Below are 57,671 nucleotides of genomic sequence, written 5' to 3' on the forward strand. Positions count from 1 at the left end.
CCGCGGGCTGCCGCCGCCCGCGGGGTGCGCGCCCTGCGGGAGATCGCCGCCGGCCACCCCGGCGGCCGGGTCCTGGTCGTCGCCCACAACACGCTGCTGCGGCTGGTGCTGTGCACCCTGCTGTCGATCCCCTTGGCCGAGTACCGCCAAAGGCTCCCGCGGCTGCGCAACGCCGCGGTCAGCGAACTGCGCATGCAGCCCGACGGGACCGCCGGTCTGCTGTCCCTCAACGTGCCGTGCGAGCCGGACCCGGCGTAGCGGGCACGGGAAACCCCCGCGAGTCACGTCCTCGCGGGGGTCTCCTTCTTTCCGCCTGCCGTGCGTGAAGGGTGAGAAGACGATCACGAGGCAGGACGCTCGGCGGCCCTCAGGGGGCCAGCAGCAGCACGTCCGCCCGGGACTTGGCGGCCTCGTAGCGCCGGGCCACGTCCTGCCAGTTGACGACGGCCCACATGGCCTCGATGAAGTCGACCTTCTGGTTCTTGTACTGGAGGTAGAAGGCGTGCTCCCAGGCGTCGAAGACGAGGATCGGCGTCGAGCCCTGGCCGACGTTGCCCTGGTGGTCGTAGACCTGCTCGACGATCAGCCGGCCGCTGAGCGGCTCGTGGGCGAGCACGCCCCAGCCGGAGCCCTGGGTGGTGGCGGCCGCCTTGGTCAGCTGGGCCTTGAAGCCGGCGAAGGAGCCGAAGGACGCGGTGATGGCGTCGGCGAGTTCGCCCACGCCGTCCTGGGCCAGCGGCTCGCCGCCGCCGTCCTTCGGGCCGGTCATGTTCTGCCAGTAGATGCTGTGCAGGATGTGCCCCGACAGATGGAAGGCCAGGTTCTTCTCCAGCCCGTTGATCGAGCCCCAGGTCTCCTTGTCGCGCGCCTCCGCCAGCTGCTCCAGGGTGTCGTTGGCGCCCTTCACATAGGCCGCGTGGTGCTTGTCGTGGTGCAGCTCGATGATCTCGGGGCTGATCACCGGAGCGAGGGCCGAGTAGTCGTACGGGAGCTCGGGCAGCGTGTACACGGGCATGGGCGGGGATCCCCTCCGGACCTGTTATTGCAATCTTCTTGCAACTGCACGCTAGCAGCAACAGGGCGGGTGTGTGGGGTGCGGGCGCGCGAAAAGGCCCCCGCGGTGTCGCGGGGGCCTTCTCCGTACGGGAGTCCTAGCGCCGGGCGCGGGCCCGCTGCCAGGCGTAGCCGACGGCCGCGAGGACCAGGATCATGCCGCCCGTGGAGTACAACTGGACGCGCGTGTCCGGCTCGCGGGCCATCAGGACGAACACGGCCGCCATCCCGGCCAGGGCCACCCAGGTCAACCACGGGAACGCCCACATCCGCACGGCCAGCCGCTCCGGCGCCTCCCGCTCCAGCCGGCGGCGCAGCCGCAGCTGCGAGACGGCGATGAAGATCCACACGGCCAGGATGACCGCGCCGATCATGTTCAGCAGCCACGCGAACACGTCGTCGGGGCGCCAGTAGCTCAGCAGCACGCACAGGAAGCCGAAGACCGACGACGCCAGCACCGCGACACGCGGCACACCGCCCGAGACCCGGCCCAGCCCCCGGGGGCCCTGGCCGCGCTCCACGAGCGAGTAGGCGATGCGCGAGGCGCCGTAGACGTTGGCGTTCATCGCGGACAGCAGCGCCACGAGCACGACCACGTTCATCAACTGGCCGGCACCCGGGATGCCCAGTTCGTCGAGGGCGGCGACGTACGGGCCCTTCTCGACGACCTCCTTCGAGTCCCACGGCACGAGCGTGACGATGACCGCCATGGAACCGATGTAGAACAGCGCGATGCGCCACATCGCGGTGCGCACCGCGCGCGCCACGCCCTGGACGGGGTTCTCCGACTCGGCCGCCGCGATGGTGACCGTCTCCAGGCCGCCGTAGGCGAAGACCGAGGCGAGCAGGCCGATGACCAGGCCCTCGCCGCCGTTGGGCAGGAAGTCGGTGAGGTTGCCCGCGCCGGGCGAGTCGGTGCCCGGCAGGACGCCCAGGATCGCCAGCACGCCGAGCACCAGGAACAGGCTGATCGCGGCGACCTTCAGCGCCGCGAACCAGAACTCGAACTCGCCGAAGTTCTTCACGGCCGCGAGGTTGGTGCCGCAGAAGACGACCATGAACAGGGCCACCCACAGCCACTCCGGGGTGCCCGGCAGCCAGCCGCTGACGATCTTCGCGGCGCCGATGCCCTCCAGGCCGACCGCCGTGCACAGCAGCACCCAGAACGACCAGCCGGCGGTGAAACCGGCCCAGGGACCGATGGCCCGCTCGGCGTGCGCCGAGAACGAGCCCGAGGAGGGATGGGCGGCCGACATCTCGCCCAGCATCCGCATCACCAGCATCACGAGGAGGCCGGAGAGGGTGTAGGCGACGACGATCGACGGTCCGGCGGCGGCGATGCCGGCACCGGAGCCGACGAACAGGCCGGCGCCGATCACACCGCCGAGGGCGATCATCGACAGGTGGCGCTGCTTCAGGCCGTGGGAGAGGGAGACGCCGTCCGTGCCGGTCGGCGTCTCCTGGGTGGTGCTGCTGGGCATGGGCGCGGCTCGTCCAATGCGTGAGGGGCGTACGAGGGCAAAAACGCCGCCAGTCTCGGATGCCTCCCCGCCCCCGCGAAGAGGCATCCCACCATGTGGACGTGCCGGTCGCTCGGCGTGGTCAGGCGGCGACCGGGGTGTAGTGCGAGGCGTCGCCCTCGATCGCGTAGCTCTCCTTGCCCTCCACACCCACCGGGACGTCCCCGGCGACCGTGACACGGTGCAGCCGGCGCGGCAGGCCGTCGTAGTTGTCCACGGCGTAGTGCTGGGTGATGCGGTTGTCGAACAGCACGAGCTGGTTCGGCGACCAGCGGTGGCGCAGCACGTTCTCCGGCCGCGTCACGTACGCCTGGAGCAGGTCCAGGACCTTGCGGGACTCGCCCGCCGACAGGCCCACGATCCGCTGGGCGAAGCCGCCGATGAACAGGCCCCGCTCCCCGGTCAGCGGGTGGACCCGGACGACGGGGTGGACCGTGCGGTACGTGATCGACGTGAACTCGGCACGCCGGGCCGCCTGCTCCTCGTCGACGTCCTCCTCCGGTACGGCGTAGTCGTAGTCGTTGGTGTGCTCGGCCCACAGCGTGTCCGCCAGGCGCCGCAGGGAGTCGGGCAGGTTGCGGTAGGCGGCGGCCGAGCTGGCGATGAGCGTCTCGCCGCCGTAGGGCGGCACGGTGATGCTGCGCAGGCTCGTGGCCTGCGGCGGGTTCAGGACGAAGGTCACGTCGGTGTGCCAGTGGTTGGCCGCCCGGCCGCCCTCGCTGTCGACCGGCAGCACGTGCGGGGCGCCGTCGACCGCGGCCACCGTCGGATGGGCGGTGGTGATGTCCCCGAAGTGCCGTACGAAGGCCTGCTGGCCCGCGTCGTCCAGCCCCTCCGCGTCGAAGACGAGGGCCTTGTGCGCGTTGAGCGCCTCACGCAGGGCGGTGGAGGTGTCCCGGTCGAGGGGCCGGGTGAGGTCGACGCCCTCGACGCGGGCGCCGATGTGCGCGGTGACCTTGTGGATCTCGATGCTCATGGCGGATTTCCTTCCGGGTGGGTCAGACGAGTGCGGGGGAGAGGACGTGCTGGTTGGCGGGGCGCGGCAGGCCGTAGCGCCCCCGCAGGGTGGTGCGGGCGCCGTACTCGGTGCGCAGCAGTCCGCGGGCGCGCAGCAGGGGGACGACGTGGTCGACGAACGCCTCCAGACCGGACGGCAGCACCGCGGGCATGATGTTGAAGCCGTCGGCGGCGCCCGAGGTGAACCACAGCTCGATGGTGTCGGCGACCTGCTCGGGCGTGCCCGCGAAGGTGAGGTGCCCGCGGCCCCCGCCGAGCCGGCCGATCAGTTGCCGCACGGTCAGCCGGTCGCGCCGGGCCAGCTCGACGACGAGCGTGTACCGGCTCTTGGCGCCCTCGATGGCGCTCTCCGGCGGCAGGTCGGCGGGCAGGGGGCCGTCCAGGTCGAGGGTGCCCGGGTCCAGGCGCAGCAGCCGCTCCAGGTGCCGCACGCCGTGCGTGGGCACGATGTGGTCCTCCAGGACCCGCTCGTGCGCCCGGGCCTCGGCCTCGGTGGAGCCGAGCACCGGGACGATGCCCGGCAGCACCTTGAGGTGCCCGGCGTCCCGGCCGGCCGCGACGGTGCGGGCCTTGAGGTCGGCGTAGAAGGCCCGCGCGTCCTCGATCGTCTGCTGCGCGGTGAACACCGCCTCCGCGTAGCGGGCCGCGAACCGCTTGCCGTCCTCGGAGGAGCCGGCCTGCACGAGCAGCGGGTAACCCTGCGGCGAGCGGGGCACGTTGAGTGCCCCCTCGACGCTGAAGTACCGGCCCTGGTGCCGGGGCGGGTGGATCTTCGCGTCGTCGCCCCACACGCCCGCCGCCTTGTCGGCGACGACCGTGTCGTCCTCCCAGCTGTCCCACAGCTTCAGCGCCACGTCGAGGAACTCCGCGGCCCGCGCGTACCGTTCGGCGTGCGCCGGCTCGGCGTCCAGGCCGAAGTTGCGGGCCGCGTCCGCACCGGCGGTGGTGACGATGTTCCAGCCCGCCCGGCCGCCGCTGATGTGGTCGAGGGAGGCGAACTTGCGGGCCAGGTTGTAGGGCTCGTTGTACGAGGTGGACGCCGTGGCGATCAGGCCGATGTGCTCGGTGGCCGTCGCCAGCGCGGTCAGCAGCGTGATCGGCTCCAGCGCGCCCGCGGGCCGCTGCCCCACGCTGCTCCACAGCTGCGGGCCGTCGGCGAGGAACAGCGAGTCGAAGGTGCCCCGTTCGGCGATTTGCGCGAGCCGCACGTAGTGCGCCAGGTCGACGCTCGCGTACGGGTCGCTCTCCGGCAGCCGCCACGACGCCTCGTGGTGCCCGGTGTTCATCAGGAACGCGTTCAGATGCAGCTGTCCGCGGGTCATCGGTGGTCCTCCGTGACTCCGAGCGCGGCCAGCAGCCGCTCCCGGTACTCGCCGAGCAGGGGGTCGCGGTACGACCGCGGGTGCGGGCGGTCGATGGTCAGGTCGAGGCCGATGCGGCCCTTCTCCAGGACGAGCACCCGGTCGGCGAGCACGATCGCCTCGTCCACGTCGTGGGTGACCAGCAGCACCGAGGGCCGGTGGCGCTCCCACAGCTCCCTCAGCAGGCCGTGCATCCGGATCCGGGTCAGCGCGTCGAGCGCGCCGAACGGCTCGTCCGCCAGCAGCAGTTCCGGCTCCCGCACCAGAGAGCGGGCCAGGGCGGCACGCTGGGCCTCCCCGCCGGACAGTTCGCCCGGCCAGGCCCGCTCGCGGCCCTTCAGCCCGACCTCCTCCAGGGCGGCCCGGCCCCGGCGGCCGGCGTCCCTGCCCTCCGCGCCGAGCAGCACGTTGTCGAGGACCCGCCGCCAGGGCAGCAGCCGGGAGTCCTGGAAGACGACCGACACCCGCTCGGGCGCGGCCAGCTGCCCGGAGCCCGCGACGCCGTGGTCGAGCCCGGCGATGGCCCGCAGCAGCGTGCTCTTGCCCGAACCGCTGTGCCCGAGCAGGGCCGTGAGCTGCCCGGCGGGCAGGTCCAGATCGATGCCGTCCAGGACGGTGCGCCCCTCGAACGACCGGGTCAGGCCCCGCAGTCGCACGGCCGGACGGGTCAGCTGCTCAGTGTGCGGCGCCATGACAGCACCCTCCGTTCGATGATGCGGACCGCGCTGTCGGAGACCAGCCCGAAGACGCCGTAGACGACGAGGCCGACGAGGATCACGTCCGTCTGGCCGTAGTTCTGCGCCTGGAACATCAGGTAGCCGAGGCCGCTGGTGGCGTTGATCTGCTCCAGGACCACCAGGCCCAGCCAGGAGCCGGTCACGCCGAGCCGCAGCCCGACGAAGAACCCGGGCAGCGCCCCGGGGATCACGACCTGCCGGATGAACCGGTACTTCGACAGCCCCTGCACCTCGGCCAGTTCGACGAAGCGGCTGTCGATGCCGGACAGCGCCGCGTGCGTGTTGAGGTAGATCGGGATGTAGACGACGATCGCGATGATGGCGATCTTGAAGGTCTCGCCGATGCCCAGCCACAGGATGAACAGCGGGATCAGACCCAGGGTGGGGATGGCCCGGTTGAGGTTCACCGTCCCGTCGATCAGCGCCTCGCCGGTCCGGGTCAGCCCCGAGGCCAGCGCCAGCAGGATCCCCACGGTCAGGCCGATCGCGAACCCGCTCGCCGCGCGCCGCAGCGAGGTCAGGATGTCGTCGGGCAGCGTGCCCTCGGTCCACAGGCGGATGCCCGTCTCCAGCACCGTCCACGGCGCCGGTATCGCCCCGGTGTCGAGCAGCCCGGCGGCCGAGGCGCCGGTCCACAGGGCGAGGACGGCGACCGGCCCGGCCAGCCGGGCGGCGGGCAGCCGCCGGCCCGGGGCCAACCGCCGGCGCCTGCGCACCTGGCGCGCCTCCTCCACCGGCGCGAGCGGCGCGGCGGCGGCCGGCGTCGTGTGCGTCGTCGTGGTCATCGCGGTCACCTCCGGTACTCCGCCGGCACGGCCTGGGCCGCCAGGGACTCGAAGCGGTGGTCGAAGAGCCCGGACACGTCGAACTTCTTCACGAACCCGCCCTCGGCCAGCAGGTCCGCGGTCTCCTGCTCCCAGCGGATCGCCTCGTCCCAGCGCGGCGGGAACAGCGGCTTGTTGGCCAGCTCGGTCACCGCCTTCGCCTGGGCGAGGGTCAGGTTCTGCGTCCCGACGTAGAACCGCTCGTTCCACTCGTCGGGGTGCTCGTAGGTCCACACCTGGCTCTTCGCCCAGTGCGGGATGTAGGCGGCGACCGCGGCGGCCTTCGCCCGGTCGTTCAGCACCGCCACCGGCGCCCAGAGCAGACTGAGCAGGTCCACCACGTCGGTCGTGATGGTGCGGGCCGACGTGTACTTGCCCAGGTACGCCGGTGCCTGGGTGTTGGCCAGCGGCGCGATGTCCACCTGCCCGGACTGCAGGGCGGTGAGGAACTGGTTGCTGGTCAGCGGCACCAGCTCCACGTCGTCGTACGCCAGCCCCGCCTTCTTCAGGGCCCGCAGCAGGACGACGCCCTGCGCCTGGCCCTGCGAGAAGGCGAGCCGCCTGCCCCGGAAGTCCGCCACCGCGCGGATGTCGCTGCCGGGCTTGGTGGCGAACAGGTAGTTGGGCTTGCGGGTGATGTTGATCGCGACGATCTTCGCGTCGAAGCCCTGGTAGTGGGCCTGGATCGGCGGGATGCCCGCGTTGTTGGCGACGTCCAGGGACTTGGCGCGGAAGGCGTTGATGACATCGGGGCCGGCGCCGATGTTCAGCCAGTTCGTCACCTTGAAGGGCAGGTCGTCCAACCCGGCCAGCTTCAACTGGAGTTCCTGGGCGTTCTGGTACGACGCGATCTTCAGGCCGGTGCCCGCCGGGACCTTGGTGGCCAGCGGGGCGTCGGAGGCCGGTTCGCCGGCCGCGGCACTGCTGTCCGCGCAGCCGCTGAGCCCGGCCGCGGCGGCCGTCACGCCGAGCAGCGAGGTCAGGAACAGACGCCGGTCGACACCGGGAACGGGGGGCGAGGGCATGGGAGGGCTCCCTGGGTATGAAGGCGGCACAGCACGCGGAATTCCGGGCCGGGAAAAGGCGGCCGGGAATTCACGGGAATGTCACAAAGGAAGGAGAAGGCGCTCCGCGAAGGGGCGCCGGGGGCGCGTCAACGGGTCAGCAACAGAGGGTGCGACAGCTCGTGAGCGGGCTCATGAACAGGATGTTCCTGGTCAGCGGCCCGGCCTGTCAACATTCCGAGTTTCTGAATTAAATAGCCTCAGGTGGCGTGCCCAGCGGATCCCGGTAGAGAACGTCGAGCGCCACCGAACCGCCCGCGACGGCCGGCACGGAATCCGTGAAACCGATCGGCGCCACGGTGTCCGCGCGCTCGGCTCCGACCTCCGCACGCAGGGCGGCGAGGCAGTCCTCGCGGTGCATGGCACCGATCTCCGTCACCACCACCCGCTCGGGGTTGAGCACGTCGAGCAGCAGCCCCACCGCGCGCCCCACCCGGCGTGAGCGCTCCCGCAGCAACCCGGCCGCCACGGTGTCACCGGCGGCGGCCGCCGCAACCACGTGCATCGGGTTCACCCCGTCCGCGACTCCCGCCTCCCGGGCCCGCCGGCACAGCGTCCGCTCGCTCAACTCGGCCTGGAGGCAGCCGGATCGGCCGCAGTCGCAGGGCTCCGAGCCGCCCGGCGCCGGCAGATGGGCGATGGCCCCGGCCGCGGAGCGCGGCCCGTGGTGGACCTCGTCGTGGGTCGCGAACGCCGCGTCGACCATGTTGCCCGCGAACAGGTGCAGCACGCTCCGGCTGCCCCGCGCCGGACCGAACAGCCGCTCCGCGTTGAGCAACGCCCGGGCGTGCCCGTCCACATGGACCGGCAGGCCGGTGTGCGCGGCCAGCAGGTCACGCACCGGCACCTCGCGCCAGCCCAGCAGGGGATGCTCCACGACGGTGCCCGAGTCCCGGTCCACCCAGCCGCCCGCCGCGAACCCGACCCCCAGCGGCCGGCTGCCCCGGGCCCCGGCGAACAGCGCCGCCAGCCCGTCGGCGGCCCGGGCCAGCACCCGCGCGGGACCGGCCCCCTCGTGCTTCAGCTCGCGCCGGGCCAGGACCCGCCCGCGCAGATCGAGCAGCGCGACGGTGGTGTGGGGCACCGCCACGTGCACCCCGGCCACCACGAACCGGGAGCCGTCCAGGTCGACCGGCAGGTGCGGCCGCCCCACCCCCTTGGACCGCAGCGGCACCGCGGACTCGCGGATGAGGCCCGACTCGGCCAGCCGGGCGCAGTAGTCGGTCACCGACGCCGGCGACAGCCCGGTCAGCCGGGCGATGGTGCTGCGCGCGACGGGGCCGTGCTCCAGCACGGACCGCAGGACGACGCTGGCGCTGGTGCGGCGCCGGTCGCTGTCGGCGACTCGGGGGATGGGGGACGTCAGAAGGGGAGCCGCGGTACGGGGCATGGGAACTTCCTGGGGCCGGTCCGACACTGTGCCGTCTGGATCGGCGGGCCGGAACCGTGCCGCCCCGCCTCACACCGGGCGGCGACAGGTGGCCGTGCCCTGGCGGCGCAGGTCGACGTAGCGACGCTGCGAGAAGTACCGGGCCTGGGCAACCATGGGCGAGACGCTAGCAAAACGCCTCCGCGGCGGACAGGGCGTGCCCGACGGGCGAGACACCGCCGGTGAGCACCCGCGCGGCCGGCGCCGGTCTTTGGGGGAAACCTACAGCGGCCTCTTCGGTGGCCGGCGTGCTGCGGGCCACCTCAACTCAGTGACCGGCGTCACGCCGCACCCGCGGCAGACGGCGTCCTTTGTCCGGAGCCGACCAAGGGCCGCCTCATGCCTTTGTCGAGCGCTGACGGTGATCGGCGCGAGGGCGCTGGGATAGCGTCACGGTGTCCCACCCGCCCTCACCCCCGCGGAGTCCCCATGAGCACCGCCGCCGCCACACCCGCCAGCACCGGACAGGTCCTCGCCGACCTGCTCCCTGCCTCCCGTGTCCGGGACGCGGCCCTCGTGCTCGGCGGCGCCGCGCTCACCGGCCTCGCCGCCCAGCTGTCGGTGCCGGTGCCCGGCTCCCCGGTGCCGGTGACCGGCCAGACCTTCGCCGCGCTGCTCGTCGGCACCTCGCTCGGCGCCGGCCGCGGCCTGCTCGCCCTCGCGCTGTACGCGGTGGCGGGCGTCGCCGGGGTGCCGTGGTTCGCGAGCGGCACGTCCGGGGTCGCCCCGTCCTTCGGTTACATCCTCGGCATGATCCTCGCCGCGACCGTCGTCGGCGCCCTGGCCCGCCGCGGCGCGGACCGCTCGGTGTGGCGCATGGCGGGCACGATGCTCGTCGGCGAGGCGATCATCTACGCCGTCGGCGTGCCCTACCTCGCCCTGTCGACCGGCATGTCCGCCACCGCCGCCATCGCGGCCGGCCTCACGCCGTTCCTCATCGGCGACGCGCTGAAGGCGGCGCTGGCGATGGGCGCGCTGCCCACGGCGTGGAAGTTCGCCGGCAGGCGCTGACCGCGCAGGACGCCGCAGAGGCCCGCCGGGGATCCCCCGGCGGGCCTCTGCCGTGCGCGCTCCCGGGCGGGACGGCTGCGGGCTCGTCACCGCCGAGACCGCGGGTACCGCCGGTACCGCGGGTACCGCCGAGACCGCGGGTACCGCCGAGACTGCCCGTACCGCCAGTACCGCCCGTACCGCCAGTACCGCCTGTCCCGCCAGTACCGCCCGTACCGCCAGTACCGCCTGTCCCGCCGGTACTGCCCGTACCGCCGGTACCGGCGCGGGCGTCCTGCCGGCGGCGTCCACCGGATGGCCTGGTGGCGGCACCCCCCTGCTCCAGGGCCTCCCTCTCAAGGGCCTCCGCGCTCCCCGTCACGGACCCCGCCCCGGTTCCCACCGTGCTGTGGGCAGCCGCGGCGGGCTGTACGGCGAAGGGCCCGTGACGCGTGCGGAACAGCACGCGTCACGGGCCCGTCCGTTCAGCCGGAACGGCAGGTGGCCGGCGGCTCAGCCGGCCGAGACCTCGTCGCGCCGGTCGGCGGGGACCGCGGCCGCGTCGGCCGGGCGGCGGCCGCCCCGCACCTTCTGCTTCACGAAGGCGATGACCAGCACCACGGCCGCCACCAGCAGCGACAGCAAGATGGTGGTGCGCCCGTCGTGCTCGGTGTCGGTGAGCATGTAGCCGAGGATGAAGACGATCAGCGCGGCCGTGGCCCAGGTCAGGTACGGGTACAGCCACATCTTCACGACGAGCTTCTCCGGCGCCTCGGCCTGGATGATCCGGCGCATGCGCAGCTGGGAGAAGCAGATCACCAGCCACACGAACAGGGCGACCGCACCACTGGAGTTCACCAGGAACAGGAAGACGGAGTCCGGGAACTTGTAGTTGAAGAACACGGCGACGAAGCCGAACGCCACGGACGCGAGGATCGCGGTGCGCGGCACGCCGTTGGAGGTCGTACGGGCGAACGCCTTCGGCGCGTCCCCGCGCTGGCCGAGCGAGAAGGCCATGCGCGAGGCGGTGTACAGACCGGAGTTGAGGCAGGACAGCACCGAGGTCAGCACGATGAAGTTCATGATCTGACCGGCATGCGCGATGCCGAGGGAGTCGAGCGCGGCGACGTAGGAGCCGTCCTCGGTGATGGACTTGCTGTCCCACGGCAGCAGGGAGACCACGACCAGGATCGAGCCGAGGTAGAAGACGGCGACACGCCAGATGATGCTGTTGGTGGCCTTGGTGACGGCCTGCTGCGGGTTCTCCGACTCACCGGCGGCCAGGGTGGCGATCTCGCTGCCCATGAAGGAGAAGACGACGAGCAGCACACCGGTGAGGATCGCGCCGGGTCCGTGGGGCAGGAAGCCGCCGTGCTCGGTGAGGTTGCCGAATCCGGCCTGGTCGCTGTCGACGCCCGGCAGCACGCCGAACACGGCGAGACCGCCGATGACGATGAACGCGCCGATGGCGACGACCTTGATGCCCGCGAACCAGAACTCGAACTCGCCGTAGGAGCCGACGGACACCAGGTTGGTGGCGGTCAGCACGATCATCACGATCAGGGCCCAGGCCCACTGCGGGACGGCCGGTATCCAGCCCTCGAGGATCACCGCGCCGGCGGTCGCCTCGACCGCGAGCACGACGACCCAGAAGAACCAGTACAGCCAGCCGATGGAGAAGCCGGCCCACGAGCCGAGCGCCCGGTCCGCGTGGGCGGAGAAGGAGCCCGAGGTGGGGTTGGCGGCCGACATCTCGCCGAGCATCCGCATCACCAGCACCACGAGCGTGCCGACGAGGGCGTAGGACAGCAGGATGCCGGGACCGGCGGTGGCGATGCCGGAGCTGGACCCGACGAAGAGCCCGGCGCCGATGACACCGCCGATGGCGATCATCGACAGGTGCCGGTTCTTCAGCCCGGCCTGGAGCCCGGAACCGTGCGCCCCGGGTTCCCCGGGTCCTTCACGGTCCTTCTCGGTCGTCTTCGTCGTCGGCTGCGAGGTCATGGAACGGATTTCCTTTGCGCCGGGGAGTGGTACGTCGCACGGCACCGCGCAGGCCTGCGAACGGGGTGTGCCGCGGCATGGCGGTGGTGCGGGGCTCATACGAGCGGTGTACGAGCCGGTCCAGTGAATCGGAGGCGAACGGATAGGAGAACCTTTGAATCCAGATTGTTACTTGAGGTTTTCCTGAGGTTCCGTAATCCATTTCACATTCGGGCCGGGTTTTCCCCGGCACCACCCCGCGCGCCTGCCCCGCATCACCCGTGTCACACTCGTGCCATGCGCGTGTACCTCGGCTCGGACCATGCGGGCTACGAACTCAAGAACCACCTCGTCGACTGGCTGAAGGCGGCGGGGCACGACCCCGTGGACTGCGGCCCGCACATCTACGACGCCCAGGACGACTACCCGCCCTTCTGCCTCCGCGCGGCGGAGCGCACGGCCGCCGACCCCGACGCGCTCGGCATCGTCATCGGCGGCTCCGGCAACGGCGAGCAGATCGCGGCGAACAAGGTCAAGGGCGTGCGCGCGGCCCTCGCCTGGAGCGAGGAGACGGCGGCTCTGGGCCGCCAGCACAACAACGCCAACGTCGTGGCCGTCGGCGCCCGTATGCACTCCCAGGACGAGGCGACGAAGTTCGTCGAGACGTTCCTCGCCACCCCGTTCTCCGGTGACGAGCGCCACATCCGCCGCATCGACATGCTCGCCGCGTACGAGACCAGCGGCGACCTGCCGCCGATCCCGCCGCACCACCCGCAGGCGTAGCACCGCACTGCCGGCCGACGGCCCGGGGACCGCGCACCCGAGCGCTCCCCGGGCCGCGGCGCCGTCCGCAGCGCCGCCCGACGTGCGCCGGACGCGACACCCCCGCTGCGCCCGCAGCCGACCACCGTCCCCCGCGGGATCCCGGCGGCACTGCGGACGACCACCGCCGCACTTGACGGTCCCCGCCGCAGCCGACGGCCCCCGCCGCATCCACCGACCACCGCCGTACCCGAAGACCACCGCCGTACCCGAACACCACCGCCGCGCCCGACGGCCACCGCCGTACCCGACGGCCACCGCCGTACGCCCGTGCCGCGGCCCGGGCCGGACAGACGCCCGCCGGAGGACGAACCCGTGCCGGAAGGCCACACCATTCACCGCCTGGCCCAGGACTACGCCACGGCTTTCCTCGGCAGCGCACCCGAAGTCACCAGCCCTCAGGGCAAGTTCGCCCCGGCCGCCGCGCTCCTCACCGGCACCCGGCTCACCGCCACGGAAGCCCACGGCAAGCACCTCTTCCTCCGATTCGACGGGGCGCGGTGGGTGCACATCCACCTCGGCCTCTTCGGCAAGGTCGGCTTCGGGCCCGCCCCCGGGCCGCCCCCCACCGACACCGTCCGCCTCCGCCTGGAGAACGACACGGCCTGCGTCGACCTCCGGGGCCCCACCACCTGCGCCCTGATCACGCCCCCGGAGAAGCAGGCGATACACGACCGCCTCGGACCGGACCCGCTGCGCGACGACGCCGACCCGGACGCGGCGTACCGGCGCGTCTCCCGCAGCCGTACGACGATCGCCGCCCTGCTCATGGACCAGAAGGTCATCGCGGGCGTCGGCAACGTCTACCGCGCCGAGGTCCTCTTCCGGCACCGGATCGACCCCTACCGCACCGGCAAGGACATCGGCCCGGCCGAGTGGCGGGCGATCTGGGCCGACCTCGTCGCCCTCATGCACGAGGGCGTCCGCAACAACCGCATCGACACCGTCCGCCCCGAGCACACCCCGCAGGCGATGGGCCGCCCGCCCCGCGTGGACGACCACGGCGGCGAGGTGTACGTCTACCGCCGGGCGAACCTGCCCTGCCACGTCTGCGGCGGCGAGATCCGCACCGCCGACCTCGCCGCCCGCAACCTCTTCTGGTGCCCCACCTGCCAGCGCCCCTGACCGGGGCCGGAGGCCGGGCACCCGCCCCGCCTCAGAAGCCGTGGGGCAGCCACGGGGCCGGGCCCCCGCTGCCGAACGCCACGGAGGCCTCCGCCAGCGCACCCTGCCGCAGTTCGCGCACCCGCCCCGCCGCGGCCAGCGCCGTCAGCGGCACGCCCCCGAGGTAGGCGGCGCCCAACTCCCGCACCGACAGGGCGAGATCCGCCGCGTCCCGGGTGCGCTCGCAGGACGCCCCCTTCCGGTCGCCGCTCAGCCGCCAGCGCCCGGCGTTCCACGGGCAGAACGCGTCCTCGACCTCGAGCACCACGTCCACCGGCGCCTGGTACGTCCGCGCCTGGAGAGCCTCCCCGACCTCCACCGGCCGCACGTACAACGAGTCCCGCAGCCGCGGCAGGCACCGCCGTATGTCGGACACCATGTACTGCCAGGGGTCGTCCACCGGGCGTCCGCGCAAGGTGATCTTCGAGGTCAGGTCGATCCCGAACAGGAAGCGCCACAGCGCCGCGTCCGCCGCCGGGTCCAGCGCGATCAGGTCCTCCAGCACGACCGTGCCGTTCGCCCCGGCGAGCTCCCACTGCGGCTTGACGCGGTAGCGCGCGTACCCGACCGTCTCCCCGTCCCGCTCGGCCAGCACGCACTGCAACGGCGACGCCCCGCCCCGCTCACTCTCCGGGTCGAGCACCCCCAGCCGCTCCCAGCCGGGCTGCCGCGCCAGCAGCCCGGGCCGCGTGGGGACCAGCCGGGCGTACAGCGCCTCGCACACGTCGAGGACGTCGGCCGGCGCCGCGAAGCGCACCCGCAGGGCGTCCGTCCCGTCCGGCACCGACAGGCGCACCCTGGTCGTGTCGATCTCGGCGCTCAGGTGGAAGGTGGCCGCCCCGTAACCGAACCGGCCGTAGATCGCCGGCTCCGACGCGGTGAGCACGGCCAGCGGCTCACCCCAGGCGCGCACGTCGTCCAGCTGGCGCCGCATCATCGACGTCAGCACTCCGCGCCGGCGGTGCGTGGCCGCGACGCTCACCATCGTGACGCCGGCCGCCCGCACCGGGGCGCCGCCGGGCACGGTGAGCCGGAAGGTGAACGCCCCGGTCGTCCCCACGCACTCGTCACCCTCCCAGACGCCCAGTGAACGGTCGAACTCGGTCAGCGCGTTCCACAGCTCCCGCTCCTCGGCGGCCTCCGGCACCCCGCCGAAGCCCCGGAGCAGGGTGTTGTACCACTTGTCCCATTCATCCCGCTGCAGCACCCGGGGGCCGGCCGAAGAACCGTTCACATCTGTCGCCATGGGGCCATGCCTACCAGGGCAATGCGGGACGAGCGAGGGAATTTCTCCCGGGCGGCGACGCACGGGCGCACGGTGACGTTCACTGTGAAGTCCGCCCTCGGACGGGGGACAAGTGGGACCTCCCGTGCCAAGGGGCTGGTCCGATGGATAGGGTCCCGAACTAATGGCATCAGGACGAGAGCGGCGGTCGGAAGCCGACACGTTCACGGCCCGGTTGAAGAAGCAGTGGCACCGGGTCCGCGTCGGCGTGCGCCGAGCCGCCGTGGACTACTTCCGCGGCGACGGCTCGGACTGGATCGCCCTGGCCGGACTGCTGCTGACCGTCCCGCTGATCGCGGCGGCCACCCTGGGCAACGCGGTCTGGTTCTCCCCGGCCGCCCTGGTCCTGCCGGTCGTCGTGGGCGGACTGCTGCTGCGCCCGGCCAGCCTGCTCGGCCTGTACGCGGCCGCCGCCACGGCACTGATCGTGGAGTCGGTGCAACTCGGCCCCTACACCGAGGGCCCGTCCCGGGTCACCCCCGGTACCGTGCTCGTCGTCGCGGCCTGCGGCTTCTTCGGGCTGCTGCTCGCCCAGTTCCGCAGCCGGGTCGGCGTGCCCTGGCGCCGCGGCGGCACCATGCTGTTCGACCTGCGGGAACGGATCCGGGTGCAGAGCAAGCTGCCCGGTCTGCCCGACGGCTGGCACCGCGAGATGGCACTGCGTCCCGCGGGCGGCCAGTCGTTCTCCGGCGACTTCGTGGTGGCGGCCCGCACCAACGGCGGCCGGACGCTCGAGGTCGTCCTCACCGACGTCTCCGGCAAGGGCATGGACGCGGGCTCGCGCGCCCTGCTCCTCTCCGGCGCGTTCGGCGGCCTCCTGGGCTCCCTGCCGCCGCACGCCTTCCTGCCGGCCGCGAACGGCTACCTGCTCCGCCAGGACTGGGACGAGGGCTTCGCCACCTCCATCCACCTGGTCCTCGACCTGGACTCCGGCGACTACGAGTTGTACTCGGCGGGCCATCCGCCGGGCCTCCAGCTCAGCGCGGGCAGCGGCCGCTGGGAGGAGAAGGCCGCCGAGGGCCCCCTGCTCGGCGTCTACGACGGCGCCCAGTTCGACCCGGTGAAGGGCTCGCTGCGGCCCGGTGACGTCCTGATGCTGTTCACGGACGGCCTGGTGGAGACCTCCGACCGCGACATCGTCGAGGGCATCGACCGTCTCACCGGCGAGGCCGACCGCTATGTCGCCGGCGGTTTCCACGGCGCCGCCTGGCACCTCATCGAGGCGGTCGCCAAGGACGTCAACGACGACCGGGCCCTGCTGCTGATCTGCCGGGAAGGGCCGACGGCGGCGGCGACCCGCTGACGCACGGCGCCCGGCGGACCCGACCCACGGCTCGGTCATGGTTCTGTGCCACTTCTGTAAGCGACTCGAACCTCGATTGCACGGGCAACTACGGTGTTGGTAGAGATGGTAGGGAGACGTGAGGCCGACCGGGGAGCGGTCGCCGAGGTAGCCCACACGGGGGAGGCGAGTCAGTAGATGAAGTTCGACATGGGTGCGCAGACGCTGTCGTCGTTGCAGCGGGACACGCGTGGTTCGACGGATGATCTGGGTGGTCTGGTCCGGCAGTTGGTGGCGGCGGCGCAGCCGCTGGAGGGGAAGTTCAACGGTTCGGGCCGGGTGATGTTCGACCAGTTCAAGACGCGGGCGGATCGGATCGCGTCGGATCTGAACTCGTCGTTGTCGGCGATCCTGGGTGGTCAGGCGGGGATGGACGGCGCGTTCTCCTCGGGTGATCAGGAGCAGGGTGACAACGCGCGTCAGCAGATGTCCGCGGCGAACTTCGACGCCGCGCGTTTCCGCTGAGGTGCCTGACCGGTCAACTGGGTTCTTTCATTCGGGGAGTGGTGTGTGATGGCAGGCGCGGGTGCGGATCGTCGGTCTTATGACGTGGGTGCGTCGACGGACGCGCAGTCGAACATCCAGACGGTGATCGGTCGGCTGGAGTCGTTGATCGCGGAGCGTGATCGGCAGGTGAAGGCGGCGATGGCGGACTTCACGGCGGATGGCGTGGCGGATGAGTACCACGGCAAGGAGAAGCGGTGGAACAACGCCTCGCAAGAGGTGAAGAACATCATCCATCTGCTGAAGACGACGTTGGAGAAGAACGACGGTACGGCGCAGTCGACGTTGCAGCGGGCGAAGGCGGCCGTGGACAACATCGGCTGAACGAGCCGTTGTTGTCATGTCGTTGAGACTGTTGAGCCGGTTGTGAGTGACGGGGGTTTGTGGTGCCCGGCTGGGATTTGAAGCCTCAGGGTATTTCTCAGGTGCTGAAGTCGACGGGGGAGGAGGCTGCGAAGCTGGAGAAGTACGCGACGGCTTTCGGTAAGCACCTGTCGTCGGCGGCGACCAGTGCGGGCACCATCTCCGCGGAGGGTGGCGGCGAGGGCGGCGAGAAGGTGCAGGGCGGTCTGGTCGCCTTGGCGTTGTCGCAGTGGGCGGAGCATGCCACCAAGGATTTGAAGTTCGTCGCGGCGCGTGCGGGCAAGTCGTTGCAGGGTGTGGTGGATGCGACCACGGCCTATCTGAACGGTGATCAGGAGATGGCGGCCGAGGCGCAGCGCAACACGTTGAAGGCGCCGGTGGTGGATCTGCCGGGAGTGGGCAAGAAGTGATCCAGCCGGAGAAGATCCCGCAGTTCACGGGTGATCTGGAGCAGCTGGAGTCGGACCATGCGGCCCTGAAGAAGGACGCGGGTGCGGTCCGGGGTGCCGGTGGGGACATTCATTCCCGGTTCCAGGGCTTGTCGGCGTATTACTCGGCTCCGGAGGCGGAGCAGTTGTTCGCGACGACGAAGCCGGTGAAGGACCGGGCGGATGCGTTCGCGGACGATCTGGAGACGGTGTCGGGGGCGTTGTCGTCGTATGCCACCGAGGTGCGTCCGCTGGTGGCGAAGCTGAAGCAGTTGAAGGCGGACGCGGCGGCGTTCGTGTCGTCGGTGAAGGACGACGACGAGTGGGAGTACGACGAGGACAAGGTCGGGGAGCACAACAAGCTGCGGGACGACATCACCGCGACGGTGGCTGCGTTCTGGGCGGCGGAGCGCACCTGCCACAACAAGATCACCGCGTTGTGGCCCGGCGGCGCGCAGATGGTGGCCGGGGACGGTTCGGACAAGGAGAACCAGTACGGGTTCAACGCGGAGGATCTGAAGAACGCGAAGCTTCCCTGGGGTGACCCGGTGGAGGAGAGGCATCACTGGTACGAGGTCGGCCACTGGGTGAAGTCGTTCGTGTGGGACGGGCTGATCGTGGACGGCATCTGGGGCACGATCAAGGGCTTGGGCACGCTGGTCGGTTTCGGTGGCTGGGAGGCGATGGGCCAGGCCTGGAAGGGCTTGGCGCAGCTGGCGACGGGGCTTGCCCTGTCGGCGATCCCGGGTGTGGCGACGGCGTTCTGGGCGCTGCCGGACGACAAACTTCCCTCCTGGATCCGTGATTCGCGCACGGCGATGAAGGAGACGGGCAAGGCGCTGGTGGCGTGGGACGAGTGGGGCAAGAACCCTGCGCGTGCTGCGGGTGCGGTGACGTTCAACGTGGTCACGACGGTGTTCACGGGTGGTGCGGGGGCTGCGGCGTCGGGTGCGGGCAAGGCCGGTGCGGTGGCGAAGGCGTTGTCGGTGGCGGGCAAGGCGGGTCGGGTGATCGACCCGATGACCTACATCGCCAAGGGCGCCGGCGCGGGGTTGTCGAAGATCGGCGACATCACCAAGGGCCTGCGCGGAGTCGGTGCCATCGACATCCCCACGCTGCCGGAGAACGCGCTGACGCTGCCCGAGGGCAGTGTGAAGCTTCCTGATGGCACGGTGCGGTGGCCCGAGGGTGCGGCGATCCCGGAGGGGGCGACGACGCTGCCGGACGGCACGGTGCGCCTGCCGGAGGACGTGCCGGTCCTGCCGGAGGGCACGACGCGGCTCCCCACGGAGGACGGCGCCCCGGCCCGCTACTACGACCCGGACGGCAACCTGCTGGACGAGCGCGGCAATGTGCTGCAGCAGTCCGCCGACGGCCCCGGCGATGTCGTCGACCAGCCGGGCACCCCGGACGGTCCCACCTCCGGTGCGGACAACCCGCGGGTGGACTCCCCGGACCGGCAGCCCGCCTCGGTCGGGGCGGGCACGCACACCGCGGAACAGGCCGGGCAGCACGTACGCCTGGGTGACAGCCTCGACACCGACCTCGGGGACGTCGGCCGGGCCACGGACAATCCGGCCACCACCCCGGCCGTCCATGCCGGAGGCGACGTACCGCCGGTGCACGCCGGTGGGGACGTCCCGTCCGCGAGTGCGGTGGGCGACCACCTGCCGGCCGGCCGGTCGACGGACAACCTGCCGGGAGGCCGCGCGGACGACCTCGGCCACGGCGGCCACGGCCCTGCCGCAAGCCACGAACCGCCGGCGGGTTCACACGCCCCGGCAACACCGCACGACAGCCCGGCAACACCGCACGACGGTCCGACGCATCCGCACGACGGTCCGACCCCGCCGCACGGTCATGGGGACGACGGAGGGCACCACACCCCGAACGACGGCGGGCACAGCGACGACGGTGCACGAACCGACCACGGAGAGCACCAGGCCGAATCCCCGCGCCACGGTGACACCCCGGACGGCATCCGTGTGGAGGACGACAAGCCGCTGCCGCCGCCCGGAGCCGGGGACAAGGACTTCGGCACTGTGCCGGAACACCGGCTCACCGTCGACCCGGAATCCCAGCTGATCACCCACATCGACAACCGCCCCGTCGGCACCTGGCTGGACGACCTGTCCCGGGAACGGGGGGCCGCCTACCGGGAAGCGAAGGAGGCCAAGACCTTTTCGCGCAAGGAGGCGGGTGAGTGCGTGGGTGCCGTGATCGACCTGCGCACGGGGCAGATCTTCGAGGGAATCAACGGACGGTCGAACAACGTCATTCCGGAGGATCAGCTCCACCCCACGCTCGCGGAGCGGTACGGGAGCATCGGCGACCCGCCGCCGCACAAGGACCACCCGTTGGGGCACGCCGAGGTCAAGGCCGCGAACCAGTTGCTGTGGGAGCGGACGAAGCGCGGCCTGCCGGACGGCCCGGACGTGCTCACCGAGCTGCGCGCATCCGTCGAGTTCCCGTTCATGAAGCACAAGGAGACCGGTCTGCCCGGGCGCCCGGCCCCCTTCTGCGCGAACTGCAACCATATGCTCGACGGGGTGCCGAGTACCCACGGCCGCTATACGGGCTTCCCGCCCAGTGATGAGAACTGGATCCCCTGATGACAGCAGTGCAGCGCATCGACATCGACGATCCCGAAGTCGACATGGACAACTCGGAGCGGTTGTACTACGAGGGCGAACCGTTCACCGGGGAAGTGACGGAACACTTCGGCGAGGACCTCATCAGTCTCGACACGTATGTCGACGGCTACAAGCACGGGCCGTCCCGTGAGTGGTACAGGGACGGAACCCTCCGCTCGGAGGGAACCCTGCGGGAAGGTCTTCCGGTCGGTGAGTTCAAGGAATGGCATGCCAACGGAGTGCTTGCCTCCAAGCAGGTCTTCGCGGACAACGGAATGACCCTCTTGGAGGACTCCAAGTGGGACGAGGAGGGCCGGCCGACTCGGACGTGGCGCAAGGACGTGTGAGCGTCCTTGTCCGAGCCGCCGCTGCGTACACCCTGAGAGTGCGCGTTCTGGTTTCCCCGGAGCATCTGGGCCTGTCTGCCGAGATCTCGGTCTTCCACGACGTCTGGGGCCCGTTCGACTTTCGAGGCGATCCGCACCCCGCGGTGTATCAGCAGAACGCCCCACGTCTTGCCGCAGCACTGAGAGACCTGGAAGCCCTGCTGGGTGTACCTCCGGAGCCCGGTGAGTCGACCGGCTTCGGCAAGGCCGTGGGATATGGCGTCGACGAACCCATCGTCCTGGACGGCCGAGGCCCGGACCTCACTGACCGACTCTGACGCCGTGGTCTGCGTGGCGGGGATCTCTCGAACATGTGGTGCTTCTGTGAGTGCTCCGGACCCCCGATTCCATGGGCGTCGGCCGCGTTGATAGAGATGGGGGAGAGACTTCGGACCGCCATGCGCGGGGGTCCGACGGCCCGTACGGGGGAGGCGAGTCAGTAGATGAAGTTCGACATGGGTGCGCAGACGCTGTCGTCGTTGCAGCGGGACACGCGTGGTTCGACGGACGATCTGGGTGGTCTGGTCCGGCAGTTGGTGGCGGCGGCGCAGCCGCTGGAGGGGAAGTTCAACGGTTCGGGCCGGGTGATGTTCGACCAGTTCAAGACGCGGGCGGATCGGATCGCGTCGGATCTGAACTCGTCACTGTCGGCGATCCTGGGTGGTCAGGCGGGGATGGACGGCGCGTTCTCCTCGGGTGATCAGGAGCAGGGTGACAACGCGCGTCAGCAGATGTCCGCGGCGAACTTCGACGCCGCGCGTTTCCGCTGAGGTGCCTGACCGGTCAACTGGGTTCTTTCATTCGGGGAGTGGTGTGTGATGGCAGGCGCGGGTGCGGATCGTCGGTCCTATGACGTGGGTGCGTCGACGGACGCGCAGTCGAACATCCAGACGGTGATCGGTCGGCTGGAGTCGTTGATCGCGGAGCGTGATCGGCAGGTGAAGGCGGCGATGGCGGACTTCGCGGCGGATGGCGTGGCGGATGAGTACCACGGCAAGGAGAAGCGGTGGAACAACGCTTCGCAAGAGGTGAAGAACATCATCCATCTGCTGAAGACGACGCTGGAGAAGAACGACGGTACGGCGCAGTCGACGTTGCAGCGGGCGAAGGCGGCCGTCGACAACATCGGCTGAACGAGCCGTTGACGTCGTGTCGTTGAGCGTGTTGAGCCGGTAGTGAGTGACGGGGGTTTGTGGTGCCCGGCTGGGATTTGAAGCCTCAGGGTATTTCTCAGGTGCTGAAGTCGACGGGGGAGGAGGCGGCGAAGCTGGAGAAGTACGCGACGGCCTTCGGGAAGCACCTGACGTCGGCGGCGACCAGTGCGGGCACCATCTCCGCCGAGGGTGGCGGCGAGGGCGGCGAGAAGGTCCAAGGTGGCTTGGTTGCTCTGGCGTTGTCGCAATGGGCGGAGCACGCCACCAAGGATCTGAAGTTCGTCGCGGCGCGTGCGGGCAAGTCGTTGCAGGGTGTGGTGGATGCGACCACGGCCTATCTGAACGGTGATCAGGAGATGGCGGCCGAGGCGCAGCGCAACACGCTGAAGGCGCCGGTGGTGGATCTGCCGGGAGTGGGCAAGAAGTGATCCAGCCGGAGAAGATCCCGCAGTTCACCGGTGATCTGGAGCAGTTGGAAAGCGACCACGCCGACCTGAAGAAGGACGCCGGACACGTTCGCAGTGCCGGTGGGGACATCCATTCCCGCTTCCAGGGTCTGTCGGCGTACTACACCGCTCCGGAGGCGGAGCAGCTGTTCGCCACGACCAAGCCGGTGAAGGACCGGGCGGATTCCTTTGCCGACGACTTGGAGACGGTGTCGGGGGCGTTGTCGTCCTACGCCACGGAGATCCGGCCCTTGGTGGCCAAGCTCAAAGAGCTGAAGACCAAGGCCCACACCTTCGTCGAGTCCGTCAAGGACGACGACGAGTGGGAGTACGACGAGGACAAGGTCAGTGAGCACAACAAGCTGCGGGACGACATCACCGCGACGGTGGCGGCGTTCTGGGCGGCGGAGCGCACCTGCCACAACAAGATCACCGCGTTGTGGCCCGGCGGCACCCAAATGGTGGCCGGGGACGGCTCCGAGAAGGAGAACCAGTACGGGTTCAACGCGGAGGATCTGAAGAACGCGAAGCTTCCCTGGGGTGACCCGGTGGAGGAGAAGCACCATTGGTACGAGGTCGGCCACTGGGTGAAGTCGTTCGTGTGGGACGGGCTGATCGTGGACGGCATCTGGGGCACGATCAAGGGCTTGGGCACGCTGGTCGGTTTCGGTGGCTGGGAGGCGATGGGCCAGGCCTGGAAGGGTCTGGCGCAGCTGGCGACGGGGCTTGCCCTGTCGGCGATCCCGGGTGTGGCGACGGCGTTCTGGGCCCTGCCGGACGACAAACTTCCCTCCTGGATCCGTGATTCGCGCACGGCGATGAAGGAGACGGGCAAGGCCCTGGTGGCGTGGGACGAGTGGGGCAAGAACCCTGCGCGTGCTGCGGGTGCGGTGACGTTCAACGTGGTCACGACGGTGTTCACGGGTGGTGCGGGGGCTGCGGCGTCGGGTGCGGGCAAGGCCGGTGCGGTGGCGAAGGCGTTGTCGGTGGCGGGCAAGGCGGGTCGGGTGATCGACCCGATGACCTACATCGCCAAGGGCGCCGGCGCGGGGTTGTCGAAGATCGGCGACATCACCAAGGGCCTGCGCGGAGTCGGCAACATCGACATCCCCACCCTGCCCGACGGCTCGGTCCATCTGCCCGACGGCCACCAACTCACCCCGAACGGCGACCTCGTCGCCCCGGACGGCACGATCGGCGCGACTCCGGCGCCGCACGGCACGACTCCCGCCGTCCCGCACGGCACGACTCCCCCCGTCCCGCACGGCACCACGCCGACGCTTCCCGCTCACTGGACGACGCAGGGTTCTCCCACGCCCTCGTACGCCGGGGTGCACGCGGGGCCGGACGGCGTCGCGCACACCGCGCACACCGTGGACAACGCGGCCGGCGGTGCGTACCACCACACACCGCCCACCGCTCCGATCCACGCCCCGGGCGGAGCCTTCGACCCGTCACCGGCCCCGTCCGCCTACGACCACGCGCCGTCGCCGTCCTCCTACGACACCTCGCCGACGGCCACGCCGCACACGCACACCGGCGGTCACGACTTCCCGGGAGCCGGGCACGCGGACGACGCCGGGCACGGCGCGGGGCACGGGCACGCCGACGACGCCTCCCACGCCGGCGACCACGGTGACGCCGATGCCGGGCAGTACGCGGACGACGCCGCGCACGCCGGTGAGCATGCCGATGCCGGGGACGCCGCCGTACCCCACGGCACCGATGCTCCCGTCGGTGCCGGGCACCAGGGTGTGGACGTGCCGGGCGGCGCGGCCGGGGAGCCGTTCGAGTACCGGCCGACCATGTCCGCGGAGGACTTCGCCGACCTGGCCACCGACGCCGAGCGGCACGCGGTGGCCACCGCCGAGCTGGAGCGGGGGACCAACCCGTACCCCAGCACCAGCAACAGGGCGGGCCAGGAGTACGGCGACGCGTACTGGAACGACCACCTCGACAACCTGGATCCCGAGGCCAGGGGCGCCCTGGAGAGGTACAGCAGCTTCTACTACCAGAACATCAACGGTCAGCTGCGGAACGTCGACGTACCCCTGGAACGCCCCGTCGCGGATCTCGTCGACAACATGGACCGGGTCATGGGCTCGCGCCCGGTGCCCGAGGACATCATGGTCGTCCGGGGCACCGACGTGAGCTACCTCAACCTGCGGTCACCGCTCGAGATGCAGGGCAACGTCTACGACGAGCTCGGGTACATGTCCACGTCCCTCGGCAAGGACCCGGCCTTCGCCTATCAGCCCGTCCACCTGCACCTGCGGGTGCCGCAGGGCACGCCTGCCCTCTGGATCGACCACATCTCCGTGAACAAGGGGGAGCGGGAGCTGCTGCTCGCCCGTGGTGTGGAATACAAGGTGACGCGGGTCTTCCAGGACGAGGCCGGGAAGTGGCAGGTCTACTGCCAGGTCGTGCCGAAGGCCGGGTCGTAGCCGCGTCACTGTCGCGGACGCGACGGGCGACTCAAGGAGGATGAACCCATGAGCAGTGAGCAGCCGGTGCCCTCGCGCTTCGAGGAGGACCTGCAGTTCCGTGAGAAGCCGGGCGGGCCGGCGCGGTACCGGGACTGGACCGAGAAGCCGGTGCGGTACTTCACCGTGGTGGACAAGGAGAGCGGCACGGCCCTCGGATACCTCTGGGCCGGTGACGAGGACGACGCCGCCGCCTACGAGCCGCGTCAGGCAGGCGGCCCCCGCGCCGTGAACGCGGGCATCGCCTGGATCAGCCGGCTGCGTGACGGCAAGGAGCGCGGTCTCCGTCCGACGCAGACCCTCGCCGAGCTGTACGCCGAGGCCGAGCCGCGTGGCAGGACCCGTCCGCTGCCCGGCTCCCTCGCCGACGCCCCGAGTGCCGCCGCCGTCGAGGCCCTCGCCAAGGATGCCTAGCGAAGCACCCGACGCCGACTCCGCGCCGGAGCGCCCGCGCATCCCGGCGGGCACCGCGACCGGGGCCGTGCGGTACGTCGCCGTCACCGCCCCCGACGACGGCGAGATCGTCGGATATGCGTGGGCCGACGATCAAGCCGGCGACGTCGAGTGGATCAGCCGCGCGGCGAGCAGCCGCAGGGCCTACGAGCTCGGAACCGAGTGGTACCGCAAGGTGCGCGAGGCCCGAGAGCGTGGGCTGACCCCCCTCGGCGTCCTGCACCTGCTCAGCCGCGAACCCGGCGTGGGCCCCGTCACCGGGGCCGCCGATGCGGCGGCCGTGGAGGAGCTGGCCCGGATCGTCACCCCGGCCGACGACCGCCGCCTGCTCGCACAGCTCGACCGCGCGGACACGGAGGCGTGGCGGGAGCTCGCCGACGCCTTCGACGCGCTCACGGGCGAGGACCGCGACGTGCAGTGGGGCGGCGGGCAGAAGTCGCCCGGCGGGGCGATCCATGTGCCGTTCCCCAAGTACAGCGACGGCGTCCACCGGGCCGTGGGAGCCCTCCGCCGCATCGGTGCGGTCACCCCCGAGCACCGATGGATGGACAACCCCGTCCCCACGCCCGGACCCGACGGCGCACTGCGGCCAGCCGACGCCGTGCGGGCCGCCACCGCGGTCGTGCGCGGGGAGAAGTTCTGCGACGGGATCATCGACCAGGCACTGAACGACGGCCTCCTGGACGCCGTCGCCACCTCGCTGCGCGCCTGGTACGCGCACCCGCAGGACCCCGATCCTGCGGACCCCGATCCTGACCCGGACCCGGACCCGGACCCTGACCCTGACCCTGACCCTGACCCGGCCCCGGGCGGCGTGGCCGCTGCCGCTCACCCGGCCGTCGCACCACCCGCCGAGCTGCCGGACCGCGCCCTCCTCATGTGCAGGTTCTGCGGAGGTTCTCCCGCCGTGGACGTCGCCTTCCGTGCCCACCGCGGCCTGGTCCTGCTCCTCGGTTTCCGGCGGACGGACGGCCCCATGTGCCTGACGTGCGGACTGGCGGTGTACCGGGCGCTGACCGCCCACACCCTCGCCTGGGGATGGTGGAGCCCGCTGTCCCTCTTCCTGTTCGCGCCGCTCACGCTGGTCCGCAACGTCCTGGCCGTGCGGAAGGTGAAGCGGCTCCCCGCGCCGGGTCCGGGCACCCTCGGGCCCCGCTACGACCCGGGGGTGCCGGTGCGCCGCAGGCCGCGTGCCTACATCGCCCTGATCCCCGTGCTGTGGCTGCTGTTCCTGGCCGTGACGGGGCTGTCCCGGGGGATGTGAACGCCCTGGGGGGACGCGCGGGCCCGGCGCACCCCGGTTGTACTCCTGGCGCGTCCATGTCTTATGTTGCGGAGGCGTAGCTAGGGGGGTCGGCATGCCGCAGACAATGAGTGTCGCCGAGGTCGAGACCGTCGCTCGCGCCGCGCACGCCGGGCAGACCGACAAGGCGGGTCGCCCGTACGCGGAGCACCTGGCGGCCGTCGCCGCAGGGGTGCGCGCACGCGGCGGGGACGACCGGCTGGTCGCCGCCGCCTGGCTGCACGACGCGCTGGAGGACGGCGTCCTCGGCGAGGACTGGCTCGACGCGGCGGCGCTCCCGCAGTACACCAAGGACGTCGTACGGGCCATGACCAGACGGCCGGGGGAGGAGCCGGAGGCGTACGCGCGCCGGATCCTGGCCACGCCGGGCGCCCGGCTGGTGAAGACGGCCGACCTCGCGCACAACGCGGACCCCGTTCGCCTCGCCGCCCTCGACCCGGCCACCGCCCGGCGGCTCACACGGAAGTACGCCGACATGCGCGAGCGCCTCGGCCTCGGCCCGGACGACTGACCGGCCGGCACGCGCGGCACCCACCGGCACGGCACGGCACGCCACGGCACGCAGGGAACGCACGGAACGCACGCACCGGCACAGCGCAGCACGGCACGGCACGGCACGGCACGGCACAGCGCGGCACACGCACACCACAGGACGCATCGACGAGGCACAGGACGACTGAATGGCACGGGACTACGACAGCCAGCTGCTGGAGTCGGTGGCGGTGCGCCGGCGCCGGATGCGCGACGCGCTGCTCTTCGGCGCCCAGCGCTCCCGGCGCACGGCGGACGAACGGTTCGGCAAGCTCTTCGCGGGCATCGCGATCGCGGCCGTCCTCTGCGCCGGATGCATCGGCTGGTCCTTCCTCCAGGCCACGCTGGCCAAGCAGAAGGCGGAGGAGAGGAAGCAGCGGCAGCAGCAGGAGCAGATGTACGACCCGGCGCCCGGCGCCTCCGCGAGCGGGGCGGGCGGCAAGGGTGCGGAGAAGCAGTGAACGGGCTGTGTGCGGCCGGCGCCAGGCGTCCGGGACGCGGACGGGCCTCCAACGACGCGATGATAGGTTCCGGTGAGTGGTGAGCGCAGCAACGACGTCTCGGACCCAGCTGAGCCGGGTCACCCTGATCGGCGAACGACGACGAGCCGACCTCGTTCTGCCGTCGGACACCCCGATCGGCCAACTGCTCCCCGACATACTCCAGTTGCTGGACGACCGGGCGGCCGCCAGGCCCACCACCCGGCAGTTGATCACCTCCGACGGCTCGGCGCTGCCCCATGACGCGACGCTGTCGTCGGCCGAAGTGCCCGACGGTGCCGTGCTCCGGCTCGTCCGTGCCCACGCCGCGCCTCCGGCGCCGGTCGTGCACGACGTCACCGACCAGGTCGCGGACGACCTGGACCTGCGGACCTGGCGCTGGCGTCCGGCGGCCCGCCGGGTGAGCGCCGGCGTGGCGACCGTGGTGTTCACGGTCGCCGCCGCCGTGCTGGCCCGCCGGGAGTTCTCCCTGGAGGCCGTCACGACGACCCTCGCCGTCGTCACCGTCCTCTTCCTGCTCGCCGGTGCGGCCACCGCGAAGATCGGCACGGGCAACCAGGGCCTGGCGACCGCGCTGCTGCTGGCCGCCGGCGGGCTCGGCCTGCTCACGGCATGGACGGCCGCCGACGCGTACGGCTGGGGCGGAACGGCCCGGCTGGCCGGGATCACCGCCGCGCTCGTCGTCACCCTCGTCCTGCTGGCCTACTGCTCCCCGTTGGGCCGGGGCGGGCTCATCGGGGCCGGGGCGATCGTCACGGTCACCCTGGTGTGGGAGGGCGTCGCCTTGCTCCAGGACCGGACGGACCGGATCGGCGCCGTGATGGCCGTGTTCTCCATCGTCCTGCTCGGGCTGCTGCCCCGGTTCGCGCTGATGGCCTCCGGGCTCACCGCGCTCGACGACAAACGCTCCACCGGCACCTCGGTGAGCCGGCACCAGGTCGGCAACGCCCTGGCCGCCACCCACCGCGGGCTCGCCCTCGCCACCGTCGTCACCGCGGCCTCGGCCGCCGCCGGCGGCTGGATGCTGACCACCGCGCAGGAGCCGTCGGTCTGGACGGTGGCCCTCGCCTCCGTCGTGGCCGTGGTGCTGCTGTCCCGGGCGCGGGCGTTCCCGCTGGTCGCCGAGGTGGTGGCGCTGTTCGCGGCGGCGGCGGTGCTCGTCGTCCGCCTCGCCGTGCTGTGGCTGGACCACGCCGGGGGCGTCGGGGCCCTGGTGCTGCTGGGCGCCGCGGCGCTGCTGCCGCTGCTGGTGCTCGGCGTCGAACCGCCCGACCACGTCCGGGTGCGGCTGCGCAGGAGCGCCGACCTGGTCGAGTCACTCGGCGTGATCGCGCTCTTCCCGCTCGCCATCGGGGCGTTCGGCATCTACGGGCAGTTGCTCGACAAGTTCTGAGACTTCGAGGACCAGGCGTCCGCCCGCCACCGCCTCCGCGGTACGGCAGGGCAGGGCGCGGCAGGAGAGAAGGGCGACATGCCGACCGGCGACAACTGGCAGAACGACGTGCTGCGCGACCTGCGGGGCGGCACGCCCCCGCAGCGTGCCGGGCGACCGGACGAGCAGCAGCAGGCGCCGGCACCCGGGCAGCCGCCCGCGCAGGCGCAGGCCTCCCCGCAGCAGCCGCCCGCGCCCGCGCAGCAGCCGCCCGCGCCCGCGCAGCAGCAGCCGTCCCGGCAGGTGCCTCCGCAGCAGCAGCCGCAGGCCGCCCTCCACGGCACCTCCGGCCACCCGCAGCAGCCGCAGCAACCCCAGCAGCCCGCCCCGGCCGGTCAGCAGTACGCCCAGCCCCCGCAGCCGCACGCCGGCCAGTACGCGGCCCCGCACCAGCCGCACCCCGGGCAGCCGCAGCCACCGCAGCAGCAGTACGCCCCGCAGCACCGGCAACGGCCGGTGCAGTACGCCGAGCAGGCCCCCGCCCCCCGGGCCCGTTCCTCCCGCACCGCCCCCGAGAGCCGGCCGGTGGTCGACAAGAAGCTGCTGGGCGCGGGCAAGGGACCCCGGCGCGGGGAGCCGTTCGCGGCCCGGGCCGTGCGCGCGGTCCGCCGCACCCTCGCCTCCTCGGCGTCCCGGGAGGTCGCCGAGACCACCGCGACCGCCGAGACGCTCCAGCAGCCGGTGACCACCGGCCGGCAGATAGCCGTGACCAGCATCCGCGGCGGCTCCGGCAAGACGACCGTGGCCGCGCTGCTGGCCACCACGTACGCCCACTACCGCCAGGACCCGGTGCTGGTCGTCGAGGCCGATCCGGCGCTCGGCTCCCTGCCGTTGCGGCTCGGCGCGGAGAACCTGCGGTGGACCACCGGTGACCTCGCCGACGTCCTCGAACCGCAGATGACGCTCCTGGACATCACCGGCTACCTGGTCCAACTGCCCGAGAACGCCTGGCTGTTGCCCGGAAGCCAGGGGCAGGTCGGGGCGATGCTCGACACCAAGGGCTACGAGCGGATCATGGTGTCGATGCGCCGCTACTTCGGCGTGACCGTCGCCGACTGCGAGACGCTGCCCGCCGAGGTCGCCCGCACCGCCCTGTCCGCCGCCCAGGCACGCATCCTGACGGTGCCGGCGACGCTGGAGGGGATCGCCAGTACCCACGCAGTCCTGGAGTGGATGCGCGGCCTGCCCCGGGACATCACCACCTCCACCGTCGTCGTGCTCACCGAGACCGCGCCGCACACCGGCGTCGACCCGGACAAGGCGGCCGAGCAGCTCAAGGCGACCGGGGCGAGCGTGTGCGTCCTGCCCTACGACCGGCACCTGGCGGCGGGCGGCACCATCCGCACCGAACTGCTGGCGCGCGGCACCCGGCAGGCCGCCGCCCGCCTGGCGGCACAGGCCTTCCAGCTCTCCCACCGGCGCCGCTGAACCCGCCCTGCACGAAGGGAACCCGAGGACTCACAGGACGAGGCGACGACGATGAGCACCCGACTGATCCACCGGCCGGCCCGCACCACCCGCCCGCCGGCCGCACCCGAACCGCGCTCCATCGAGGCGCCGCCCAACCTGCCCGACGGCAAGACGGGTTCGATCGCGACCTCGCTGCTGCCCGTCGCGGGCGTCATGTCCTCCGTCGTGATGATGACGGTCGTGCGCAACAGCCAGTTCGCCGGCCTCGGCGCGATCATCCTCGTCGTCACCATCGTCGGCTCGCTCGTCCTGGTCTTCTCCCAGCGCGGCAAGGCCCAGCGCACCCGCCGCACCCAGCGCGAGGCCTACCTGGCCTATCTGGAGGACCTGCGCGAGGAGTTGTCGGGGGAGGAGCGCGAGCGGCGCGAGAGCACCCAGGTGCTGAACCCGCCGCCGGACGCGCTGTACGACATCGTGCGCGACCCCGCCCGGCTGTGGGAGCGACGGCGCCTGGACGCCGACTTCCTGCGGGTGCGCGTCGGCACCGGCGAGATGCCCGTGCGCGACCTCAAGGTGGACCCGCCCGGGTCCTCCGTGCTCACCCCGCCCGACGAGTTCATGCTGAACGAGGCCTCCGCCCTCGTCGCCCGCTTCGGCAACGGCACCGAACTGCCCCTCACCGTCCCCCTCGACCGCGTCGGCAACGTCACCGTCATCGGCCGGCGCGAGGACACGCTCCGCGTCGCCCGTGCACTCCTCGCGCAGGCCGCCGCCACCCACGCGCCCGACGACGTGGCCATGGCCCTGGCCGCGCCCGGCGACCGGATCGCCGACTGGGCCTGGGCCAAGTGGCTGCCGCACCTGCTCGACTCCGAGCAGTTCGACGGCCCGGTCGCGGCCCGCCGCATCGCCCCCTCGCTGCCCCAGCTGGCCCGCCAGATCGGCGGCGAACTGCGCCGCCGCGCCTCCTACGCGGCCGAGGTCCGGCGCGGCCTGTCCGACAAGGACGCCCTGGCCATGTCCTCGCGCCTGCTCGTCGTGGCGGACGCGCACGGCGGCGACGCCGTCGACCTGCCGCGCCCCGACGACGCGGTCGGCCTGCGCGACATGAGCGTCACCGTGCTGCACCTGCTCGACCAGCGCGTCCAGGAGCCCGGCAGCGTGGGCGTGCGCATCACCGTCGACGGCGAACGCGTCCTCATCGAGGACCTGCGCGAGAAGGAGCCGGTCAGCGCGCACGGCACCGTCGACGACATCGGCGCCCCCTTCGCCGAGGGCCTGGCCCGGATGCTGGCCCCGCTGCGCCTGTCCGCGGAGTCGATGGTCGACGCCCCCCTGACCGGCCCGGTCGACTTCGCCGAACTGCTGGGTATCGACGACGTCGCCGGGCTCGACCTGAGCCGGCTGTGGGCGCCGCGCGGCGAAAGGGCGTTCCTGCGCGTGCCGATCGGCGTGAGCGACGCCAAGGAACCCGTGCTGCTCGACCTGAAGGAGTCCTCCGAGCTGGGCATGGGCCCGCACGGCCTGTGCGTCGGCGCCACCGGCTCCGGCAAGTCCGAGCTGCTGCGCACCCTCGTCCTCGCCCTGGTCGCCACCCACCCGCCGGAGGATCTCGCCCTGGTCCTCGTCGACTACAAGGGCGGCGCCACCTTCGCCCCGTTCGCGAACCTGCCGCACGTGTCCGGCGTCATCACCAACCTGGAGAACCAGGCCGGCCTGGTCGAGCGCGTCCACGCCTCCCTGGCGGGCGAGGTCAAGCGCCGCCAGCAGGTCCTCAAGGACGCGGGCAACGTCGCCGACATCGGCCACTACGCCGCGCTGCGCGCCGAGAAGCGGCCCGACCTGGAGCCCCTGCCGCACCTGTTCGTCGTGATCGACGAGTTCGGTGAACTCCTCACCGCCAAGCCGGACTTCATCGACCTGTTCCTGTCCATCGGCCGCATCGGCCGGTCCATCGGCGTGCACCTGCTGCTGTCCAGCCAGCGCATCGAGGCCGGCAAGCTGAAGGGCCTGGAGACCTACCTGTCGTACCGGCTGGGTCTGCGCACCTTCTCCCCGGACGAGTCCCGCACGGTGCTGGACACCACCGACGCCTTCCACCTGCCCCCGCTGCCCGGCTTCGGCTACCTCAAGGTCGACACCAGCCACTACGAGCGGTTCAAGGCCGGCTACGTCTCCGGCGCCTACCGCGGCCCCGTCCGGCGCGAGAGCGAGGAGGACACGGGCCCGCTCGTGCTGGAGTACGACGCGTACAACACGCTGGGCCAGGAGGACGCCGCCTCCCCGGAGGAGCCGCAGATGCGGCGCCGGGAGACCGGCCCCACCGAGATGGGCATGATGATCGACCAGCTGGAGCGCTCCGGAGCCCGCCCGGTCCGGCAGATCTGGCTCCCCCCGCTGCCCTCGGCGGTCCCGCTCGACAAGGTCGCCGGCCCCGTGCAGGTCGGTCCGCGCGGCATGCAGCTCGCCAAGCGCCGCGGCCCGCTCCAGGTGCCGCTGGGTGTCCTCGACGACCCGACCAGGCAGTGGCAGGGCCAGTGGTACCTGGACCTCACGCTGGCCGGCGGCCACGCCGCGATCATCGGCGGCCCCCAGTCCGGCAAGACCACGCTGCTGCGCACCCTCGCCCTCTCCCTGGCCCTGACCCACACCCCGCAGGAGGTCGGCGTCTACGGCCTCGACCTGGTCGGCGGCGGTCTGCAGGCCCTGTCCGGGCTGCCGCACGTCGGCGGCATCGCGGGCCGGGCCGACCGGGAGCGCGCCGCCCGCACCATCGACTCGGTGCGCGCCATGCTCGACCAGCGCGAGGAACTCTTCCGCATCCACAACATCGACTCGCTGGAGCAGCTGCGCGCCCTGCGCGCCGCAGGCCGCCTGCCCGACCTGGCCAGCACCGAGATCGTGCTGCTCATCGACGGGTTCGGCGCCCTGCGCGACGACTTCGAGGACCTCGACGACCCGGTCGTGGACATCCTCAAGCGGGGCAGCGGCTACGGCATCCACGTCGTCGCCGGCATGCTCCGCTGGAACGACGTGCGCATCGCCACCCAGTCCCAGTTCGGCACCCGCGTGGAACTGCGCCTGAACGACCCGAGCGAGTCCAGCATCGACCGCAAGCTCGGCGAGACCCTCTCGCCCGAGGAGAAGGGCCGCGTCCTCATCGACCGCAAGCTCTTCGCCCAGGTCGCCCTGCCCCGCACCGACGGTGCCGCCGACACCGCGGACCTCGGCGCCGTCCTGGAGACCACCGCCCGGGCGATCCGCGCCACCTGGACCGGCGAGGTCGCCCAGCCCGTGCGCGTCCTGCCGCACGTCCTGGAGGCCCACCAGCTGCCCGGCCCCGCCGCCGAACCGCGGCGCGTGCCGATCGGCCTGGACCAGACGCAGCTCGCGCCCGTCCTGGTCGACCTGTTCCACCGCGACCAGCACCTGCTGATCATGGGCGACAGCGAGTGCGGCAAGACCAACCTGCTGAAGGTGATCGCGCGGGGCCTGATCGAGCGCTACGGCGACGACGAGCTGGTCTTCGGCGTGTTCGACCCGCGCCGCGGACTGCGCGGGGTCGTCCCGGAGGAGTACCGGGGCGGCTACGCGTACAACGCCAAGCTGTGCGCCGGCCTGGCCGCCGGCATCGCCTCCGAGCTGGACAAGCGGCTGCCCGACGAGACCGCCGACAACGCCGACCTGGAGCCGGGCAGCTTCTCCGGCCCGCGCATCGTGATCCTCGTCGACGACTACGACGTGCTCACCACGGCCGGGCAGCAGCCGCTGGCGCCCTTCGTGCCGTACATCCCCTCGGCCGTCGACATCGGGCTGCACTTCGTCCTCACCCGCCGGGTCGCGGGCGCCTCGCGCGGCCTGTACGAGCCGCTGATGCAGAGCCTGCGCGAGTCGGGCGCCTCGGCGCTGGTGATGGCGGGGGACCGCAGCGAGGGACAGCTCTTCTCGAACGTGTACGCGAGCCACCAGCCGCCCGGCCGCGGCGTGCTGGTCCGCAGGGGCGAACCGAGCCGGCTCATCCAGACCGTCTACGAGGGGACGAGGTAAACGCGTGACGAAGGATGTCATCGCCCTCACCAGCAAGATGCCCGATCCGCTCAGCGTGCTGGCGGGCCTGCTGTCCGGGGGCCCGGACCTGCTGGTGGGCGCCGAGGGCGAGGGCGCCGTGGTGCAGCTGTGCGACCCGCAGGGCCGCCCGCTGGTGTCCGTGGAGGCGCCGCTGCTGGTGCAGGTCAGGGGGGAGGCCGAGCGGCTGCTCGGGGCGCGGGAGCCCGAGGTGCCCTACTGGTGGACGGAGGCCCGCGCCACCACCGGGGTCAAGGAGGCGGAGGAGCTCGCCGGGACGTTCGCGGCGCGGATCGCCACCCTGGTCGGCGGTACGGCCTGGCCGCCGCAGACGGCGTGGTCCCTCGCGGTGGTCAGGACGGACGGGATGACGGTGGCGCCGGCCCCGGCCGCCGCGCAGCCCGCCGTGGACGTGCTGACCGACAAGGTCGCCGTCGTCATCCAGGACCGTCCCGTGGTCGCGATGACGGCCTGGCTGTCGGACGCCTTCCGCGCCGCCGCAAACGCCGGTCTCGGTCTGCAGATCGTCACCCCGGCGGGCACCCGCCTGTCCCCGGCGGTGCGCAACAGCCTCCCGGGCTGGCCCTCGCGCTGGGTCGTGCAGGACGAGCGGGACGGCTACTACGACGGCCTCACCGGGGCCGTACTGCAGTGGAGCAACGGCCTGTTCGTGACGGTGGAGTCCCCGCAGGCCACCGCCGAGGACCCGCGCACGCCCGTGGCCGCCTCCTTCCAGGAGGGGGTCGTCGAGCAGGGCGACACGGGGGAGCGCCAGCTGGCGATCTCCTTCCGCGCCGTCCACCCCGCCGACGACCGGCTCGTGCTCGGCGGCGCCGTGGAGGCGGTGTGGCGGGAGATCACGGGGGAGCCCCCGGCCGGCTGGGGCACCGAGGAGCCCGCCAACCTGCCCTGGTCGCTGCGCCAGTTGACCGACGTCGCCCACGAACGGGCCCCCGAGCCCAGCTGGTTCGTGGTCGTCGGCACCCCGGAGCGGCCGGGCCTGGCGACGGTCCGCGTCACCCGGACCAAGGCCGGGGTGGAGGAGGACGTCACGATGGTCCTCGGCTACGGACCGGGCGAGCACATCCCCACGGACACCGTGATCACCGCCGCGGAAGCCCTCGCCACCCGGCACGACCTGCAATCCATGCTGGTACAGATCCGCCGGGCCCGGCGCGACCTGTCCGTCCCGCCGCGCTTCGAAGGCCCGGGCGTGCCCTACGCGTTCGTCCTGGGCGCCGAGGAGGTGCGCGAGATGCCGGGCGACCGGGCCCGGCGCACCCCGCTGCCCGAGGCGCCGCGGGAGCTGGGCCCGAAGACCCGCCCCGCGCTCTACTACGCATTCCCGGGCAACCCCTCCGACCTCGCGGGCTGGCAGGACTTCGAGCGCCTCATGCGCCATCTGAAGGGCGAGTAGGCCACACCCTCGGGAACACGGCGGACGGCCCGCACTCCGTACGGAGTGCGGGCCGTCCGCGTCGCCCGGATCGGGTGGGTGGGCTCAGCCCACGGTCGCCTTCTCGCGCTCGCGGCGCTCCACGCCCTGACGCTCACGCGCGGCCTCGGCCGCGTCCCGCTTGAAGGCCCAGTCCATCGCCGGCTCCATCACGCACCGGAACACCCGGCGCACCGGCGCGGTGCACAGCACGGTCACGGCGGCGGCGGCGAGGACGGTCACCGCGATCTCACCGGCCGGGTGGTGCAGCCACGACGGCTCGAACCAGCCCTGGTAGTCGCCGGCCTTCTTCAGGAAGCCGTGCAGCAGGTAGCCGTAGAGCGTGCCGGCGCCCAGCGACGTGAACCACATGTGGCGGCGCGGCACCCAGGCGAAGAAGCAGGCGGTCAGCACCAGGGAGCAGCCGAACAGCGCCAGCACCATCACCGGGCCGGTCCACCACGGCGCGCCCAGTTCCTGCGCGGAGTCGCGGTGGTAGAACCAGGCGGCGTTCATGCGCGGCGCCGCCCACCAGCTGAACGCCACCGCGGCCGCGAAGACGGGCACCGAGGCGATCCGCACCGAACGGCGGCGCACCATGTGGAAGTGCTCGGGCTTCATCGTCAGGCCCAGGACGAAGAACGGCAGGAACTGCAGGACGCGCTGGAGGTCGAGGTCGTCGCCGATCGAGGGGCTGACGGTCGCCAGCACGGCGAGGACCAGGGCGAGCGGCAGGGGCCAGCGCACCGCCTTCCACAGGGGCGTGGTCAGCCGCCACACGAACAGCGCGACCAGGAACCAGGTCAGGTACCAGGGGTCCAGGAGGCTGATCTCGTGGCCCGGGTCGTCGTCGATCCAGCGCTTGAAGAGCGAGTAGGCCGTCTCGAACACGACGTACGGCACGGCGACTCCGGTGACCAGGCGCTTGAGCCGGTCGGGCCGCATGTCGAAACTGCGGGAGAAATAGCCGGAGATGATGATGAACGCCGGCATGTGGAAGGCGTAGACGACCTGGTAGGCGGCGTCGATCACGCGGCTGTCGCCCCGGAGCGGTTCCCAGGAGTGGCCCATCGCCACCAGCACGATCGCGAGGTACTTCGCGTTGTCGAAGAAGGCGTCGCGCTGCTTGCCGTTCTGCTTCTTCTGCGGGCTCTGCGGCGAGCGAGGGCTCGGCACTCCTCCCGCCGGCGGCTGTGCCGGGGGAAGTGGCGCCCTCTGGTCGCCGTTCGGTCGCAGCGAGTTCGTCACAGACCCTCCCACCAGGAGCTCGGGGAGACGATCCGGGACCTCGCTGCGCGTGCGGGGGACGAGGCAGCGTGGAACATTCGAGGCACCCTAGCGTTCCCTGCGGCTATTCGTAAAACGCCGGACGTGAATCCTGGCTATTCAGCTCGGATACCCCCGGATAACGGGTAGTTGACATCGCAACATGCGTGACGGGCGCCACACTTCCGGGGTGCGGCCCGTGCCCCCATCGGCCCCTGCTTGGGGTGATACATCCCGACTAAGCCGGGCATAAGGCCAGCGGGCGACTCCGGTGGAATGTCTGCTTCCGCCCTCTTCGCGGGCTTGTCCGGTGGCTGTCGGCGGGTCCGTGGCGGTGATTTGAATTAGCTGCGAACGCGTTGTGTGGGGACGGCAACGATGTGAATGAATTCCCTGCGCGGGTGGTGTATCGAATTGCCGTGCGACCGGCAGCCGTTGGCCGTCCGCCGCCGGGCGACACGCCGGTCCGGCCCCACCGGAGCGTGGCCGTTGTGTCACCGGCCGCATAGCGGGGCCGTGTTGGTGGCACGATGGTTCTGGCGGGGGTGCGCGGGTCGCTTCCCCGGGCCGGGAGAGCGGACCGACCGAGGGTGTGATCAGTTGTGGCCATTTCACTGTCTGTGGTGCTGCTGTTGGCGATCATCCTTGTGGTGTTGCTGAGAGGGGGCTCCATCAAGGCAGGTCCCGCGATCGTGGCGATCCTCTTCGGCTTCTTCCTCGCCTCGACCGGCATGGCCCCGTCCATCAACAGGTTCCTCAACTCGATAGCGGAAACCATCAACTCCATCAGCTTCTGACCGGCGGGGCCCGCCCCGCGCCGCGGTTCCCCGGCCCGGGCGGATACGCTCGCCCCGACCGAGACGGTGCGTGACGGGGGGAACGTACGGGGATGGCGCTGCGCGACTCCGACCCGGCCGAGGTGGGCGGCTACCGCATCGAGGACCGCCTGGGCTCCGGCGGCATGGGGGTGGTCTACCTCGCCCGCTCGGCCTCCGGCCGGCGCATCGCGGTCAAGGTGGTGCACGCCCAGTACGCCGACGACGACGAGTTCCGCACCCGGTTCCGCCGCGAGGTGGCCGCGGCACGGCGGGTGAGCGGCGCGTTCACGGCCCCCGTCGTGGACGCCGGTGCCGACGCGCCCCGCCCCTGGATGGCCACGCTGTACATACCGGGCGCGGACCTCGGCACCCACGTCCGCACCCACGGCCCGCTCCCGCTGCCCCGCCTGCGCGAACTCGCCGCCGGTCTCGCCGAGGCGCTGCGCGACATCCACCGCGCCGGAGTGGTCCACCGCGACCTGAAGCCGGCCAACGTGATGCTCGCCGAGGACGGCCCGCGCGTCATCGACTTCGGCATCTCCCGTGCCACCGAGGCCGCCGCCTCCGACGCCCTGACGCAGACCGGACGCGTCATGGGCACACCACCCTTCATGTCCCCCGAGCAGTTCGCCTCTCCGCAGGACGTGGGTCCGGCCGCCGACATCTTCTCCCTGGGCTCGGTCCTCACCTACGCGGCCACCGGACGCGGCCCCTTCGACAGCCCGAGCGCCTACGAGACGGCCCTGGCGGTCGTCGAGGGCGAGCCCGACCTCACGGGCGTGCCGCGGGAACTGCTGGCCTGCCTGCGCCTGTGCCTGGACAAGGACCGCTTCGCCCGCCCCGCCGCGGACGAACTGTTCACGCTGCTGCGCGAGGCCCCCGGCGCGTCCGCCGGGCATCCCCGGGCCGGCGCCGCCGCCCCCGGACGCGCCCGCCCCGGGCCGGTCCCCCGCCCGACCGAACCGTCCGGCACGGTCTGGCCCGAGCCGGCCCGCACCGAGCGGGGGAGGACCCCCCAGTCCCCGCCCGGGGAGGCGGACGCCGGACACCACACCCGACGCCACCCCGCCCCGCCCCCACCGGCACCCCCCACCGACACCACCCCACCCGGCCCGGACCACACCCCGCCCGGCCCCGAGGCCTCGCAGGCCGAACCCGCGTCACCCCCCACCGACACCACCCCACCCGGCCCGGGGACCCCGGCGCGAGACGAGGAGCGCACCCCGCCCGGCCCCGGGACCCCGCAGGCAGAGCCTCCGGCCCCTGGCACGGGCCGTGCCCCAAGGCGCCGCAGGAACGCCCTGATGCTGGCGGGGGCCGCCGTCTCGGTCGTTCTCGCCGCGCTGGTCACCACCACGCTCACCCTGACCCGCGACACCGGCCGCACGCCCTCGTCCTCCGCCGAGGCGGCCGACCTGCCCGAGGGCTGGCGGGCGTGGGCCGCCGGGCCGGTGCCGCTGAAGGGTGCCGATCGCCGGCCCGGCGACTCCGCCGCGTTCCGGCGGTGCACCGCCGTGGACACGTCCCTGGTGTGTGCGGGCGGCCAGGTCATGGCCACCCGCTACGACCTCGCCCGCGGCGAGCGCACCTGGACCCGTTTCGTCGACCCGACGGCGCCGGACGGCCTGGCCTCGGACGAGGGCTCGATCATCGGCGCGGACGGCGACCGCGTCTACGCCTACCAGGCGGACAGCCGGGAGATGGCGGACGGCGCCGGCCCTCTGTTCACCTACACGGTCGCGGCCCTGTCCGCCCGGACCGGCGAGGTGCTCTGGCGGACCCGGACGGCCGACGGCCAGACCGCCGGCGCGCCCGACGCCGAGGTCGGCGGCGCCGCCGCCCTCTCCGAGGGCGTGCTCACGGCCTACGGCGCGACGGGCGACGAGTACGCCCTGCTCGACGCCGCCACCGGCGAGGTCCGCTGGAGGCGTCCCGAACCGCAGGGCGCACAGACCTGCGCCCTGCACGCCGTGGCGCAACGGCCCTATCTGATCTGCACCACCGGCATGTGGCAGCAGGACACCGCCCGGACGACCGTGTCCGAGCTGGACGCGGCCACCGGCAAGGCCCGCTGGACGGCCTGGGCGGAGGGCGACCTGGAGCTGCTCGGCCGGGACGGCGACCACCTGGTGCTGGCCGTCCGGGACGCGCCCGGCAAGGGCCTGACCCGGGTCCACACCGGCACCCACGCCGTGACCACCGTCCGGGTCTCCGCCCAGCAGGCCGACGCCTCCGCCGCCCACCTGCTGCGGGGCAGGGTCTACTTCACCCGGGGCAGCGGCGGCGTGAGCGCGGTCTCGCCGCGCACCGGGCGGACGCTCTGGAACAGCAACTCCACCGTGGAACGGCAGGGCCCCCCGGCGGCCTCCGCCACACACGTCTACTTCGCGTCGCCCAGCGGCCGGGTGGCGGCCCTCGACGTGCGCACCGGGAAGGTCGAGGGCGACCAGGACGGCCGCGACGACAGCGGCGAACCCGACGACACCACCGGCGCGCCCCCCACCCTGGTCGGCGACGCCCTGTACGTCCCCTACGGCACCCGCTCCGTCTACACCCTGAACGTCCGCGACCTCTGACGCCCGGACCAGATCGTCCTGGGCCTCCGCGCAGGCAAAAACACTCAGGGCCAGGCGGAGGAATGATCCTCCGACCTGGCCCTGAGCCATGAAGAGCGGGCGACGGGAATCGAACCCGCGTAGCTAGTTTGGAAGACTAGGGCTCTACCATTGAGCTACGCCCGCACAGCACGCGCCGCAGGTCGGGTGACCGCGGCACTGCAGGCATCGTAGCGGGTCGCCCCCCTTCGCCGCACACCGCATTCCCGCTCCGCCCGACGCGGCGCCGGCACCCCGGAAATGCGGCGGCCGCACGGCCTGCCGGCATGTACCCTACGTGTCGCACCAGACGGGGTGTGGCGCAGCTTGGTAGCGCGTCCGCTTTGGGAGCGGAAGGCCGTGGGTTCAAATCCCGCCACCCCGACCAGCCACCCGGTCACCTCGCGTGATCGTCTCCCGGTCACTGACGTGATCGCCTTTTGGGCGGTGTAGTCCCTGCCGTTACTATGCAAGCTGCACGCCCGTGTGTCTCAGCGTCTGAAGTCCTCCGGGCGGCGAAATCCGCCGGGCCGCTCTGGCCCCGGCAGAACCCAAGCAGTCAGCCACAAGGAGACCGAACCGTGAAGAGCGCCGTGGAGACCCTGAACCCGACTCGGGTTCGGCTCACTGTCGAGGTGCCCTTCGAGGAGCTCAAGGACAGCCTCGACGCGGCGTACAAGAAGATCAACCAGCAGGTCACGGTGAAGGGCTTCCGCAAGGGCAAGGTCCCGGCCCGGGTCATCGACCAGCGGTTCGGCCGCGGTGCGGTGCTGGAGGAGGCCGTCAACGACGCGCTTCCGAAGTTCTACACCGACGCGGTGAACGAGGCCGAGCTCAGCGTGCTGGGCCAGCCCGAGGTCGACATCACGGAGCTGAAGGACGGCGAGACGCTGAACTTCACCGCCGAGGTCGACATCCGCCCGTCCATCGAGATCCCGGACTACTCCGGCATCGAGGTCGAGGTCGACGCGGTCGAGGTCACCGACGAGGACGTCGACAAGGCCGTCGAGGAGCTGCGCGAGCGCTTCGCCTCCACCGCCCCGGTCGAGCGTGCCGCCGAGGACGGCGACGTCGTCACCATCGACCTGGAGGCCAAGGTCGAGGGCGAGGTCCTGGAGGACGGCATCGCCAACGGCGTCTCCTACACCATCGGCTCCGGCGAGCTGCTGGACGGCATCGACGACGCCGTGAAGGGCCTGGAGGCCGGTGGCGAGGCCACCTTCACCTCCGAGCTCAAGGGCGGCTCGGCGGCCGGCAAGGAGGCCGAGGTCACCGTCAAGGTCACCCAGGTCGCCAAGCGCGAACTGCCCGAGCTGGACGACGAGTTCGCGCAGCTCGCCTCCGAGTTCGACACCCTCGAGGAGCTGCGCGCCGACAGCCGCAAGCGCCTCGAGAACATGAAGCAGTACGACCAGGCCACGCAGGCCCAGGAGCGCGTCCTGGAGAAGCTGCTCGAGCTGGTCGAGGTGCCCGTCCCCGAGAAGCTGCTCGAGGACGAGATCAACACCCGCAAGCACAACCTGGAGCACCACCAGCTCGGCCAGATGGGCCTCGACCTCGCGAAGTACCTGGAGATCCAGGGCAAGACCGAGGAGGAGTTCGACTCCGAGACCCGTGAGGCCGCGGTCAAGGGCATCAAGACCCAGTTCGTGCTCGACGAGCTGGTCAAGCAGGAGAAGCTGAACGTCAACCAGGAGGAGCTCACCGAGCACCTCATGCGCCGCGCCGCCTCCTCCGGCATGTCCCCCGACCAGTTCGCCCAGGCGGTCGTCGAGGGCGGCCAGGTTCCGCTCCTGGTCGGCGAGGTCGCCCGCGGCAAGGCCCTGGCCGTCGTGGTCGAGAAGGCCACGGTCAAGGACACCAACGGCGAGGTCGTCGACCTCGACGACGAGGACGAGGACACCACCGAGGCCTCCGCCGAGGAGACCCCGGCCGAGTCCGCCGAGGAGAAGACCGAGGGCTGATCCCCGGTCGCGTGAGTTCATGAGAAGGCCCTGGGGCGTGCCCCGGGGCCTTCTTGTCACCCAGGGGGCAGCGCTCCTCGGGGGAGCGGGGAACCGCGCGACGAGCCCCCACCCGCCCGCAGCCCGGCGAGGGCCGAACCACCCGCGGCGAGACCGCACGGCCTCCCGGCGGAGCCCACCGCGCTACGCCCCCGGCGAACACTCCCATCTCCGGGATTCCCCGGGAGGACCCGCGCGTTAGGGTCCATGAATACCAGGGCAGAGGAGTCCCCGAACGGCTCCGAGCCCCGCAGGGAAACGTGAGACGGCCCGGCGCCGTCGTAAGACGAGCAGGTGGATACGTGACGAATCTGATGCCTTCAGCCGCCGGCGAGCCTTCCATCGGTGGTGGCCTCGGCGACCAGGTCTACAACCGGCTGCTCAACGAGCGGATCATCTTCCTCGGCCAGCCGGTCGACGACGACATTGCCAACAAGATCACCGCACAGCTGCTGCTCCTTGCCGCCGACCCGGACAAGGACATCTACCTGTACATCAACAGCCCCGGCGGTTCGATCACGGCCGGCATGGCGATCTACGACACGATGCAGTTCATCAAGAACGACGTGGTGACCATCGCCATGGGTCTCGCGGCTTCCATGGGGCAGTTCCTGCTCAGCGCGGGCACCCCCGGCAAGCGCTTCGCGCTGCCGAACGCCGAGATCCTGATCCACCAGCCCTCCGCGGGTCTGGCCGGTTCGGCCTCGGACATCAAGATCCACGCCGAGCGGCTGCTGCACACCAAGAAGCGCATGGCCGAGCTCACCGCTCAGCACACCGGCCAGTCGGTCGAGCAGATCACCCGCGACTCGGACCGCGACCGCTGGTTCGACGCCTTCGAGGCCAAGGAGTACGGCCTCATCGACGACGTGATCCCCACGGCCGCCGGCATGCCGGGCGGCGGCGGCACCGGGGCCTGAGCGGTCCTCACGGGGCCTGTGGCGCCCCGTGAGGCCACGGAGCCCCGCCCAGGGGCCCCAGCGGACCCCAGTCAGCCCCAGCCGACCGCCTCAGCCCTTTCCAGGAGACACCGTGAACCAGTTCCCCGGCAGTGGGATCTACGACCGTATGCACGCCATGCAGGACATGAGCGGCTCGCAGGGCCGCTACACCGGCCCGCAGGCCGAGTCCCGCTACGTCATCCCGCGTTTCGTCGAGCGCACCTCGCAGGGCATCCGCGAGTACGACCCGTACGCGAAGCTCTTCGAGGAGCGCGTGATCTTCCTCGGCGTCCAGATCGACGACGCCTCCGCCAACGACGTCATGGCGCAGCTGCTGTGCCTGGAGTCGATGGACCCCGACCGTGACATCTCGGTCTACATCAACAGCCCGGGCGGCTCCTTCACCGCGCTCACGGCGATCTACGACACCATGCAGTACGTCAAGCCGGACATCCAGACGGTCTGCATGGGCCAGGCCGCCTCCGCCGCCGCCGTCCTGCTCGCCGCCGGCACGCCGGGCAAGCGCATGGCCCTGCCGAACGCGCGCGTGCTGATCCACCAGCCCTACAGCGAGACGGGCCGCGGCCAGGTGTCCGACCTGGAGATCGCCGCCAACGAGATCCTCCGCATGCGCACGCAGCTGGAGGAGATGCTGGCCAAGCACTCGACCCAGACGATCGACAAGATCCGCGAGGACATCGAGCGCGACAAGATCCTCACGGCCGAGGACGCCCTGAGCTACGGCCTGATCGACCAGATCATCACCACCCGGAAGATGGACAACTCGAGCCTGCGCTGAGGCGAGAGGCTGTAACGTCTGCCGCCCCTTGGCACGGTTTGACACGGTCCACGTCGAAGCGAACCGCGCCAAGGGGGGCCCGGACGGGGGGCCCGGCAAGGTACCGTCGGACATAAGGCAGCACCAGGAGTCCGCTGGACGTCGACGTCCAGGAGTCTCCCAGGCGAAGGGGAAGCACACCGTGGCACGCATCGGTGACGGCGGCGATCTGCTCAAGTGCTCGTTCTGCGGCAAGAGCCAGAAGCAGGTCAAGAAGCTCATCGCAGGGCCCGGTGTGTACATCTGCGACGAGTGCATCGACCTCTGCAACGAGATCATCGAGGAAGAACTCGCGGAGACCAGCGAGGTCCGCTGGGAGGAACTCCCGAAGCCGCGCGAGATCTACGAGTTCCTCGAGGGCTACGTGGTCGGCCAGGAGGCCGCCAAGAAGGCCCTGTCCGTCGCGGTGTACAACCACTACAAGCGCGTCCAGGCCGGGGAGAACGGCGGGGCCAACGGCCGTGACGACGCCATCGAGTTGGCGAAGTCCAACATCCTCCTGCTCGGCCCCACGGGCTCGGGCAAGACCCTCCTCGCGCAGACCCTCGCGCGCATGCTGAACGTCCCGTTCGCGATCGCCGACGCCACGGCCCTGACGGAGGCCGGCTACGTCGGCGAGGACGTCGAGAACATCCTGCTGAAGCTGATCCAGGCGGCCGACTACGACGTCAAGAAGGCCGAGACCGGGATCATCTACATCGACGAGATCGACAAGGTCGCGCGGAAGAGCGAGAACCCCTCGATCACGCGTGACGTGTCGGGCGAGGGTGTCCAGCAGGCCCTGCTGAAGATCCTGGAGGGCACCACGGCCTCCGTGCCGCCGCAGGGCGGGCGCAAGCACCCCCACCAGGAGTTCATCCAGATCGACACGACGAACGTGCTGTTCATCGTGGGCGGTGCCTTCGCCGGACTCGAGAAGATCATCGAGGCCCGGGCCGGCGCCAAGGGCATCGGCTTCGGCGCGCAGATCCGCTCCAAGCGCGAGATGGAGTCCAAGGACCAGTTCCAGGAGGTCATGCCGGAGGACCTGGTCAAGTTCGGCATGATCCCCGAGTTCATCGGGCGCCTGCCGGTCATCACCTCGGTGCACAACCTCGACCGCGAGGCGCTGCTCCAGATCCTCGTCGAGCCGCGCAACGCGCTGGTGAAGCAGTACCAGCGCCTGTTCGAACTCGACGGTGTGGAGCTGGACTTCGAGCGCGAGGCGCTGGAGGCCATCGCCGACCAGGCCATCCTCCGCCAGACCGGCGCGCGCGGCCTGCGCGCCATCATGGAGGAAGTCCTCCAGGGCGTCATGTACGAGGTCCCGTCCCGCAAGGACGTGGCCCGGGTCGTCATCACGGCGGACGTCGTCCAGTCCAACGTCAACCCGACCCTGATCCCGAGGGACGCGCGCGGCCGAGGCCCGGGCGAGCAGAAGACGGCCTGACCACCCCCCGACACACAAAGGCGCCCGGCGACATCGCCGGGCGCCTTTGCCGTTGCCGAGTCGGCGTCAGGCCTTAGTCAGGGTTCGTGCGCTTCTCGCCGTTGCAGAAGCCGATCAGCGTGGAGCCGTTGAAGAGGCCACCCTGGACCCAGGCGGACCTGATGCCCTGGGCGTCAGTCGCCGAGGTGTCCCAGGAGTCCGTGGTTCCGGACCCCTTCGTGTTCTTGTGCCAACTCCAGTAGCGGGTCTCCCCGTCGCGCTGCTTCGTCACGAGTCGGACCGCCGCGCTGAAACCGTCGGCCCTGAGATCCTTCGCTTCCAGATGAAGGCTGGACAAGGAGTTGGCGGATGCCCAGTTCCAGGACCCGATGGCCCGTGCGCCGTCCGGTACCACCACTCCGCCCGGCTGCTGCGCTTGGCAACTGCTCGATGCCTCGTACGCGGCAGCGGGAGTGGCCGTGAGGGGAATGGCAAGCACGGCGACAGACGTCGCGACGAGTAATGAAGGCCATGTACGCACAAGAAAACCCTTCATATGTTCGATTGACGTGCCCACGTTATCCAACCTGGCCGCCATCGCGAAGGACGGCGCGCTGGTGGATGGCGTCGCCCGACCTCGCTTCTCCCCGGTCGAGTGACAGGTCACCGCTGTGGCTTTCCTCAATGGCGGCCTGACCCACCCCCCGACACACAAAGGCGCCCGGCGACATCGCCGGGCGCCTTTGCCGTTGCCGAGTTGGCGTCAGGCCTTGACGCGGACTTCCCCGCGCACCTTCGTGGTGAGGTCGATCGCCACGTCCTTGGTGACGCCCTGCGCCGCGTCACCGGGGGAGATGATGGCGATGGTGCTGTAATCGGCCCACGCGCAGAACCAGTTGACCTTCTCCTTCTTGGTCAGCTGGTCCTGGCCCTTGACCGACTGGCACTTCATGACCGCGCCGTCGAGATCCGCCGACTCCGGCTCGCCGACCAGTTCGGGCTTGTCGGAACCGGTGGAGGACTCCTTCTCGGCCGACTTCCTGAAGTTGGTGAAGAACAGGTCCAGCGTGGCCTCCGGGTCGGAGATCTCACCGTAGGCACCGGCCACCGACAGGGTCTTGGCCGTGGCCATCTTCGCGGCGGACGCCGGGTCGTTCGGGTCGTAGTCGCTCAGGTCGACCGTCGAGTACAGGCCCGCCGCCGTCTTGGCGTTCTTCACGCCGCTCTTCTCCAGCTCCGCCGTCGAGTCGTCGCCGGCGGTCTGCCCGTCCTTGGTGGTGCGCTGGTAGTCGGTGAGCACCTTCGCCGGCGTCGCCAGCTTGTGCGGTCCGTCGTCCTCCAGCGCGCCCGCGCCGCCGCTGCCGCCGAGGACGAAGTACGCGCCCACGCCGATCGCCGCGACGACCGCCACCGCGCCGATGATCAGGCCCGTCTTCTTCTTGCCGCCGCCCGGCGCCGGAGGCTGCGGCATGCCGTAGGGGGCCTGGCCGTAGGGCGGCTGCTGGCCGTACGGGGGCTGCTGCGGCGGGACGCCCTGCGGGGGCTGCTGCGGGTAGCCGTATCCGGGCTGGGGCGGAGGGGCCTGCTGGGGGTAGCCGTAGCCGGGCTGGGGCGCCTGCGGCGGCTGGCCGTACGGGCCCGGCTGGCCGTACGGTCCGGGCTGCTGGGGCTGCCCGCCGTACGGGCCCGGCTGGTTGTAGCTCATCTTCTGGGTTCCCCTCCAGATGCTCGGGTCTTACCGACATCCTGGCGCAGACCCGCCGTGTGCATGGCATCGGGGCCGCCACCGTTACAAACGAAACGCGTTTCGGGACGGGGTCGTGACACCTCTAAACTGACCCCCGTGACCGAGAACGCTCAGCAGCAGCCACCAGCGCCCAGCACCGACCTGCCGACCCAGTACGCGCCGGCCGACGTAGAGGGGCCGCTGTACGAGCGCTGGGTGGAGCGGGGCTACTTCGAGGCGGACGCCAAGAGCGAGAAGCCGCCGTACACCATCGTCATCCCGCCGCCGAACGTCACCGGGAGCCTGCACCTCGGGCACGCCTTCGAGCACACCCTCATCGACGCCCTGACCCGCCGTAAGCGGATGCAGGGCTTCGAGACGCTGTGGCAGCCCGGCATGGACCACGCCGGCATCGCCACGCAGAACGTCGTCGAGCGCGAGCTCGGCAAGGAGGGCAAGTCCCGGCACGACCTGGGCCGGGAGGCCTTCGTCGAGCGGGTCTGGCAGTGGAAGGGCGAGTCCGGCGGCCAGATCAGCGGCCAGATGCGGCGGTTGGGCGACGGCGTCGCCTGGTCGCGCGAGCGCTTCACGATGGACGAGGGCCTGTCCCAGGCCGTCCAGACCATCTTCAAGCGGCTCTACGACGACGAGCTGATCTACCGCGCCGAGCGCATCATCAACTGGTGCCCCCGGTGCCTGACGGCCATCTCGGACATCGAGGTCGAGTACCAGGACGACGACGGCGAGCTCGTCTCCATGACGTACGGCGACGGGGACGACACCATCGTCGTCGCCACCACCCGCGCCGAGACGATGCTCGGTGACACGGCCGTCGCCGTCCACCCCGAGGACGAGCGCTACCGGCACCTGGTCGGCAAGCAGATCAAGCTGCCGCTGACCGACCGCTCCATCCCGGTCGTCGCCGACGAGCACGTCGACCCCGAGTTCGGCACGGGCGCCGTCAAGGTCACCCCCGCGCACGACCCGAACGACTTCGAGATCGGCCAGCGCCACGACCTGCCGGCCATCACGATCATGGACGAGCACGCGGTCATCACCGCCCACGGCCCCTTCCAGGGCCTGGACCGGCTGGAGGCCCGCTCGGCGATCGTCGCCGCACTGCGCGCCGAGGGCCGGATCGTCGCCGAGAAGCGGCCCTACGTCCACTCCGTCGGCCACTGCTCGCGCTGCAAGACCACCATCGAGCCGCGCCTGTCCATGCAGTGGTGGGTCAAGGTCGGCCCGCTGGCCAAGGCGGCCGGTGACGCCGTCCGCGACGGCCGGGTCAAGATCCACCCGCAGGAGATGGAGAAGCGCTACTTCGACTGGGTCGACAACCTCCACGACTGGTGCATCTCGCGCCAGCTGTGGTGGGGCCACCGCATCCCGGTCTGGTACGGCCCGAACGGCGAGGTCGTCTGCGTCGGCCCCGACGACGAGGCCCCGACCGGCGAGGGCTGGCGTCAGGACACCGACGTCCTCGACACCTGGTTCTCCTCCGGCCTGTGGCCGTTCTCCACGCTCGGCTGGCCCGAGCAGACCGAGTCGCTCGCGAAGTTCTACCCCAACTCCGTCCTGGTCACCGGCTACGACATCCTCTTCTTCTGGGTCGCCCGGATGATGATGTTCGGCCTGTACGCGATGGACGGCACCCCGCCGTTCCACACCATCGCCCTGCACGGCATGGTCCGCGACCAGTTCGGCAAGAAGATGTCGAAGTCCTTCGGCAACGCGGTCAACCCGCTGGACTGGATGGACAAGTACGGCTCCGACGCCCTGCGCTTCACCCTCGCCCGCGGCGCCAACCCGGGCGTCGACGTGCCGATCGGCGAGGACTGGGTCCAGGGCTCGCGGAACTTCGCCAACAAGATCTGGAACGCGACGCGCTTCGCGCTGATGAACGGCGCGACGGTCGACGGCCCGCTGCCGGACGTGTCGAAGCTGTCGTCGACGGACCGCTGGATCCTGTCCCGGCTGAACTCGGTGGTCGCCGAGGTCGACGCGTACTACGACGACTACCAGTTCGCGAAGCTCTCCGACGCGCTGTTCCACTTCGCGTGGGACGAGGTCTTCGACTGGTACGTCGAGCTGTCCAAGACGACGTTCCAGGCGGGCGGCGAGGCGGCCGAGGTCAGCAAGCGTGTCCTGGGCGAGGTCCTCGACGTCACGCTGAAGCTGCTGCACCCGGTGGTCCCGTTCGTCACCGAGACGCTGTGGACGACGCTGACCGGCGGCGAGTCGGTCGTCATCGCCGACTGGCCGAAGGCTGTGTCGGTTCCTGGTGCCGACGCACCGGGCGGCTTCCGGGACGCCGACGCCGAGCGTGAGATCGAGTCCCTCCAGTCGGTCATCACCGAGGTCCGCCGCTTCCGCGCCGACCAGGGTCTCCAGCCCGGCCAGCGGGTCCCGGCCCGGCTCACCCTGGACGGCACGCCGTTCGCGCCGCACGAGGCCGCCGTCCGCCAGCTGCTGCGCCTCCAGCCGGAGGGCGAGTCCTTCACGGCGACGGCGACCCTCCCGGTCGCCGGTGCCGAGGTCGCGCTCGACCTGTCCGGCACGATCGACGTGGCGGCGGAGCGCAAGCGCCTGGCGAAGGACCTCGCCGCGGCCGAGAAGGAGAAGGCGCAGGCGAACGCCAAGCTCGGCAACGAGGCGTTCCTGGCGAAGGCCCCCGACCACGTCGTGGACAAGATCCGCACCCGCCTGGCCAAGGCGGAGGAGGACATCGCCCGCATCCAGTCCCAGCTGGAGCGCCTGCCCCAGGCGTAGTCCGTCCGTCCGTACGGTGCGAAGGCCCCCGGTGCTCGTCGGCGCCGGGGGCCTTCGTGCAGTTCAGGAGCGCGGGGCTGTATCGATGTGCGGCTCCGCCGCGTGGGCGCGGCAAGCCACGGCGAACGGGCACGCACCCGACGACGCAAGCCACCGCAAACGATGTCAGTCGGTCTCCGTAGACTGGGCCCCGTGAGCGAGCTCCCCCCGGACCACAGCGCCGACGACCAGCCCGACCCCCTCGACCCCTTCGACGAGATCATCGCGGAGGAGACCACCCGCGACCCCGACCTCGCCGTCATCGAGGCCGGCAGCCGCACCCTGCGCACCCAGGGCGGCCCGCCCGACGCCGACGTCCCCGCGCGGCCCGCCGACCCCGAGGTCGACAAGGCCCTGCGCGAGGTCGAGACGGAGCTCGCCACGCGCTGGGGCGAGACCAAGCTGGAGCCGTCCGTCGCCCGCATCGCCGCCCTGATGGACGTCCTGGGCGAGCCGCAGCGCTCGTACCCCTCCATCCACATCACGGGCACCAACGGCAAGACCTCCACCGCCCGCATGATCGAGGCCCTGCTCGGCGCCTTCGAGCTGCGCACCGGGCGCTACACCTCGCCCCACGTGCAGTCGATCACCGAGCGCATCAGCCTGGACGGCGCCCCGGTCGCCCCCGAGCGGTTCATCGAGACGTACCAGGACATCAAGCCGTACGTGGAGATGGTCGACGGGCAGCAGGAGTACCGGCTGTCGTTCTTCGAGGTGCTCACGGGCATGGCGTACGCGGCCTTCGCGGACGCCCCCGTGGACGTCGCCGTCGTCGAGGTCGGCATGGGCGGCTCCTGGGACGCCACGAACGTGATCGACGGGGACGTCGCCGTGGTGACGCCCATCAGCCTGGACCACACCGACCGGCTGGGCTCGACGCACGCCGAGATCGCCACGGAGAAGTCCGGGATCATCAAGCAGGACGCGACGGTCATCATGGCGCAGCAGCCGGTCGACGCCGCGCAGGTGCTGCTGAAGAAGGCCGTCGACGTGGACGCGACGGTGGCCCGGGAGGGCCTGGAGTTCGGCGTCGTCGACCGGCAGGTGGCCGTCGGCGGGCAGCTGGTGACGCTGCGCGGGCTGGGCGGCGAGTACCCGGAGGTCTACCTGCCGCTGCACGGGGCGCACCAGGCGCACAACGCGGCGGTGGCGCTGGCCGCGGTGGAGGCGTTCTTCGGGGTCGGCGCCCAGCGGCCCGAGCCGCTGGAGCTGGACACGGTCCGCAGGGCGTTCGCGGCCGTGGCCTCGCCGGGCCGGCTGGAGGTCGTGCGGCGCTCCCCGACGGTCGTGCTGGACGCCGCGCACAACCCGGCGGGCGCCCGGGCCGCGGCCGAGGCGATCGGGGAGGCGTTCCAGTTCAGCCGTCTCATCGGGGTCGTCGGCGCGAGCGGCGACAAGAACGTCCGGGGGCTGCTGGAGGCCTTCGAGCCGGTGTTCGCGGAGGTCGTCGTCACGCAGAACTCCAGCCACCGTGCGATGGACGCCGACGAGCTGGCGGGCATCGCCGTCGAGGTGTTCGGCGAGGAGCGTGTCCAGGTCGAGCCGCGGCTGCCGGACGCCCTGGAGGCCGCGATCACGCTGGCCGAGGAGGAGGGCGAGTTCGCCGGCGGCGGTGTGCTCGTCACCGGTTCCGTCATCACCGTCGGCGAGGCCCGACTGCTGCTGGGAAGGGGCTGAGATCCCGTGCGTACGCTCTGTTCCTCGACGCTGATCGGCGAGTTCTTCATCATCGGCTTCGCGGGCCTGGTCGCCATGAAGGACCCGGACCTGTCCATGACGACCGTGTGGACGGTCAGCGGTGTCGCGATGTTCCTGTGCCTGCTGCTGTGCGGCCTGGTGACGCGCCCCGGCGGGGTCGTCCTGGGCTGGGCGCTGCAGATCGCGCTCGTCGCGGCGGGCTTCGCGGTGCCGATGATGTTCTTCCTGGGCGTGGTCTTCGCGGCCCTGTGGTGGGCGTCGGTGCACTACGGCCGGAAGGTCGACGCGGCCAAGGCGAGATTCGCGGCCCAGGCGGCATCCTCCACGCCTGACGCTGCGTGACGGGCACGCCGACACGCCGGGTAACCTCGTCCCACCGCACCACCTTGATTGCATAAGGAGCCCGTCGTGAGCCAGCGCACCCTCGTCCTCCTCAAGCCCGACGCCGTCCGTCGCGGCCTGACCGGCGAGATCATCAGCCGCATCGAGCGCAAGGCGGGCTGGACGATCACCGCGCTGGAGCAGCGCACCCTGGACCAGGACACGCTGGAGCAGCACTACGGCGAGCACAAGGGCAAGCCCTTCTACGAGCCGCTGGTGGCGTTCATGTCCTCCGGCCCGGTCGTGGCGCTGATCGTCGAGGGCGAGCGGGTCATCGAGGGTGTGCGGCAGCTGGCCGGCCCGACCGACCCGATCGCCGCGGCGCCCGGTTCCATCCGCGGCGACTTCGGTGTGATCGTCCGGGAGAACCTGATCCACGCCTCCGACTCCGAGGAGTCCGCCGAGCGCGAGGTGAAGATCTTCTTCCCCGGCCGTTCGTAACGTCCGCACGGCACCGGCACATCCGGCGGGTCCGGGGGCGGAGGTCCCCGGGCTTTGCGGCATATGCGTGGCGATCGAGGGAACGAAGGGCCCCGAACGCCCGTCTCCACAAGCGGATGCGGTCGCCATCTGCTGACAATGGCCAGGACCCTCCCGCAGTGTTCGCGAAGGCGCGTCTACCATGGAAGCCTTCACGTCACAGCACCCACCTTTGCCGACCTGAAAAGCCCTCAAAAGCCCACAGGAAGGCCAGACGAATCTCGATGGGGAACTCAATGTCGTTCATCGGCCGTGACATGGCTGTCGACCTCGGGACCGCCAACACGCTGGTGTACGTCAGGGGTCGCGGGATCGTACTCAACGAGCCGTCCGTCGTCGCGATCAACACCAACACCGGTGGCATCCTCGCGGTCGGCGCCGAAGCGAAGAAGATGATCGGGCGCACGCCCGGCAACATCGTTGCCGTGCGTCCGCTGAAGGACGGCGTGATCGCCGACTTCGAGATCACCGAGCGGATGCTCCGCTACTTCATCCTGAAGATCCACAAGCGGCGCTATCTGGCTCGTCCGCGGGTCGTCGTCTGCGTGCCCTCGGGCATCACGGGCGTCGAGCGCCGTGCCGTCATCGAGGCGTCGTCCCAGGCCGGCGCCCGCCAGGTGCACATCATCGAGGAGCCCATGGCCGCGGCCATCGGCTCCGGCCTGCCGGTCCACGAGGCCACGGGCAACATGGTGGTCGACATCGGCGGCGGCACGACGGAGGTCGCGGTCATCTCCCTCGGCGGCATCGTCACCGCCCAGTCCATCCGCGTCGCGGGCGACGAGCTGGACAACGCGATCATCCAGCACATCAAGAAGGAGTACTCGCTCCTGCTGGGTGAGCGGACGGCCGAGCAGATCAAGATCACGATCGGTTCGGCGTACGACCTCGACACCGACGAGCACACCGAAATCCGCGGCCGGGACCTGGTGTCCGGGCTGCCGAAGACCGTCGTCATCTCCGCCGCGGAGGTCCGCAAGGCGATCGAGGAGCCGGTCAACGCGATCGTCGACGCCGTCAAGACGACCCTCGACAAGTGCCCGCCGGAGCTGTCCGGCGACATCATGGACCGAGGAATCGTTCTGACCGGCGGTGGGGCGCTGCTGCGGGGCCTGGACGAGCGGCTGCGCCGGGAGACCGGCATGCCGATCCACATCGCCGAGGACCCCCTGGACAGCGTGGCGCTCGGGTCCGGGAAGTGCGTCGAGGAGTTCGAGGCACTCCAGCAGGTGCTGGACGCCCAGCCGCGCAGATGACATAACTCTTCGATTCCGCCGTACGGGACGATCTCCTCTCGTACGGCGGATCGTTGATATAGAGGCATAAGCTCCCGCAAAAGCAGCCCCTCGGTATTCCCTGGGGCTTCCCGAATTCCTACGAGGAAGGCACGGCCGCCGCACGTGAGGGACACACGAGAGAGCCGGCTGCTCCTGGTGCTGCTGATCGCCATCGCGTTCGCGTTGATCACGGTGGACATCCGCGGCGGGGAGGATTCGCCCGTCGACGGTGCCCGTCAGGGTGCGGCGACGGTCTTCGGCCCGATCGAGAGCGGCGTCTCGGCCGCGGTCGACCCGGTCGGCAACGCGGTCTCCGCCATCCGTGACTCCGGGGAGCGGCACGACCGCCTCGCTCTGCTGGAGCAGGAGAACGCGGCCCTGAAGGCCCGCCTCGGCAGCGACGACCGCAGCCGCAGCCGGCTCAAGCAGCTCGACAAGATGCTGAAGGTCGCCGGCCAGGGCCAGTACGGCATCAAGGGCGCCGAGGTCATCGCCATCGGTGCGGCGCAGGGCTTCTCCTGGACCATCACGATCGACGTCGGCGCCCAGGACGGCATCAAACGCGACATGACCGTCCTGAACGGCGACGGGCTCGTCGGCCGCGTCACCACCGTCGGCCCGCACACCGCCACCGTGCTGCTCGCCAACGACCCCGACTTCACCGTCGGCACCCGCATGGAGTCCGGCGACGAACTCGGCTTCGCCTCCGGCCAGGGCGACCGCCCGCTGCGCGTCGAGCTGCTCAACGGCAAGGCCGAGGTGAAGAAGGGGGACCGCCTGGTCACCTTCGGCTCGCAGGCCGACCGGCCGTTCGTGCCCGGCGTGCCCGTCGGCGTGGTCTCCCGCGTCGACCCCTCCGGCGGCGACCTGACCCGCACGCTCTACGTCACGCCGTACGCCGCCTTCAGCAAGCTCGACATCGTCGGTGTCGTCGTCCAGGCCCCGAAGAAGGACCCGCGCGACACGGTGCTCCCGCCCAAGCCCAAGCCCACCCCGAGGCCGACGGTGACGGTGACCGTGACGCCGTCCGCCGAGGCCCCCGTGGACGGCCAGAACCAGCAAGAGCAGTAGGAGCTCACATCCCATGCGCGTCAACCGGATCCTGCTCTCCTCCGCCCTGGTCGTCGTCGCCCTGGTGATCCAGGTCAGCGTCCTCGCCCGCCTGCACCTGCCGGGCGCGGTGCCGGACCTGCTGCTGCTCACCGTGCTGGGGCTGGCGCTGGTGTACGGGCACGTCGGCGGCGCCCTCATCGGCTTCGGCGCGGGACTGCTGGCCGACCTCGCCCCGCCCGCCGACCACGCGGCCGGGCGGTACGCCCTGGTGCTGTGCGTCATCGGCTACCTCGCGGGCCTGGTCAAGCCCGAGACCGGCCAGCTGAAGTCCGCGACCGGGCCCATGGTCGTGGTGGTGGCCGCCGCCGTCGGCTCCACCCTGCTGTACGCCGGGGTCGGCGCCCTCGTCGGGGACACCGCCGCCCGCCACGTGGGCCTGAGCGGGCTGCTGTTCACGGCCGCGCTGTACGACCTGCTGCTCGCCCCGTTCGTGGTGCCGGGCGTGATGGCGCTGGCCCGCAAGGTCGACAACGATCCGCTCGCCGAGTCCACCTCGGCGGCCGCCAAGGCCACCGACATCTCCTCCGGCTGGCTCGCCGGCGGCACCGGCCTGAAGATCGGCAGCCAGCGCAACGGCCTGCGGGTGAAGGCGGCCCGGGCACGGATGGCGCGCGCCGGGCGCATCAAGGGGGTCAAGCGCCTGTGAACCCGGGGGCACGCACGGAGAAGTTCACCCGAACGGGCCGGTCCGGTGGGAACGCCGGTTCAGGGACCGGGCGTTCATCACTCGACACCGCACACACGTGCGCCGGCGGACAGCCGGTCGCGCACCGCCGTACGCACACCGAGAGGGGGAGGCAGCCGCAGTGACCAACATCCCCGAGACCGGGCGGAACTCACGCGTCCAGATCCGGCTCGTCGTCATCCAGGTCCTCGTCCTCTCCCTCCTGCTCACCCTCGGCGGACGCCTGTGGTACCTCCAGATCCGTGAGGGCGCGGCCTACGCCAAGGAGGCCTCCGGCAACCACGTCCAGCAGGTCGTCCAGCCCGCCGTGCGCGGCTCCATCCTGGACGCCCGGGGCGTGGCCCTCGCCGACAACGAGACACGGCTGGTGGTCTCCGCGTCCCGCACGGACCTGCTGAAGATGAAGGACGACGGCAAGGAGGTCCTCACCAAGCTCGCGGGGGTCCTCGGCATGTCGCCCAAGGAGGTCCAGGCCAAGGTCCGGCTGTGCGACGCCGAGACGCCCCAGCCCTGCTGGAACGGCTCGCCCTACCAGCCCATCCCCATCACCGACGAGGCCACCGCCAAGCAGGCCCTGCAGATCCGCGAGCGCGCCGAGGACTTCCCCGGCATCAGCGCCGAGCCGCAGGCCGTGCGCCGCTACCCGGCCCCGGGCAAGGCCAACACCGCCCAGGTCCTCGGCTACCTCTCCCCGGTCACCGACGAGGAGATCACCAAGGCCCAGGACACCGACTCGCCGTACCTGCGCTCGGACCAGGTCGGCCGCTCGGGCCTGGAGCGCCAGTACGACAAGCAGCTGCGCGGCAAGGCCGGCGTCACACGCTACGAGGTCGACAACCTCGGCCGCGTCATCGGCCAGGCGGAAGCCGACCCCGCGCACCCGGGCGACAACCTCGTCACCAGCATCGACGCCCGCGTCCAGCGGATCGCGGAGTACGAGCTGAACGAGGCCATGAAGCAGGCCCGCAAGGAGCACGACCGCAACACGGGCACGAACTACAAGGCCGACTCCGGCGCCGTCGTCGTCATGGAGGCCAAGACCGGCCGCGTCGTCGCCATGGCCTCCAACCCGACCTACGACCCGAACGCCTGGGTGGGCGGCATCTCCGCCAAGGACTACGCCCGCCTCACCGGCAAGAGCTCCAACTACCCGCTGCTGAACCGCGCCATCCAGGGCCAGTCGGCGCCGGGCTCCATCTTCAAGGTCATCCCGACGGCCGCCGCGGTCAACGCCGGCTACTCCTTCAACGGCCCCTACAACTGCTCCAGCTCCTACTCCATCGGCGGCCAGGTCTTCAAGAACTTCGAGTCCCAGAATCACGGCCCCATCAGCCTCGGCCGCGCCCTGGAGGTGTCCTGCGACACCGTCTTCTACGCCCTCTCCCACGAGGAGTGGAAGCGCGACGGCGGCAACAAGCCGAAGAAGAAGGCCAACGACTGGTTCTACAAGACCGCCCACCAGTTCGGCCTCGGCAAGGAGACCGGCATCGACCTCCCCAACGAGGTCACCGGCCGCGT

At 71.3% G+C, this 57,671-nt stretch carries 50 protein-coding genes and 2 tRNA genes (2 of these 52 cut by a window edge); 38 read left to right on the forward strand and 14 right to left on the reverse strand.

Going from position 1 to position 57,671, the window contains the following annotated elements:
- Positions 1 to 258, forward strand: the final stretch of a protein-coding gene (locus tag ACH4C6_RS22175) for a histidine phosphatase family protein (RefSeq protein ID WP_398110315.1). 366 nt of this gene lie to the left of the window's left edge; 258 of the gene's 624 nt are visible here — the last part of the coding sequence; its start codon lies beyond the left edge, outside the window; the stop codon is at positions 256 to 258.
- A 109-nt stretch (positions 259 to 367) separates the two neighbouring features.
- Here the strand turns inward: ACH4C6_RS22175 and ACH4C6_RS22180 are convergent, their stop codons facing one another.
- From ACH4C6_RS22180 to ACH4C6_RS22215, 8 genes are all read right to left on the reverse strand, one after another.
- A complete protein-coding gene (locus tag ACH4C6_RS22180) occupies positions 368 to 1,015 on the reverse strand; it encodes a superoxide dismutase (protein WP_398110316.1) in 648 nt (215 codons plus the stop codon).
- 136 nt (positions 1,016 to 1,151) lie between these two features.
- Complete coding sequence (locus tag ACH4C6_RS22185; protein ID WP_398110317.1) at positions 1,152 to 2,534, reverse strand: amino acid permease; 1,383 nt, start codon at positions 2,532 to 2,534, stop codon at positions 1,152 to 1,154.
- Positions 2,535 to 2,655: 121 nt separating this feature from the next.
- Positions 2,656 to 3,549 carry a TauD/TfdA dioxygenase family protein gene (locus tag ACH4C6_RS22190; RefSeq protein ID WP_398110318.1) on the reverse strand — a complete coding sequence of 298 codons (894 nt, stop codon included), beginning with the start codon at positions 3,547 to 3,549 and terminating at the stop codon, positions 2,656 to 2,658.
- Positions 3,550 to 3,571: 22 nt separating this feature from the next.
- Positions 3,572 to 4,912: an LLM class flavin-dependent oxidoreductase gene (locus ACH4C6_RS22195; protein ID WP_398110319.1), complete on the reverse strand. Its 1,341-nt coding sequence runs from the start codon at positions 4,910 to 4,912 to the stop codon at positions 3,572 to 3,574.
- Entirely contained in the window at positions 4,909 to 5,643 is a 735-nt protein-coding gene (locus ACH4C6_RS22200) for an ABC transporter ATP-binding protein (protein WP_398110320.1), read from the reverse strand. Before ACH4C6_RS22200 ends, ACH4C6_RS22195 begins: the two co-directional genes overlap by 4 nt.
- On the reverse strand, positions 5,619 to 6,473 hold the full coding sequence (locus ACH4C6_RS22205) for an ABC transporter permease (protein WP_398110321.1): 855 nt from the start codon (positions 6,471 to 6,473) through the stop codon (positions 5,619 to 5,621). The genes ACH4C6_RS22200 and ACH4C6_RS22205 overlap by 25 nt, the downstream gene beginning before the upstream one ends.
- A gap of 5 nt (positions 6,474 to 6,478) precedes the next feature.
- Positions 6,479 to 7,537: an ABC transporter substrate-binding protein gene (locus ACH4C6_RS22210; RefSeq protein WP_398110322.1), complete on the reverse strand. Its 1,059-nt coding sequence runs from the start codon at positions 7,535 to 7,537 to the stop codon at positions 6,479 to 6,481.
- A gap of 229 nt (positions 7,538 to 7,766) precedes the next feature.
- A complete protein-coding gene (locus ACH4C6_RS22215) occupies positions 7,767 to 8,966 on the reverse strand; it encodes an ROK family protein (RefSeq protein ID WP_398110323.1) in 1,200 nt (399 codons plus the stop codon).
- A gap of 468 nt (positions 8,967 to 9,434) precedes the next feature.
- Between ACH4C6_RS22215 and ACH4C6_RS22220 the strand changes: the two genes are divergently transcribed.
- Complete coding sequence (locus ACH4C6_RS22220) at positions 9,435 to 10,016, forward strand: biotin transporter BioY (RefSeq protein WP_398110324.1); 582 nt, start codon at positions 9,435 to 9,437, stop codon at positions 10,014 to 10,016.
- Positions 10,017 to 10,508: 492 nt separating this feature from the next.
- Here the strand turns inward: ACH4C6_RS22220 and ACH4C6_RS22225 are convergent, their stop codons facing one another.
- Entirely contained in the window at positions 10,509 to 11,999 is a 1,491-nt protein-coding gene (locus tag ACH4C6_RS22225; RefSeq protein ID WP_398110325.1) for an amino acid permease, read from the reverse strand.
- 276 nt (positions 12,000 to 12,275) lie between these two features.
- Here ACH4C6_RS22225 and ACH4C6_RS22230 point away from each other — a divergent pair, with 276 nt between their 5' ends.
- Both ACH4C6_RS22230 and ACH4C6_RS22235 read left to right on the forward strand, forming a co-directional pair.
- The gene (locus ACH4C6_RS22230; protein WP_398110326.1) at positions 12,276 to 12,761 is read left to right on the forward strand and encodes a ribose-5-phosphate isomerase; all 486 of its coding nucleotides are present in this window, start codon (positions 12,276 to 12,278) and stop codon (positions 12,759 to 12,761) included.
- 354 nt (positions 12,762 to 13,115) lie between these two features.
- Positions 13,116 to 13,925, forward strand: a complete 810-nt coding sequence (locus tag ACH4C6_RS22235) for an Fpg/Nei family DNA glycosylase (protein ID WP_398110327.1) — start codon at positions 13,116 to 13,118, stop codon at positions 13,923 to 13,925.
- A 31-nt stretch (positions 13,926 to 13,956) separates the two neighbouring features.
- Here ACH4C6_RS22235 and ACH4C6_RS22240 read toward each other — a convergent pair whose 3' ends face one another.
- Positions 13,957 to 15,210 (reverse strand): GNAT family N-acetyltransferase, encoded by a 1,254-nt coding sequence (locus tag ACH4C6_RS22240; protein WP_398110328.1) that lies wholly within the window; start codon positions 15,208 to 15,210, stop codon positions 13,957 to 13,959.
- A gap of 163 nt (positions 15,211 to 15,373) precedes the next feature.
- Here ACH4C6_RS22240 and ACH4C6_RS22245 point away from each other — a divergent pair, with 163 nt between their 5' ends.
- From ACH4C6_RS22245 to ACH4C6_RS22335, 19 genes are all read left to right on the forward strand, one after another.
- On the forward strand, positions 15,374 to 16,552 hold the full coding sequence (locus ACH4C6_RS22245; RefSeq protein WP_398110329.1) for a PP2C family protein-serine/threonine phosphatase: 1,179 nt from the start codon (positions 15,374 to 15,376) through the stop codon (positions 16,550 to 16,552).
- A gap of 177 nt (positions 16,553 to 16,729) precedes the next feature.
- On the forward strand, positions 16,730 to 17,056 hold the full coding sequence (locus tag ACH4C6_RS22250) for a hypothetical protein (protein WP_398110330.1): 327 nt from the start codon (positions 16,730 to 16,732) through the stop codon (positions 17,054 to 17,056).
- A 48-nt stretch (positions 17,057 to 17,104) separates the two neighbouring features.
- Positions 17,105 to 17,419 (forward strand): pore-forming ESAT-6 family protein, encoded by a 315-nt coding sequence (locus ACH4C6_RS22255; RefSeq protein WP_369195632.1) that lies wholly within the window; start codon positions 17,105 to 17,107, stop codon positions 17,417 to 17,419.
- A gap of 101 nt (positions 17,420 to 17,520) precedes the next feature.
- On the forward strand, positions 17,521 to 17,868 hold the full coding sequence (locus ACH4C6_RS22260) for a DUF6507 family protein (protein ID WP_398110331.1): 348 nt from the start codon (positions 17,521 to 17,523) through the stop codon (positions 17,866 to 17,868).
- Entirely contained in the window at positions 17,865 to 20,498 is a 2,634-nt protein-coding gene (locus ACH4C6_RS22265; protein ID WP_398110332.1) for a hypothetical protein, read from the forward strand. The genes ACH4C6_RS22260 and ACH4C6_RS22265 overlap by 4 nt, the downstream gene beginning before the upstream one ends.
- Complete coding sequence (locus ACH4C6_RS22270) at positions 20,498 to 20,866, forward strand: toxin-antitoxin system YwqK family antitoxin (RefSeq protein ID WP_398110333.1); 369 nt, start codon at positions 20,498 to 20,500, stop codon at positions 20,864 to 20,866. Before ACH4C6_RS22265 ends, ACH4C6_RS22270 begins: the two co-directional genes overlap by 1 nt.
- A gap of 38 nt (positions 20,867 to 20,904) precedes the next feature.
- Positions 20,905 to 21,183, forward strand: a complete 279-nt coding sequence (locus tag ACH4C6_RS22275; protein WP_398110334.1) for a hypothetical protein — start codon at positions 20,905 to 20,907, stop codon at positions 21,181 to 21,183.
- A gap of 165 nt (positions 21,184 to 21,348) precedes the next feature.
- Positions 21,349 to 21,675 carry a hypothetical protein gene (locus tag ACH4C6_RS22280; protein WP_398110330.1) on the forward strand — a complete coding sequence of 109 codons (327 nt, stop codon included), beginning with the start codon at positions 21,349 to 21,351 and terminating at the stop codon, positions 21,673 to 21,675.
- A 48-nt stretch (positions 21,676 to 21,723) separates the two neighbouring features.
- Positions 21,724 to 22,038: a pore-forming ESAT-6 family protein gene (locus ACH4C6_RS22285; RefSeq protein ID WP_398110335.1), complete on the forward strand. Its 315-nt coding sequence runs from the start codon at positions 21,724 to 21,726 to the stop codon at positions 22,036 to 22,038.
- A gap of 101 nt (positions 22,039 to 22,139) precedes the next feature.
- The gene (locus ACH4C6_RS22290; RefSeq protein WP_398110336.1) at positions 22,140 to 22,487 is read left to right on the forward strand and encodes a DUF6507 family protein; all 348 of its coding nucleotides are present in this window, start codon (positions 22,140 to 22,142) and stop codon (positions 22,485 to 22,487) included.
- The gene (locus tag ACH4C6_RS22295) at positions 22,484 to 24,949 is read left to right on the forward strand and encodes an ADP-ribosyltransferase (protein ID WP_398110337.1); all 2,466 of its coding nucleotides are present in this window, start codon (positions 22,484 to 22,486) and stop codon (positions 24,947 to 24,949) included. The genes ACH4C6_RS22290 and ACH4C6_RS22295 overlap by 4 nt, the downstream gene beginning before the upstream one ends.
- 48 nt (positions 24,950 to 24,997) lie before the next feature.
- On the forward strand, positions 24,998 to 25,402 hold the full coding sequence (locus ACH4C6_RS22300; RefSeq protein WP_398110338.1) for a hypothetical protein: 405 nt from the start codon (positions 24,998 to 25,000) through the stop codon (positions 25,400 to 25,402).
- Positions 25,395 to 26,705, forward strand: coding sequence for a DUF6508 domain-containing protein (locus tag ACH4C6_RS22305; RefSeq protein ID WP_398110339.1), 1,311 nt, complete (start codon positions 25,395 to 25,397; stop codon positions 26,703 to 26,705). The genes ACH4C6_RS22300 and ACH4C6_RS22305 overlap by 8 nt, the downstream gene beginning before the upstream one ends.
- Before the next feature lie 94 nt (positions 26,706 to 26,799).
- Positions 26,800 to 27,255: a phosphohydrolase gene (locus ACH4C6_RS22310; protein WP_398110340.1), complete on the forward strand. Its 456-nt coding sequence runs from the start codon at positions 26,800 to 26,802 to the stop codon at positions 27,253 to 27,255.
- Positions 27,256 to 27,424: 169 nt separating this feature from the next.
- Positions 27,425 to 27,736 (forward strand): hypothetical protein, encoded by a 312-nt coding sequence (locus ACH4C6_RS22315; RefSeq protein ID WP_398110341.1) that lies wholly within the window; start codon positions 27,425 to 27,427, stop codon positions 27,734 to 27,736.
- A gap of 76 nt (positions 27,737 to 27,812) precedes the next feature.
- Positions 27,813 to 29,168, forward strand: a complete 1,356-nt coding sequence (gene eccD, locus ACH4C6_RS22320) for a type VII secretion integral membrane protein EccD (RefSeq protein WP_398110342.1) — start codon at positions 27,813 to 27,815, stop codon at positions 29,166 to 29,168.
- 78 nt (positions 29,169 to 29,246) lie between these two features.
- Positions 29,247 to 30,635 carry a CpaE family protein gene (locus ACH4C6_RS22325; RefSeq protein ID WP_398110343.1) on the forward strand — a complete coding sequence of 463 codons (1,389 nt, stop codon included), beginning with the start codon at positions 29,247 to 29,249 and terminating at the stop codon, positions 30,633 to 30,635.
- 51 nt (positions 30,636 to 30,686) lie between these two features.
- Positions 30,687 to 34,664 (forward strand): type VII secretion protein EccCa, encoded by a 3,978-nt coding sequence (eccCa, locus tag ACH4C6_RS22330; protein WP_398110344.1) that lies wholly within the window; start codon positions 30,687 to 30,689, stop codon positions 34,662 to 34,664.
- Between the two features lie 4 nt (positions 34,665 to 34,668).
- Positions 34,669 to 36,099 (forward strand): DUF6177 family protein, encoded by a 1,431-nt coding sequence (locus ACH4C6_RS22335; RefSeq protein ID WP_398110345.1) that lies wholly within the window; start codon positions 34,669 to 34,671, stop codon positions 36,097 to 36,099.
- Between the two features lie 84 nt (positions 36,100 to 36,183).
- Here the strand turns inward: ACH4C6_RS22335 and ACH4C6_RS22340 are convergent, their stop codons facing one another.
- Positions 36,184 to 37,365 carry an acyltransferase family protein gene (locus ACH4C6_RS22340; RefSeq protein ID WP_398110346.1) on the reverse strand — a complete coding sequence of 394 codons (1,182 nt, stop codon included), beginning with the start codon at positions 37,363 to 37,365 and terminating at the stop codon, positions 36,184 to 36,186.
- Between the two features lie 620 nt (positions 37,366 to 37,985).
- Here ACH4C6_RS22340 and ACH4C6_RS22345 point away from each other — a divergent pair.
- Together ACH4C6_RS22345 and ACH4C6_RS22350 are read left to right on the forward strand one after the other, a co-directional pair.
- The gene (locus ACH4C6_RS22345; RefSeq protein ID WP_010041885.1) at positions 37,986 to 38,180 is read left to right on the forward strand and encodes a hypothetical protein; all 195 of its coding nucleotides are present in this window, start codon (positions 37,986 to 37,988) and stop codon (positions 38,178 to 38,180) included.
- A gap of 92 nt (positions 38,181 to 38,272) precedes the next feature.
- On the forward strand, positions 38,273 to 40,777 hold the full coding sequence (locus ACH4C6_RS22350) for a protein kinase (RefSeq protein WP_398110347.1): 2,505 nt from the start codon (positions 38,273 to 38,275) through the stop codon (positions 40,775 to 40,777).
- A 94-nt stretch (positions 40,778 to 40,871) separates the two neighbouring features.
- Here the strand turns inward: ACH4C6_RS22350 and ACH4C6_RS22355 are convergent.
- Positions 40,872 to 40,942: transfer RNA gene (locus tag ACH4C6_RS22355), tRNA-Gly, on the reverse strand.
- A gap of 164 nt (positions 40,943 to 41,106) precedes the next feature.
- Between ACH4C6_RS22355 and ACH4C6_RS22360 the strand changes: the two genes are divergently transcribed.
- The 5 genes from ACH4C6_RS22360 (at position 41,107) to clpX (ending at position 46,006) form a co-directional block, all read left to right on the forward strand.
- Positions 41,107 to 41,183: transfer RNA gene (locus ACH4C6_RS22360), tRNA-Pro, on the forward strand.
- A 193-nt stretch (positions 41,184 to 41,376) separates the two neighbouring features.
- The gene (gene tig / locus ACH4C6_RS22365; protein WP_398110348.1) at positions 41,377 to 42,759 is read left to right on the forward strand and encodes a trigger factor; all 1,383 of its coding nucleotides are present in this window, start codon (positions 41,377 to 41,379) and stop codon (positions 42,757 to 42,759) included.
- 353 nt (positions 42,760 to 43,112) lie between these two features.
- The gene (locus ACH4C6_RS22370) at positions 43,113 to 43,718 is read left to right on the forward strand and encodes an ATP-dependent Clp protease proteolytic subunit (RefSeq protein WP_086603934.1); all 606 of its coding nucleotides are present in this window, start codon (positions 43,113 to 43,115) and stop codon (positions 43,716 to 43,718) included.
- A gap of 112 nt (positions 43,719 to 43,830) precedes the next feature.
- Positions 43,831 to 44,538: an ATP-dependent Clp protease proteolytic subunit gene (locus ACH4C6_RS22375; RefSeq protein WP_398110349.1), complete on the forward strand. Its 708-nt coding sequence runs from the start codon at positions 43,831 to 43,833 to the stop codon at positions 44,536 to 44,538.
- A 181-nt stretch (positions 44,539 to 44,719) separates the two neighbouring features.
- Entirely contained in the window at positions 44,720 to 46,006 is a 1,287-nt protein-coding gene (gene clpX / locus ACH4C6_RS22380; protein ID WP_031114127.1) for an ATP-dependent Clp protease ATP-binding subunit ClpX, read from the forward strand.
- Positions 46,007 to 46,079: 73 nt separating this feature from the next.
- On the opposite strand, the gene ACH4C6_RS22385 is transcribed toward clpX, so the two are convergent.
- Together ACH4C6_RS22385 and ACH4C6_RS22390 are read right to left on the reverse strand one after the other, a co-directional pair.
- The gene (locus ACH4C6_RS22385) at positions 46,080 to 46,277 is read right to left on the reverse strand and encodes a hypothetical protein (RefSeq protein WP_398110350.1); all 198 of its coding nucleotides are present in this window, start codon (positions 46,275 to 46,277) and stop codon (positions 46,080 to 46,082) included.
- 471 nt (positions 46,278 to 46,748) lie between these two features.
- Positions 46,749 to 47,690 (reverse strand): hypothetical protein, encoded by a 942-nt coding sequence (locus tag ACH4C6_RS22390; RefSeq protein WP_398110351.1) that lies wholly within the window; start codon positions 47,688 to 47,690, stop codon positions 46,749 to 46,751.
- A gap of 138 nt (positions 47,691 to 47,828) precedes the next feature.
- Here ACH4C6_RS22390 and ACH4C6_RS22395 point away from each other — a divergent pair, with 138 nt between their 5' ends.
- From ACH4C6_RS22395 to mrdA, 8 genes are all read left to right on the forward strand, one after another.
- Positions 47,829 to 50,480 (forward strand): valine--tRNA ligase, encoded by a 2,652-nt coding sequence (locus ACH4C6_RS22395; protein WP_398110352.1) that lies wholly within the window; start codon positions 47,829 to 47,831, stop codon positions 50,478 to 50,480.
- Between the two features lie 192 nt (positions 50,481 to 50,672).
- The gene (locus tag ACH4C6_RS22400) at positions 50,673 to 52,196 is read left to right on the forward strand and encodes a bifunctional folylpolyglutamate synthase/dihydrofolate synthase (protein ID WP_398110353.1); all 1,524 of its coding nucleotides are present in this window, start codon (positions 50,673 to 50,675) and stop codon (positions 52,194 to 52,196) included.
- 6 nt (positions 52,197 to 52,202) lie between these two features.
- A complete protein-coding gene (locus ACH4C6_RS22405; protein WP_398110354.1) occupies positions 52,203 to 52,559 on the forward strand; it encodes a DUF4233 domain-containing protein in 357 nt (118 codons plus the stop codon).
- A gap of 66 nt (positions 52,560 to 52,625) precedes the next feature.
- Positions 52,626 to 53,039 (forward strand): nucleoside-diphosphate kinase, encoded by a 414-nt coding sequence (gene ndk / locus ACH4C6_RS22410; RefSeq protein ID WP_398110355.1) that lies wholly within the window; start codon positions 52,626 to 52,628, stop codon positions 53,037 to 53,039.
- A gap of 275 nt (positions 53,040 to 53,314) precedes the next feature.
- Positions 53,315 to 54,334, forward strand: a complete 1,020-nt coding sequence (locus ACH4C6_RS22415) for a rod shape-determining protein (protein ID WP_006133575.1) — start codon at positions 53,315 to 53,317, stop codon at positions 54,332 to 54,334.
- A 144-nt stretch (positions 54,335 to 54,478) separates the two neighbouring features.
- A complete protein-coding gene (gene mreC / locus ACH4C6_RS22420; protein ID WP_398110356.1) occupies positions 54,479 to 55,426 on the forward strand; it encodes a rod shape-determining protein MreC in 948 nt (315 codons plus the stop codon).
- A 13-nt stretch (positions 55,427 to 55,439) separates the two neighbouring features.
- Entirely contained in the window at positions 55,440 to 56,114 is a 675-nt protein-coding gene (gene mreD, locus ACH4C6_RS22425; protein ID WP_398110357.1) for a rod shape-determining protein MreD, read from the forward strand.
- A 160-nt stretch (positions 56,115 to 56,274) separates the two neighbouring features.
- Positions 56,275 to 57,671: the 5' portion of a penicillin-binding protein 2 gene (gene mrdA / locus ACH4C6_RS22430; RefSeq protein WP_398110358.1), read on the forward strand. It continues 850 nt past the right edge of the window; the window shows 1,397 of its 2,247 coding nt (coding positions 1–1,397); the start codon lies at positions 56,275 to 56,277; the stop codon falls past the right edge of the window.

The organism is Streptomyces sp. NPDC017943 (assembly GCF_044328425.1).
Lineage (GTDB): Bacteria > Actinomycetota > Actinomycetes > Streptomycetales > Streptomycetaceae > Streptomyces > Streptomyces djakartensis_A.

Excerpts from the sequence above, each read along its gene's own strand:
- ACH4C6_RS22180 (WP_398110316.1), bottom strand. The coding sequence starts at position 1,015 with ATGCCCGTGTACACGCTGCCCGAGCTCCCGTACGACTACTCGGCCCTC.
- ACH4C6_RS22185 (WP_398110317.1), bottom strand. The coding sequence starts at position 2,534 with ATGCCCAGCAGCACCACCCAGGAGACGCCGACCGGCACGGACGGCGTC.
- ACH4C6_RS22190 (WP_398110318.1), bottom strand. The coding sequence starts at position 3,549 with ATGAGCATCGAGATCCACAAGGTCACCGCGCACATCGGCGCCCGCGTC.
- ACH4C6_RS22195 (WP_398110319.1), bottom strand. The coding sequence starts at position 4,912 with ATGACCCGCGGACAGCTGCATCTGAACGCGTTCCTGATGAACACCGGG.
- ACH4C6_RS22200 (WP_398110320.1), bottom strand. The coding sequence starts at position 5,643 with ATGGCGCCGCACACTGAGCAGCTGACCCGTCCGGCCGTGCGACTGCGG.
- ACH4C6_RS22205 (WP_398110321.1), bottom strand. The coding sequence starts at position 6,473 with ATGACCACGACGACGCACACGACGCCGGCCGCCGCCGCGCCGCTCGCG.
- ACH4C6_RS22210 (WP_398110322.1), bottom strand. The coding sequence starts at position 7,537 with ATGCCCTCGCCCCCCGTTCCCGGTGTCGACCGGCGTCTGTTCCTGACC.
- ACH4C6_RS22215 (WP_398110323.1), bottom strand. The coding sequence starts at position 8,966 with ATGCCCCGTACCGCGGCTCCCCTTCTGACGTCCCCCATCCCCCGAGTC.
- ACH4C6_RS22220 (WP_398110324.1), top strand. The coding sequence starts at position 9,435 with ATGAGCACCGCCGCCGCCACACCCGCCAGCACCGGACAGGTCCTCGCC.
- ACH4C6_RS22225 (WP_398110325.1), bottom strand. The coding sequence starts at position 11,999 with ATGACCTCGCAGCCGACGACGAAGACGACCGAGAAGGACCGTGAAGGA.
- ACH4C6_RS22230 (WP_398110326.1), top strand. The coding sequence starts at position 12,276 with ATGCGCGTGTACCTCGGCTCGGACCATGCGGGCTACGAACTCAAGAAC.
- ACH4C6_RS22240 (WP_398110328.1), bottom strand. The coding sequence starts at position 15,210 with ATGGCGACAGATGTGAACGGTTCTTCGGCCGGCCCCCGGGTGCTGCAG.
- ACH4C6_RS22245 (WP_398110329.1), top strand. The coding sequence starts at position 15,374 with ATGGCATCAGGACGAGAGCGGCGGTCGGAAGCCGACACGTTCACGGCC.
- ACH4C6_RS22250 (WP_398110330.1), top strand. The coding sequence starts at position 16,730 with ATGAAGTTCGACATGGGTGCGCAGACGCTGTCGTCGTTGCAGCGGGAC.
- ACH4C6_RS22255 (WP_369195632.1), top strand. The coding sequence starts at position 17,105 with ATGGCAGGCGCGGGTGCGGATCGTCGGTCTTATGACGTGGGTGCGTCG.
- ACH4C6_RS22270 (WP_398110333.1), top strand. The coding sequence starts at position 20,498 with ATGACAGCAGTGCAGCGCATCGACATCGACGATCCCGAAGTCGACATG.
- ACH4C6_RS22280 (WP_398110330.1), top strand. The coding sequence starts at position 21,349 with ATGAAGTTCGACATGGGTGCGCAGACGCTGTCGTCGTTGCAGCGGGAC.
- ACH4C6_RS22285 (WP_398110335.1), top strand. The coding sequence starts at position 21,724 with ATGGCAGGCGCGGGTGCGGATCGTCGGTCCTATGACGTGGGTGCGTCG.
- ACH4C6_RS22300 (WP_398110338.1), top strand. The coding sequence starts at position 24,998 with ATGAGCAGTGAGCAGCCGGTGCCCTCGCGCTTCGAGGAGGACCTGCAG.
- ACH4C6_RS22305 (WP_398110339.1), top strand. The coding sequence starts at position 25,395 with ATGCCTAGCGAAGCACCCGACGCCGACTCCGCGCCGGAGCGCCCGCGC.
- ACH4C6_RS22310 (WP_398110340.1), top strand. The coding sequence starts at position 26,800 with ATGCCGCAGACAATGAGTGTCGCCGAGGTCGAGACCGTCGCTCGCGCC.
- ACH4C6_RS22315 (WP_398110341.1), top strand. The coding sequence starts at position 27,425 with ATGGCACGGGACTACGACAGCCAGCTGCTGGAGTCGGTGGCGGTGCGC.
- ACH4C6_RS22325 (WP_398110343.1), top strand. The coding sequence starts at position 29,247 with ATGCCGACCGGCGACAACTGGCAGAACGACGTGCTGCGCGACCTGCGG.
- eccCa (WP_398110344.1), top strand. The coding sequence starts at position 30,687 with ATGAGCACCCGACTGATCCACCGGCCGGCCCGCACCACCCGCCCGCCG.
- ACH4C6_RS22350 (WP_398110347.1), top strand. The coding sequence starts at position 38,273 with ATGGCGCTGCGCGACTCCGACCCGGCCGAGGTGGGCGGCTACCGCATC.
- ACH4C6_RS22370 (WP_086603934.1), top strand. The coding sequence starts at position 43,113 with ATGCCTTCAGCCGCCGGCGAGCCTTCCATCGGTGGTGGCCTCGGCGAC.
- ACH4C6_RS22390 (WP_398110351.1), bottom strand. The coding sequence starts at position 47,690 with ATGAGCTACAACCAGCCGGGCCCGTACGGCGGGCAGCCCCAGCAGCCC.
- ACH4C6_RS22415 (WP_006133575.1), top strand. The coding sequence starts at position 53,315 with ATGTCGTTCATCGGCCGTGACATGGCTGTCGACCTCGGGACCGCCAAC.
- mreD (WP_398110357.1), top strand. The coding sequence starts at position 55,440 with ATGCGCGTCAACCGGATCCTGCTCTCCTCCGCCCTGGTCGTCGTCGCC.